This is a genomic window from Enterobacter sp. HMSC16D10 (assembly GCF_001807145.1).
GTDB classification, from domain to species: Bacteria; Pseudomonadota; Gammaproteobacteria; order Enterobacterales; family Enterobacteriaceae; genus Enterobacter; species Enterobacter roggenkampii.
This window is the reverse complement of sequence record NZ_KV787905.1, coordinates 218305-275053: the sequence shown is the minus strand read 5'-3', so window position 1 is coordinate 275053 and position 56749 is coordinate 218305. Positions and strand designations below refer to the sequence as shown.

General features: G+C 55.4%; 52 protein-coding genes, 2 tRNA genes, 1 other RNA gene and 1 pseudogene (1 of these 56 cut by a window edge). 40 read left to right on the top strand and 16 right to left on the bottom strand.

Going from position 1 to position 56749, the window contains the following annotated elements; translation table 11 throughout:
* A protein-coding gene (gene ispB / locus HMPREF3143_RS21425; protein ID WP_059363814.1) for an octaprenyl diphosphate synthase crosses the window boundary here: on the bottom strand, positions 1-663 show its 5' portion. Its footprint begins 309 nt before the window's first position; 663 of the gene's 972 nt are visible here — the first part of the coding sequence; its start codon is at positions 661-663; the stop codon falls past the left edge of the window.
* Positions 664-920: 257 nt separating this feature from the next.
* Between ispB and rplU the strand changes: the two genes are divergently transcribed.
* The 4 genes from rplU (at position 921) to cgtA (ending at position 3762) form a co-directional block, all read left to right on the top strand.
* Positions 921-1232 carry a 50S ribosomal protein L21 gene (rplU, locus tag HMPREF3143_RS21420; RefSeq protein WP_003025032.1) on the top strand — a complete coding sequence of 104 codons (312 nt, stop codon included), beginning with the start codon at positions 921-923 and terminating at the stop codon, positions 1230-1232.
* A gap of 19 nt (positions 1233-1251) precedes the next feature.
* Positions 1252-1509 carry a 50S ribosomal protein L27 gene (rpmA, locus tag HMPREF3143_RS21415; RefSeq protein WP_004385076.1) on the top strand — a complete coding sequence of 86 codons (258 nt, stop codon included), beginning with the start codon at positions 1252-1254 and terminating at the stop codon, positions 1507-1509.
* A gap of 96 nt (positions 1510-1605) precedes the next feature.
* A complete protein-coding gene (locus HMPREF3143_RS21410; RefSeq protein WP_008501462.1) occupies positions 1606-2571 on the top strand; it encodes a DMT family transporter in 966 nt (321 codons plus the stop codon).
* Positions 2572-2586: 15 nt separating this feature from the next.
* Positions 2587-3762: an Obg family GTPase CgtA gene (gene cgtA / locus HMPREF3143_RS21405; protein WP_021242261.1), complete on the top strand. Its 1176-nt coding sequence runs from the start codon at positions 2587-2589 to the stop codon at positions 3760-3762.
* A 34-nt stretch (positions 3763-3796) separates the two neighbouring features.
* On the opposite strand, the gene pmrB is transcribed toward cgtA, so the two are convergent.
* From pmrB to dacB, 3 genes are read right to left on the bottom strand one after another with little or no spacing between them, the layout of a single operon-like run.
* A complete protein-coding gene (pmrB, locus tag HMPREF3143_RS21400) occupies positions 3797-4840 on the bottom strand; it encodes a two-component system sensor histidine kinase PmrB (protein ID WP_063417658.1) in 1044 nt (347 codons plus the stop codon).
* Positions 4837-5499 (bottom strand): two-component system response regulator PmrA, encoded by a 663-nt coding sequence (gene pmrA, locus HMPREF3143_RS21395; RefSeq protein WP_008501465.1) that lies wholly within the window; start codon positions 5497-5499, stop codon positions 4837-4839. Before pmrA ends, pmrB begins: the two co-directional genes overlap by 4 nt.
* A 2-nt stretch (positions 5500-5501) precedes the next feature.
* Positions 5502-6935: a serine-type D-Ala-D-Ala carboxypeptidase gene (gene dacB / locus HMPREF3143_RS21390; protein ID WP_021242259.1), complete on the bottom strand. Its 1434-nt coding sequence runs from the start codon at positions 6933-6935 to the stop codon at positions 5502-5504.
* 228 nt (positions 6936-7163) lie between these two features.
* Here dacB and greA point away from each other — a divergent pair, with 228 nt between their 5' ends.
* The gene (gene greA / locus HMPREF3143_RS21385) at positions 7164-7640 is read left to right on the top strand and encodes a transcription elongation factor GreA (protein ID WP_003861815.1); all 477 of its coding nucleotides are present in this window, start codon (positions 7164-7166) and stop codon (positions 7638-7640) included.
* 151 nt (positions 7641-7791) lie between these two features.
* On the opposite strand, the gene yhbY is transcribed toward greA, so the two are convergent.
* Positions 7792-8085, bottom strand: a complete 294-nt coding sequence (yhbY, locus tag HMPREF3143_RS21380; protein WP_003861814.1) for a ribosome assembly RNA-binding protein YhbY — start codon at positions 8083-8085, stop codon at positions 7792-7794.
* 127 nt (positions 8086-8212) lie between these two features.
* Here yhbY and rlmE point away from each other — a divergent pair, with 127 nt between their 5' ends.
* The 6 genes from rlmE to HMPREF3143_RS21350 all read left to right on the top strand — a co-directional run bounded on the left by rlmE (position 8213) and on the right by HMPREF3143_RS21350 (position 13805).
* Positions 8213-8839, top strand: coding sequence for a 23S rRNA (uridine(2552)-2'-O)-methyltransferase RlmE (gene rlmE / locus HMPREF3143_RS21375; RefSeq protein ID WP_003861812.1), 627 nt, complete (start codon positions 8213-8215; stop codon positions 8837-8839).
* Between the two features lie 102 nt (positions 8840-8941).
* Positions 8942-10876 (top strand): ATP-dependent zinc metalloprotease FtsH, encoded by a 1935-nt coding sequence (gene ftsH / locus HMPREF3143_RS21370; protein WP_013098921.1) that lies wholly within the window; start codon positions 8942-8944, stop codon positions 10874-10876.
* A 98-nt stretch (positions 10877-10974) separates the two neighbouring features.
* Positions 10975-11823, top strand: a complete 849-nt coding sequence (folP, locus tag HMPREF3143_RS21365) for a dihydropteroate synthase (protein WP_008501468.1) — start codon at positions 10975-10977, stop codon at positions 11821-11823.
* Positions 11816-13153: a phosphoglucosamine mutase gene (glmM, locus tag HMPREF3143_RS21360; protein ID WP_021242257.1), complete on the top strand. Its 1338-nt coding sequence runs from the start codon at positions 11816-11818 to the stop codon at positions 13151-13153. Before folP ends, glmM begins: the two co-directional genes overlap by 8 nt.
* 223 nt (positions 13154-13376) lie before the next feature.
* Positions 13377-13709, top strand: coding sequence for a preprotein translocase subunit SecG (secG, locus tag HMPREF3143_RS21355; protein ID WP_021242256.1), 333 nt, complete (start codon positions 13377-13379; stop codon positions 13707-13709).
* A 9-nt stretch (positions 13710-13718) separates the two neighbouring features.
* Positions 13719-13805, top strand: a tRNA-Leu gene (locus HMPREF3143_RS21350).
* Between the two features lie 179 nt (positions 13806-13984).
* Here the strand turns inward: HMPREF3143_RS21350 and argG are convergent.
* A complete protein-coding gene (gene argG / locus HMPREF3143_RS21345; protein WP_023294661.1) occupies positions 13985-15331 on the bottom strand; it encodes an argininosuccinate synthase in 1347 nt (448 codons plus the stop codon).
* Positions 15332-15618: 287 nt separating this feature from the next.
* Between argG and HMPREF3143_RS21340 the strand changes: the two genes are divergently transcribed.
* The 12 genes and pseudogenes from HMPREF3143_RS21340 (at position 15619) to mtr (ending at position 29303) form a co-directional block, all read left to right on the top strand.
* Positions 15619-15695: transfer RNA gene (locus tag HMPREF3143_RS21340), tRNA-Met, on the top strand.
* 207 nt (positions 15696-15902) lie between these two features.
* A complete protein-coding gene (gene rimP / locus HMPREF3143_RS21335; RefSeq protein WP_014833432.1) occupies positions 15903-16355 on the top strand; it encodes a ribosome maturation factor RimP in 453 nt (150 codons plus the stop codon).
* Positions 16356-16383: 28 nt separating this feature from the next.
* Positions 16384-17886, top strand: a complete 1503-nt coding sequence (gene nusA / locus HMPREF3143_RS21330; RefSeq protein WP_003861798.1) for a transcription termination factor NusA — start codon at positions 16384-16386, stop codon at positions 17884-17886.
* A 24-nt stretch (positions 17887-17910) separates the two neighbouring features.
* Positions 17911-20598 carry a translation initiation factor IF-2 gene (gene infB / locus HMPREF3143_RS21325; protein ID WP_008501472.1) on the top strand — a complete coding sequence of 896 codons (2688 nt, stop codon included), beginning with the start codon at positions 17911-17913 and terminating at the stop codon, positions 20596-20598.
* 89 nt (positions 20599-20687) lie between these two features.
* Complete coding sequence (rbfA, locus tag HMPREF3143_RS21320; protein WP_003024988.1) at positions 20688-21092, top strand: 30S ribosome-binding factor RbfA; 405 nt, start codon at positions 20688-20690, stop codon at positions 21090-21092.
* Positions 21092-22042 carry a tRNA pseudouridine(55) synthase TruB gene (gene truB, locus HMPREF3143_RS21315; protein ID WP_058655019.1) on the top strand — a complete coding sequence of 317 codons (951 nt, stop codon included), beginning with the start codon at positions 21092-21094 and terminating at the stop codon, positions 22040-22042. Before rbfA ends, truB begins: the two co-directional genes overlap by 1 nt.
* A gap of 154 nt (positions 22043-22196) precedes the next feature.
* Positions 22197-22466, top strand: a complete 270-nt coding sequence (gene rpsO, locus HMPREF3143_RS21310; protein WP_003861789.1) for a 30S ribosomal protein S15 — start codon at positions 22197-22199, stop codon at positions 22464-22466.
* Between the two features lie 242 nt (positions 22467-22708).
* Positions 22709-24905, top strand: a pseudogene (gene pnp / locus HMPREF3143_RS21305) (polyribonucleotide nucleotidyltransferase).
* A 50-nt stretch (positions 24906-24955) separates the two neighbouring features.
* On the top strand, positions 24956-25840 hold the full coding sequence (gene nlpI / locus HMPREF3143_RS21300) for a lipoprotein NlpI (protein WP_070534264.1): 885 nt from the start codon (positions 24956-24958) through the stop codon (positions 25838-25840).
* A 107-nt stretch (positions 25841-25947) separates the two neighbouring features.
* Complete coding sequence (gene yrbN, locus HMPREF3143_RS26500; protein WP_100122156.1) at positions 25948-26028, top strand: protein YrbN; 81 nt, start codon at positions 25948-25950, stop codon at positions 26026-26028.
* Positions 26021-27916: a DEAD/DEAH family ATP-dependent RNA helicase gene (locus HMPREF3143_RS21295; protein ID WP_021242253.1), complete on the top strand. Its 1896-nt coding sequence runs from the start codon at positions 26021-26023 to the stop codon at positions 27914-27916. Before yrbN ends, HMPREF3143_RS21295 begins: the two co-directional genes overlap by 8 nt.
* 142 nt (positions 27917-28058) lie before the next feature.
* Positions 28059-29303 carry a tryptophan permease gene (gene mtr / locus HMPREF3143_RS21290; protein WP_070534272.1) on the top strand — a complete coding sequence of 415 codons (1245 nt, stop codon included), beginning with the start codon at positions 28059-28061 and terminating at the stop codon, positions 29301-29303.
* Between the two features lie 86 nt (positions 29304-29389).
* On the opposite strand, the gene HMPREF3143_RS21285 is transcribed toward mtr, so the two are convergent.
* From HMPREF3143_RS21285 to HMPREF3143_RS21275, 3 genes are all read right to left on the bottom strand, one after another.
* Positions 29390-30397, bottom strand: coding sequence for a luciferase-like monooxygenase (locus HMPREF3143_RS21285; protein ID WP_021242251.1), 1008 nt, complete (start codon positions 30395-30397; stop codon positions 29390-29392).
* 78 nt (positions 30398-30475) lie between these two features.
* A complete protein-coding gene (locus HMPREF3143_RS21280) occupies positions 30476-31354 on the bottom strand; it encodes a U32 family peptidase (RefSeq protein ID WP_021242250.1) in 879 nt (292 codons plus the stop codon).
* Between the two features lie 7 nt (positions 31355-31361).
* A complete protein-coding gene (locus tag HMPREF3143_RS21275; protein WP_070534263.1) occupies positions 31362-32357 on the bottom strand; it encodes a ubiquinone anaerobic biosynthesis protein UbiU in 996 nt (331 codons plus the stop codon).
* Between the two features lie 211 nt (positions 32358-32568).
* Between HMPREF3143_RS21275 and HMPREF3143_RS21270 the strand changes: the two genes are divergently transcribed.
* Together HMPREF3143_RS21270 and HMPREF3143_RS21265 are read left to right on the top strand one after the other, a co-directional pair.
* Positions 32569-33093: a ubiquinone anaerobic biosynthesis accessory factor UbiT gene (locus HMPREF3143_RS21270; protein ID WP_008501482.1), complete on the top strand. Its 525-nt coding sequence runs from the start codon at positions 32569-32571 to the stop codon at positions 33091-33093.
* Positions 33087-33590: a GNAT family N-acetyltransferase gene (locus HMPREF3143_RS21265; RefSeq protein WP_070534262.1), complete on the top strand. Its 504-nt coding sequence runs from the start codon at positions 33087-33089 to the stop codon at positions 33588-33590. The genes HMPREF3143_RS21270 and HMPREF3143_RS21265 overlap by 7 nt, the downstream gene beginning before the upstream one ends.
* On the opposite strand, the gene HMPREF3143_RS21260 is transcribed toward HMPREF3143_RS21265, so the two are convergent.
* Positions 33547-33906, bottom strand: a complete 360-nt coding sequence (locus HMPREF3143_RS21260) for a GIY-YIG nuclease family protein (RefSeq protein WP_047746878.1) — start codon at positions 33904-33906, stop codon at positions 33547-33549. The genes HMPREF3143_RS21265 and HMPREF3143_RS21260 overlap by 44 nt on opposite strands.
* 14 nt (positions 33907-33920) lie before the next feature.
* On the opposite strand from HMPREF3143_RS21260, the gene HMPREF3143_RS21255 reads away from it, so the two are divergent.
* A complete protein-coding gene (locus tag HMPREF3143_RS21255) occupies positions 33921-34355 on the top strand; it encodes a YhbP family protein (RefSeq protein ID WP_021242247.1) in 435 nt (144 codons plus the stop codon).
* Here HMPREF3143_RS21255 and HMPREF3143_RS21250 read toward each other — a convergent pair.
* On the bottom strand, positions 34335-34853 hold the full coding sequence (locus tag HMPREF3143_RS21250; RefSeq protein WP_008501486.1) for a type 1 glutamine amidotransferase domain-containing protein: 519 nt from the start codon (positions 34851-34853) through the stop codon (positions 34335-34337). The two genes, HMPREF3143_RS21255 and HMPREF3143_RS21250, sit on opposite strands and share 21 nt — an antisense overlap.
* A gap of 128 nt (positions 34854-34981) precedes the next feature.
* Here HMPREF3143_RS21250 and HMPREF3143_RS21245 point away from each other — a divergent pair, with 128 nt between their 5' ends.
* Entirely contained in the window at positions 34982-35626 is a 645-nt protein-coding gene (locus tag HMPREF3143_RS21245; RefSeq protein ID WP_023326160.1) for an NAD(P)H-binding protein, read from the top strand.
* Between the two features lie 39 nt (positions 35627-35665).
* Entirely contained in the window at positions 35666-36703 is a 1038-nt protein-coding gene (locus HMPREF3143_RS21240) for a permease (protein ID WP_021242245.1), read from the top strand.
* Between the two features lie 65 nt (positions 36704-36768).
* On the opposite strand, the gene dolP is transcribed toward HMPREF3143_RS21240, so the two are convergent.
* From dolP to HMPREF3143_RS21220, 4 genes are read right to left on the bottom strand one after another with little or no spacing between them, the layout of a single operon-like run.
* Complete coding sequence (gene dolP, locus HMPREF3143_RS21235) at positions 36769-37344, bottom strand: division/outer membrane stress-associated lipid-binding lipoprotein (protein WP_008501489.1); 576 nt, start codon at positions 37342-37344, stop codon at positions 36769-36771.
* A 9-nt stretch (positions 37345-37353) separates the two neighbouring features.
* Positions 37354-37944: a DnaA initiator-associating protein DiaA gene (gene diaA, locus HMPREF3143_RS21230; RefSeq protein ID WP_003861754.1), complete on the bottom strand. Its 591-nt coding sequence runs from the start codon at positions 37942-37944 to the stop codon at positions 37354-37356.
* 21 nt (positions 37945-37965) lie between these two features.
* The gene (locus HMPREF3143_RS21225; RefSeq protein ID WP_023616281.1) at positions 37966-38361 is read right to left on the bottom strand and encodes a YraN family protein; all 396 of its coding nucleotides are present in this window, start codon (positions 38359-38361) and stop codon (positions 37966-37968) included.
* On the bottom strand, positions 38319-40484 hold the full coding sequence (locus HMPREF3143_RS21220) for a penicillin-binding protein activator (RefSeq protein ID WP_008501491.1): 2166 nt from the start codon (positions 40482-40484) through the stop codon (positions 38319-38321). The genes HMPREF3143_RS21225 and HMPREF3143_RS21220 overlap by 43 nt, the downstream gene beginning before the upstream one ends.
* A 62-nt stretch (positions 40485-40546) precedes the next feature.
* Here HMPREF3143_RS21220 and rsmI point away from each other — a divergent pair, with 62 nt between their 5' ends.
* Positions 40547-41410: a 16S rRNA (cytidine(1402)-2'-O)-methyltransferase gene (gene rsmI / locus HMPREF3143_RS21215; RefSeq protein WP_021242243.1), complete on the top strand. Its 864-nt coding sequence runs from the start codon at positions 40547-40549 to the stop codon at positions 41408-41410.
* Positions 41411-41565: 155 nt separating this feature from the next.
* Here rsmI and garD read toward each other — a convergent pair whose 3' ends face one another.
* The gene (gene garD, locus HMPREF3143_RS21210; RefSeq protein WP_070534261.1) at positions 41566-43137 is read right to left on the bottom strand and encodes a galactarate dehydratase; all 1572 of its coding nucleotides are present in this window, start codon (positions 43135-43137) and stop codon (positions 41566-41568) included.
* Positions 43138-43510: 373 nt separating this feature from the next.
* On the opposite strand from garD, the gene garL reads away from it, so the two are divergent.
* From garL to HMPREF3143_RS21155, 11 genes are all read left to right on the top strand, one after another.
* Positions 43511-44281, top strand: a complete 771-nt coding sequence (gene garL, locus HMPREF3143_RS21205; RefSeq protein ID WP_023326156.1) for a 2-dehydro-3-deoxyglucarate aldolase — start codon at positions 43511-43513, stop codon at positions 44279-44281.
* Between the two features lie 21 nt (positions 44282-44302).
* The gene (garR, locus tag HMPREF3143_RS21200) at positions 44303-45193 is read left to right on the top strand and encodes a 2-hydroxy-3-oxopropionate reductase (RefSeq protein WP_070534260.1); all 891 of its coding nucleotides are present in this window, start codon (positions 44303-44305) and stop codon (positions 45191-45193) included.
* Positions 45194-45252: 59 nt separating this feature from the next.
* Positions 45253-45629: RNase P RNA component class A (gene rnpB, locus HMPREF3143_RS21195), an RNA gene on the top strand.
* A gap of 687 nt (positions 45630-46316) precedes the next feature.
* Entirely contained in the window at positions 46317-47237 is a 921-nt protein-coding gene (gene tdcA, locus HMPREF3143_RS21190) for a transcriptional regulator TdcA (RefSeq protein WP_008501504.1), read from the top strand.
* A 101-nt stretch (positions 47238-47338) separates the two neighbouring features.
* A complete protein-coding gene (tdcB, locus tag HMPREF3143_RS21185) occupies positions 47339-48328 on the top strand; it encodes a bifunctional threonine ammonia-lyase/L-serine ammonia-lyase TdcB (protein WP_070534271.1) in 990 nt (329 codons plus the stop codon).
* Between the two features lie 9 nt (positions 48329-48337).
* A complete protein-coding gene (tdcC, locus tag HMPREF3143_RS21180) occupies positions 48338-49669 on the top strand; it encodes a threonine/serine transporter TdcC (protein ID WP_008501506.1) in 1332 nt (443 codons plus the stop codon).
* 30 nt (positions 49670-49699) lie between these two features.
* Entirely contained in the window at positions 49700-50908 is a 1209-nt protein-coding gene (tdcD, locus tag HMPREF3143_RS21175; protein WP_070534270.1) for a propionate kinase, read from the top strand.
* A 15-nt stretch (positions 50909-50923) separates the two neighbouring features.
* The gene (gene pflB / locus HMPREF3143_RS21170) at positions 50924-53218 is read left to right on the top strand and encodes a formate C-acetyltransferase (protein ID WP_023294643.1); all 2295 of its coding nucleotides are present in this window, start codon (positions 50924-50926) and stop codon (positions 53216-53218) included.
* A gap of 152 nt (positions 53219-53370) precedes the next feature.
* Positions 53371-53781 (top strand): Spy/CpxP family protein refolding chaperone, encoded by a 411-nt coding sequence (locus HMPREF3143_RS21165; RefSeq protein ID WP_070534259.1) that lies wholly within the window; start codon positions 53371-53373, stop codon positions 53779-53781.
* Positions 53782-54042: 261 nt separating this feature from the next.
* Positions 54043-55374 carry an SLC5/6 family protein gene (locus tag HMPREF3143_RS21160; RefSeq protein ID WP_070534258.1) on the top strand — a complete coding sequence of 444 codons (1332 nt, stop codon included), beginning with the start codon at positions 54043-54045 and terminating at the stop codon, positions 55372-55374.
* Positions 55375-55394: 20 nt separating this feature from the next.
* The gene (locus tag HMPREF3143_RS21155) at positions 55395-56696 is read left to right on the top strand and encodes an L-cysteine desulfidase family protein (protein ID WP_070534257.1); all 1302 of its coding nucleotides are present in this window, start codon (positions 55395-55397) and stop codon (positions 56694-56696) included.
* Positions 56697-56749: the final 53 nt, after the last annotated feature.

The following is a 56749-nucleotide window of genomic DNA, read 5'->3' as shown; positions in this document are numbered from 1 at the left end:
CTCGCCGTCCGCACTGTAGTCCAGCAGATCGTCAATCAGCTGGAAGGCTGTGCCCAGATAGCGGCCATAGTCCTGCAGGCCTTTTTCCTGCGCTTCGGTACAGCCCGCCAAAATGCCGGAACACTGGGCCGCCGCTTCAAACAGGCGCGCGGTTTTGCTGTAGATGACGCGCATGTAGTTTTCTTCAGTGATGTCCGGGTCGTTGACGTTCATCAGCTGCAGCACTTCGCCTTCAGCGATGACGTTAACGGCTTCGGACATCACTTCCAGCACTTTCAGGGAACCCAGGCTGGTCATCATCTGGAAGGCGCGGGTATAGATAAAATCTCCCACCAGGACGCTGGCTGCGTTCCCGAACGCGGCGTTAGCCGTGGCTTTGCCACGACGCATATCCGATTCATCCACCACATCGTCGTGCAGAAGCGTCGCCGTGTGGATAAATTCGATGAGCGCGGCGATAGTGATGTGGGCATTTCCCTGATAGCCAACGGCTCTGGCAGCCAGAATAGCAATCATCGGACGAATGCGTTTACCGCCGCCGCTGACAATGTAATAGCCCAACTGATTGATCAGCTGAACGTCAGAGTTGAGTTGCTCCAGGATTGCTGCATTCACACCCGCCATATCTTGCGCGGTTAACTCGTTGATTTTTTCTAAATTCATCGCAAAAGCCGGGCTTTTTATCCTGTTGATCCCATCTTCAATGGGGTAACGAAGGGTTTCGGTTTATCAATAGTAGTGCTGATTGTACTGAAAAAACGGCTCAGATAAACGTTACCGTACGTGTTGTGTTTTTTTTCTTCATGTATTGACGGTAGCACTTGTCAAAGGCTCGCGTTTTGCGTAATATTCGCGCCCTATTGTGAATATTTATAGCGCACTCTGATTCATACGAGGACGTGCGCGGAAGCGGAGTTTATATGTACGCGGTTTTCCAAAGTGGTGGTAAACAACACCGAGTAAGCGAAGGTCAGACCGTTCGCCTGGAAAAGCTGGACATCGCAACTGGCGAATCTGTTGAGTTCGCAGAAGTTCTGATGATCGCAAACGGTGAAGAAGTCAAAATCGGCGTTCCTTTCGTTGATGGCGGCGTTATCAAAGCTGAAGTTGTTGCACACGGTCGTGGCGAGAAAGTTAAAATCGTTAAGTTTCGTCGTCGTAAGCACTACCGTAAGCAGCAGGGCCACCGTCAGTGGTTCACTGATGTGAAAATTACTGGCATCAGCGCCTAAGACCTGAGGAGAGATTTAAATGGCACATAAAAAGGCTGGCGGCTCCACACGTAACGGTCGCGATTCAGAAGCTAAACGCCTGGGCGTTAAGCGTTTCGGTGGCGAATCCGTTCTGGCGGGTAGCATCATCGTTCGTCAACGTGGTACCAAATTCCACGCTGGCAACAACGTAGGTTGCGGTCGTGACCACACTCTGTTTGCTAAAGCAGACGGTAAAGTGAAATTTGAAGTTAAAGGCCCGAACAACCGTAAATACATCAGCATCGTTGCTGAGTAAGGTTTTCTCGGTCCGGTAACGGATTAAAGCCCCGCACCCTGTTGCGGGGCTTTTTACATTGGAAACCCGGTAATTTTTTCTGTAGGGAAAACGGGCATGAAGCAGCAGGCCGGCATAGGAATTCTTTTGGCGCTCACAACCGCAATGTGCTGGGGTGCGCTGCCAATTGCAATGAAGCAGGTACTGGAAGTGATGGAGCCGCCTACGGTGGTCTTTTATCGCTTTCTGATGGCAAGCATCGGCCTCGGGGCGATTCTGGCCATCAAAGGTAAGCTTCCACCCTTGCGGCTCTTCCGTAAACCGCGCTGGCTGGTGTTACTGGCTATCGCAACGGGCGGTCTGTTCGGTAACTTCATCCTGTTCAGCTCTTCCCTGCAATATCTCAGCCCCACGGCGTCGCAGGTGATTGGTCAGCTTTCGCCGGTGGGCATGATGGTCGCCAGCGTCTTTATCCTCAAGGAGAAGATGCGCGGTACGCAGATTATCGGGGCGAGCATGCTGTTGTGCGGTCTGGTGATGTTCTTCAACACCAGTCTGATCGAGATTTTTACCCGCCTGACGGATTACACCTGGGGTGTCATTTTCGGCGTGGGGGCAGCAACGGTCTGGGTGAGCTATGGCGTCGCGCAAAAGGTGTTATTGCGTCGGCTTGCCTCACAGCAGATCCTCTTTTTGCTGTACACTTTGTGTACAATAGCATTGCTGCCATTAGCGAAGCCGGGCGTGATTACCCAGCTTAGCGACTGGCAACTGGCGTGCCTCATTTTTTGTGGACTGAACACGCTGGTCGGTTATGGCGCGCTGGCCGAAGCGATGGCGCGCTGGCAGGCAGCACAGGTGAGCGCGTTGATCACGCTTACCCCGCTGTTTACGCTGTTATTTTCAGATTTGTTATCAATGGCCTGGCCCGATGTCTTCGTCAGACCGATGCTCAACCTGTTGGGTTATCTCGGTGCGTTTGTCGTGGTTGCGGGCGCGATGTATTCCGCCATTGGTCATCGTCTTTGGGGACGTTGGCGCAAAAATGAAGCGGTTGTAGTAGTCCCCCGCTCAGGCGAATGAGTTACGGAGAGTAAAATGAAGTTTGTTGATGAAGCGACGATCCTGGTCGTGGCTGGTGATGGCGGCAACGGTTGCGTGAGCTTCCGCCGTGAAAAGTATATCCCTCGTGGCGGTCCTGATGGCGGCGACGGTGGGGATGGTGGTGACGTGTGGCTGGAGGCGGATGAGAACCTCAACACGCTGATCGACTACCGTTTCGAAAAATCCTTCCGCGCTGAACGTGGCCAGAACGGCCAGAGCCGTGACTGTACCGGGAAACGCGGTAAAGACGTCACCATTAAAGTGCCGGTCGGTACGCGTGTGATTGACCAGGGGACGGGTGAAACCATGGGCGACATGACCAAACACGGTCAGCGCCTGATGGTGGCGAAAGGCGGCTGGCACGGTCTGGGTAACAGCCGTTTCAAATCTTCCGTTAACCGTACGCCGCGTCAGAAAACGATGGGTACGCCGGGCGATAAGCGCGACCTGCAGCTGGAACTGATGCTTCTGGCTGACGTGGGCATGCTGGGTATGCCAAACGCAGGTAAATCGACGTTTATTCGCGCGGTTTCTGCGGCGAAGCCAAAAGTGGCTGATTATCCATTTACCACGCTGGTACCAAGCCTGGGCGTTGTCCGTATGGATAACGAGAAGAGCTTCGTGGTCGCCGATATTCCGGGCCTGATTGAAGGCGCCGCGGAAGGGGCGGGTCTGGGCATTCGCTTCCTGAAACACCTTGAGCGCTGCCGCGTGCTGCTGCACCTCATTGATATCGATCCTATCGACGGTTCCGATCCGGTTGAAAACGCCCGCATCATCGTTGGCGAACTGGAGAAATACAGCGAGAAACTGGCGAACAAACCACGCTGGCTGGTCTTCAACAAGATCGACCTGATGGACAAAGCCGAAGCGGAAGCAAAAGCGAAAGCCATTGCTGAAGCGATGGGTTGGGAAGATAAATACTACCTGATCTCTGCGGCAAGCCAGGTTGGCGTGAAAGATCTGTGCTGGGATGTGATGACCTTCATCATTGAGAACCCAATTGTTCAGGCGGAAGAAGTCAAACAGCCTGAAAAAGTCGAATTCATGTGGGATGACTACCACCGCCAGCAGCTCGAAGAGCTGGAAGCAGAAGAAGACGATGAAGACTGGGATGATGACTGGGATGAAGACGACGAAGAAGGCGTCGAGTTCATCTACAAGCACTAATTGCTGTTCAAAGCCCCCGTTATGGGGGCTTTTTTTATTCCAGCGTTGCGGGCAGCCAGCAGCTGGCGATTAAGCCACCTTCAGCGCCATTCTCAAGCGTTAGCCTGCCGTGGTGGAGCTGGAGGATGCGCTGCACGATGCTCAGGCCCAGCCCACTGCCTCCGTAGCGCTGGTCAAGACGGCGGAATGGCTCGGTAATTGACTGTCGGTGCGCTTCATCAATTCCAGGACCCTGATCGATAACGCTAATCTGCGTCCCGCCCTCGACCTCGGTTAATGTCACTGTAATCGTTGTCCCTGACGGGCTGTAGCGCCCGGCATTCTCCAGCAGGTTGCGCAGCATGAGGCGCAGGAGAACGGCGTCTCCCTGAACCGTGAGCGCGCTTTTAGCCGGCCAAATCACCGTATGCTCTTTGGCTTCATGCCCCAGGCCAAGAGGTTCAATGATATTTTCCGTCCAGTTCACGGTTTCGTAGTGTCCGCTCGCCATGGCCTGTCCGGCCCGGGCCAGCATCAGCAGCTGTTCGACGGTATGCATGAGCTGATCGATACGGCTAATCAGCGTGGCGGCCTGTGGCGCACCTGACTGCGACATCAGCTCCAGATGGAGCCGGATGCCAGCAAGAGGCGTTCTCAGCTCGTGAGCGGCGTCTGCGGTGAAGAGACGTTCCTGCTTAATGGTGCTATCCAGCCGGGCCAGCAGCTGGTTCAGGGAGGTCGTCACCGCGCCAATTTCTTCCATGTCGGAATACATGGGAAGCGGGGTTAAGTTATCGGCTGAACGATTAGCGAGGCTGGCGCGGAGTTTATTCAGCGGCCGGGTTATCCAGGTGACCGCCCAGAAAGAGAAGAGCAGGGTAAAGCCAACCATCACCAGGGAAGGGACCAGCAGCGAGGCAATCGCTTCGCGTATCTCTTTCTCAACGTGATTATTGCGCGCTTTCGCTGACAGCGTTTCGTTGACCAGAAAACCAATCTGTTCACGGCTTTCATGCCATAGCCAGATGACGCTTATCAGCTGGAAAAACAGGAGAATGACCGCCAGCAGTACCATCAGACGCCGACGCATGCTGTTCATTTCTGGCTCTCCAGACGATAGCCGACGCCGCGAACGGTTTTGATCCTGTCTTTGCCGAGCTTACGCCTCAGATTATGGATGTGGACCTCAAGGGTATTTGACCCGGGATCGTCCTGCCAGGAGTAGATATCCTGCTGGAGCGTTTCTCTGTGTACCGTTTGCCCGCTGCGCATGATCAGACGCGTAAGCAAGGCGAACTCTTTTGGCGTGACCTCTACGGCCTGATCCTGTTGCAGCACCTGCTGGGTTTGCAAATTCAGCGTAATGTCGCCGTCGGTCAGTAAGTTATCACTATGGCCCTGATAACGGCGAATCAACGCTCGCACCCGTGCCTGCAGCTCCGCGAGCGCGAAAGGCTTCACCAGATAATCATCTGCGCCTGCATCGAGGCCGGTGATACGATCTTCAATGGCATCACGTGCCGTCAGGATCAGGACGGGATTGTTGATGCCGCGACGTCGCCACTGGCTGAGCAGCGTGGCGCCGTCTTTATCCGGCAAGCCCAAATCGAGGATCACCAGACTGTATTCGCCGCTCTGGATCAGGGCATCCGCCTCTGCTGCGGTGCCTGCACAGTCGAGAGCATACCCTTCATTGGCCAGCCCCAGCGCCAGCCCTTCCTGCAATAACAGATCGTCTTCAACTATAAGTAGTTTCATCGCTAGTTATTCTGGTAGATGTCCTTATAAAGCCTGCTTTCGAAGCGAACCAGCGGAATACGACGATTGCGCTGATCGGTCGGTTCGACGGCATAGCCGGAAAGATACTGCACGAATGCCATGCGCTGTCCGCTGGCGGTAGTGATGAAGCCTGCAAGGTTGTAAACCCCCTGCAGTGAGCCTGTTTTCGCGGAGACTTTGCCATCCACGCCGGCAGCGTGAAGCCCTGCGCGGTACTGCAGTGAACCGTCATGTCCGGCCAGCGGCAGCATTGAAATAAAGTTTAGCTCAGTGTCATGCTGTGCAATGTACTGAAGCACCTGCATCATCGTGGCCGGAGAGATCAAATTATGGCGCGACAGGCCGGAGCCATCGACGGCGATGGTATTACCCAGATCGATCCCCGCCTGCTGGCGCAGAATCTGACGCACCGCGTCTGAGCCCGCGCGCCAGGTTCCCGGCACGCCGAAACGGGCGTGGCCAATCATGCGGAACACCGTATCGGCAATCATATTGTCCGACTTTTTCAGCATAATTCGCAGTAAATCGTGCAGCGGCGCAGACTGTTTGCTGGCGATGACCGTGCCGGGCTGGTTGACCTGCGTCTGACGAAGCAGGGTGCCGGAATAGGTTATTCCCGCTTGTTTCAGCTCATCTTTCAGAATGGCGCCTGCATAGCTTGCGCCATCCTGTATCGCAAAGGCCAGCGGCAGCGGATCGGCGCGCTGCGTCAGGCAGCCGGTGAGCGTGAAGCGGTTAAGGTCGCCTGGCACCACATCCAGTTCGCAATACTGGGCATCGGGGGAACCCTTGGCCAGCGTGCGAACCTGGCTAAACATGGTGACCGGGTAGTAGGACGCGATGCGGATAAACGCTAAATCATCCGGCTTCGGCGCACTGTAAAGCGAAACCGAGAAGCAGTTGCGGTCAACAATCGCGGCGGCGGGCGGGGCGCTAAAACACTGCGTCATGTCGTTCCACGGCCAGCCCGGGGCTTTGTCGTGGCTGGCAAAGATGGACGTGTCAATCAGCACATTGCCGTCAATTTTCTGCACGCCGGTTTTTTTCAGTACCGCGACCATATTGCGGATATCCTGGCGTTTAAAGGTCGGATCGCCGCCAAAACGGGCGATAAGATCGCCTTTCAGTTCGCCACCCTCGACGTTACCTTTGGTTTCAAGGGTGGTCGTAAAACGGAAGTCAGGCCCGAGCTGGAGCAGAGCGGCGAGGGCGGTGATCACCTTTTGGGTACTGGCAGGCAGCGCCATCTGTTGACTGTGATAGTCAATCTCGGGAGCCTGTGCGCCAACCTTCTGCACCATCAGGGCAAGGTTCGCGCCTGCGGGAAGCTGATTAATGTACTCATCAACATTCGCGGCCTGGGCGGTGAACGTTATACTGGTAGTCAATCCGATGATAAAACTGGAAAATCGCATAATCTCGCGCTAACAACCCGAAAACAAACCGTCATACTACGGTGCATGGCACTGCAAAGTAAACGATGACCCATAGTGAACTTCGCGGTAAAATGCGTATCAAATTGAAAAATTGCTGCTGACCTGGGGCGTTGCTCCCGGGTCGGTTTTCTTTTTGCTTCTGGCCTGTTCAGGTGGGCTGGAGCAGGGAACACTGCTCCCAACAGGAATGTTTAAGAGGTATAACAAATGCAAGCTATTCCGATGACCTTACGTGGTGCCGAAAAACTGCGCGAAGAGCTGGATTTTCTGAAATCCGTACGTCGCCCTGAAATCATCGCCGCTATCGCGGAAGCGCGTGAGCATGGCGACCTGAAAGAGAACGCTGAATACCACGCCGCGCGTGAGCAGCAGGGCTTCTGTGAAGGGCGTATTAAAGATATCGAAGCAAAACTGTCCAATGCACAGGTTATCGATATCACCAAAATGCCGAATAATGGCCGTGTGATTTTTGGTTCAACCGTTACCGTGCTGAACCTGGACAACGACGAAGAGCAGACCTATCGCATCGTGGGTGATGATGAAGCTGACTTCAAACAGAACCTGATTTCGGTGAACTCGCCGATTGCTCGCGGCCTGATTGGCAAAGAGCAGGACGATGTTGTCACCATCCGCACCCCTGGCGGTGAAGTGGAATACGAAATTATTAAGGTTGAATATCTGTAATTCGCTTCTCTACTAAGATGTTGATACATTGTAAAGAAAAGAAAAAGGCCGCGTAGCGGCCTTTTATCAACTCAAGGAGCATGGCATTTTGCTCGCCTGCTGACAGAAATCCCTCGTTTCACACAGAAAATGTGTTTAATTCAGGATATCCTTAACGTGGCAGCGAGATTTTACGCTCTTTAGATGGGCGGTAGAGCACCAGCGTTTTACCGATGACCTGTACATTACAGGCGCCGGTTTCGCGCACGATGGCTTCCACGATCAGGTTTTTAGTGTCTCTGTCTTCAGAGGCGATTTTCACCTTGATCAGCTCGTGGTGTTCCAGCGCTTGTTCAATCTCGGCAAGCACCCCTTCGGTCAAACCATTGTTGCCAAGCATCACTACAGGCTTGAGCGGATGTGCCAGACCTTTAAGGTGCTGTTTTTGTTTAGTACTCAGATTCATCGTATATTTTTGCTTACGTTGGGATTGAAAACGGTTCATTCTACCGCCATCTCCCTAATATCGCCAAATAGCTGCGTAGAAATTTACGTCACAGGCAAGTAACGATGAACCAGGACGGAAATGTTAAATGACAGGTAAAAAGCGTTCTGCCAGCTCCAGCCGCTGGCTTCAGGAACACTTTAGCGATAAATATGTTCAACAGGCACAGAAAAAGGGGTTGCGTTCCCGTGCCTGGTTTAAACTTGATGAAATACAGCAAAGTGACAAACTTTTTAAGCCGGGGATGACGGTTGTTGACCTCGGTGCGGCACCTGGCGGATGGTCCCAGTATGCGGTAACGCAGATCGGCGGAACGGGCCGAATCATCGCGTGCGATCTTTTACCAATGGATCCCATCGTCGGTGTCGACTTCCTTCAGGGCGACTTTCGTGATGAATTAGTGCTGAAAGCGTTACTTGATCGTGTAGGTGACAGTAAGGTCCAGGTTGTCATGTCAGATATGGCACCAAATATGTGCGGAACACCGGCGGTGGATATCCCCCGCGCCATGTATCTGGTGGAGCTAGCGTTAGAAATGTGTCGTGATGTACTAGCGCCTGGTGGTAGTTTTGTTGTGAAGGTGTTTCAGGGCGAAGGTTTCGAGGAGTATCTTAAGGAAATTCGCTCCCTGTTTGCGAAGGTCAAAGTTCGTAAGCCGGACTCTTCCCGGGCCCGTTCCCGTGAAGTGTATATTGTAGCGACCGGGCGAAAATGATAACCGGGAGATTTCAGACGAAAGTTTGAATGAAACTGGATATAGAGTATCCTGACGCTGTTTTTAACACAGTTGTAATATGAGGTTAATCCCTTGAGTGACATGGCGAAAAACCTAATACTCTGGCTGGTCATTGCCGTTGTGCTGATGTCAGTATTCCAGAGCTTTGGGCCCAGCGAGTCGAATGGCCGCAAGGTGGATTATTCTACCTTCCTGCAGGAGGTCAATCAGGACCAGGTTCGCGAAGCGCGTATCAACGGACGTGAGATCAACGTTACCAAGAAAGATAGTAACCGTTACACGACTTACATCCCGGTGAACGATCCTAAGCTGCTTGATAACCTTCTGACCAAAAACGTCAAAGTGGTAGGCGAGCCGCCAGAAGAACCGAGCCTGTTGGCTTCTATCTTCATTTCCTGGTTCCCGATGCTGCTTCTTATCGGCGTCTGGATCTTCTTTATGCGCCAGATGCAGGGCGGCGGTGGCAAAGGTGCCATGTCGTTCGGTAAGAGCAAGGCGCGTATGTTGACGGAAGATCAGATCAAAACCACGTTTGCAGACGTCGCCGGGTGTGACGAAGCGAAAGAAGAGGTGGGTGAACTGGTTGAATACCTGCGCGAGCCGAGCCGTTTCCAGAAGCTGGGCGGTAAGATCCCGAAAGGCGTCCTGATGGTCGGCCCTCCGGGTACCGGTAAGACCCTGCTGGCGAAAGCCATCGCGGGTGAAGCGAAGGTACCGTTCTTTACTATTTCAGGTTCTGACTTCGTTGAAATGTTCGTGGGTGTTGGTGCATCTCGTGTGCGTGACATGTTCGAGCAGGCTAAAAAGGCAGCACCGTGCATTATCTTCATCGATGAAATCGACGCCGTAGGCCGCCAGCGTGGCGCAGGTCTGGGCGGTGGTCACGATGAACGTGAACAGACGCTGAACCAGATGCTGGTTGAGATGGACGGCTTCGAAGGTAACGAAGGTATCATCGTTATCGCGGCAACTAACCGTCCGGACGTACTTGACCCGGCGCTGCTGCGTCCAGGCCGTTTCGACCGTCAGGTTGTTGTCGGTCTGCCGGATGTTCGCGGTCGTGAACAGATTCTGAAAGTCCACATGCGTCGCGTACCGCTGGCGCCAGATATCGACGCGGCAATCATTGCGCGCGGTACTCCGGGCTTCTCCGGTGCGGATCTCGCTAACCTGGTCAACGAAGCTGCACTGTTTGCCGCTCGCGGTAACAAGCGCGTCGTGTCGATGGTGGAGTTCGAGAAAGCGAAAGACAAGATCATGATGGGGGCGGAACGTCGCTCCATGGTGATGACGGAAGCGCAGAAAGAGTCCACGGCTTACCACGAAGCGGGTCACGCGATTATCGGTCGCCTGGTGCCGGAACACGATCCGGTGCATAAAGTGACGATTATTCCGCGCGGTCGTGCGCTGGGTGTGACCTTCTTCCTGCCTGAAGGCGACGCGATCAGCGCCAGCCGTCAGAAGCTGGAAAGCCAGATCTCAACCCTGTACGGCGGTCGTCTGGCGGAAGAGATTATTTACGGTCCGGAACATGTTTCTACCGGTGCGTCGAACGACATTAAAGTGGCGACAAACCTGGCGCGTAACATGGTGACTCAGTGGGGCTTCTCCGACAAACTCGGTCCGCTGCTCTATGCAGAGGAAGAGGGCGAAGTGTTCCTGGGCCGCTCCGTGGCAAAAGCGAAACATATGTCCGATGAAACGGCTCGTATCATCGACCAGGAAGTGAAAGCGCTGATTGAACGTAACTACGGTCGCGCGCGTCAGATCCTGAATGACAACATGGACATTCTGCATTCCATGAAAGATGCGCTCATGAAATATGAGACCATCGATGCACCGCAGATTGACGACCTGATGGCGCGCCGCGAAGTGCGTCCGCCAGCAGGCTGGGAAGACCCAGGCGCTTCCAATAACTCTGACAACAATGGCACCCCGCGTGCGCCGCGTCCGGTTGATGAACCGCGTACGCCAAACCCGGGCAACACCATGTCAGAACAGTTGGGCGATAAGTAAGTCACTGCTGTTGAAGCGTTTGTCTGTACCTCAAACCCTGGAGCTTGCTCCGGGGTTTTTCATTTCTGTTTAACCATTTAGATATCAGGGATTTCGCCATGAAATTATTCGCTCAGGACTCGCATCTCGATCTTTCACATCCCCATGTGATGGGGATCCTGAATGTTACCCCTGACTCCTTCTCTGACGGCGGCACGCATAACACGCTTATCGAGGCGGTTAAGCATGCGAATTTAATGATTAATGCAGGTGCCACCATCATTGACGTTGGCGGCGAATCGACGCGTCCCGGTGCGGCGGACGTGTCTGTGGAAGAAGAGCTGGCGCGCGTGGTGCCGGTCGTTGAAGCAATCGCGCAGCGGTTTGAAGTGTGGATCTCCGTAGATACCTCCAAACCGGAAGTGATCCGAGAAGTGGCGAAAGTGGGCGCTCACATTATCAATGATATTCGTTCACTTACCGAGCCGGGAGCGATTGAGGCGGCTGCGGAAACCGGGCTGCCGGTTTGCCTGATGCATATGCAGGGGCAGCCGAAAACCATGCAGGACGCGCCGAAGTATGACGATGTCTTTGCCGACGTAAACCGCTTCTTTATTGAGCATATCGAACGTTGTGAACGTGCCGGTATCCCAAAAGAGAAATTGCTGCTCGACCCGGGGTTCGGTTTCGGTAAAAATCTCTCACACAACTATGCGCTGCTTGCGCGCTTATCGGAATTCCATCACTTTGGCCTGCCGCTGCTGGTGGGGATGTCGAGAAAGTCGATGATTGGCCAGTTGCTGAATGTAGGCCCGAGCGAACGCCTGAGCGGCAGCCTGGCCTGCGCGGTGATTGCGGCGATGCAGGGGGCGCACATCATTCGTGTCCATGACGTCAAAGAAACAGTAGAAGCCATGCGTGTGGTGGAAGCCACACTGGCAGCGAAGGAAAACAAACGCTATGAGTAATCGTAAATATTTTGGTACCGACGGTATCCGCGGGCGCGTAGGCGATGCTCCCATCACCCCTGATTTTGTCCTGAAGCTCGGCTGGGCTGCCGGCAAGGTTCTGGCGCGTCATGGCTCACGTAAAATTATCATCGGTAAAGACACCCGTATTTCCGGCTATATGCTGGAATCCGCGCTGGAAGCGGGGCTGGCGGCGGCTGGACTGTCCGCCTCTTTTACAGGCCCAATGCCAACGCCTGCGGTCGCGTATCTGACGCGCACCTTCCGTGCGGAAGCGGGGATTGTCATCTCGGCCTCTCACAACCCGTTCTACGACAACGGCATTAAGTTCTTCTCTATTGATGGCACCAAGCTGCCGGATGAGGTGGAAGAAGCCATTGAAGCTGAAATGGAAAAAGAGATCACCTGTGTTGATTCCGCCGAGCTGGGTAAAGCGAACCGTATCGTTGATGCGGCGGGTCGCTATATCGAATTCTGTAAAGGCACCTTCCCGAATGAGCTGAGCCTGGCCCACCTCAAAATTGTGGTGGACTGTGCAAATGGCGCGACCTATCACATCGCCCCGAATGTCTTCCGCGAACTGGGTGCGAAAGTGATCGCCATCGGCTGTGAGCCGGATGGTCTGAACATCAACGAGCAGGTCGGTGCGACGGACGTTCGTGCCCTGCAGGCGCGCGTGCTGGCAGAAAAAGCCGATCTGGGTATTGCGCTGGACGGCGACGGTGACCGCGTGATCATGGTTGATCACGAAGGTAACAAGGTCGACGGCGACCAGATCCTCTACATTATAGCGCGTGAAGGTCTGCGTCAGGGTCAGCTGCGCGGCGGTGCGGTCGGGACGCTGATGAGTAACATGGGCCTGGAACTGGCGCTGAAACAGCTCGGTATTCCGTTCGTTCGCGCGAAAGTGGGTGACCGCTATGTGTTGGAAAAATTGCAGGAGAAGGGCTGGCGTATCGGCGCTGAAAATTCAGGTCACGTGATCCTGCTCGACAAAACCACCACCGGTGACGGTATTGTGGCCGCGTTGCAGGTGGTTGCCGCCATGGCGCGCAACCATATGAGCCTGCACGATCTGTGCAGCGGCATGAAAATGTTCCCACAGATCCTCGTAAACGTACGTTTCACTGCCGGCAAAGGCGATCCGCTGGAAAATGAGAACGTGAAAGCGGTGATGGCTGACGTTGAAGCTGCCCTGGGCAGCCGTGGTCGCGTGCTGCTGCGTAAGTCTGGTACTGAACCGCTGATCCGCGTGATGGTGGAAGGCGAAGACGAAGCGCAGGTAACCGAATTTGCGCACCGTATTGCGGATGCTGTTAAAGCTGCATAATCTTGCACGCTAAATGTTTAAAAAGGCGGCGTTTGCCGCCTTTGTTTTAAGCAATTAATGGCTTTTTGCTGTTTTTTTCCGCAGTTGATACAATGCGTCGAAAATGCCCTTGCGAAGGTGATTCGCTTTGGTTAGTATTCACACCCGCTTCAGTGGGAAACAGAAATCCTGCTAATTGGTCGAAGCATTGGTATGCGGCAAATCCGCAAGGAACAGGTTGATTATGTACGAAGCTCTTTTAGTTGTTTTCCTTATTGTAGCCATCGCTCTCGTAGCGCTGATTATGCTGCAGCAAGGTAAAGGCGCTGATATGGGAGCCTCCTTCGGAGCAGGCGCTTCCGGTACGCTGTTCGGTTCAAGTGGTTCTGCGAACTTCATGACCCGCACGACGGCGATTCTGGCGACGCTGTTCTTCATCATCAGTCTGGTGCTTGGCAATATCAACAGCAACAAGACCAGCAAAGGAAGCGAGTGGGAAAACCTGAGCGCGCCAGCAAAAACTGAGCAGACTCAGCCAGCTGCACCGGCTAAGCCAACCAGCGATATCCCGCAGTAAGTATTCCGTACCGAGGTGGTGGAATTGGTAGACACGCTACCTTGAGGTGGTAGTGCCCTAACGGGCTTGTGGGTTCGAGTCCCATCCTCGGTACCAATATTCCAGAAGAAAGACGTCGAAAGACGTCTTTTTTTTCGTCTGTAGCTTTTGCCGTTCGTAGGTCCGGTAAGCGCAGCGCCACCGGGCAAAATGGCGGGTGGCGCTGCGCTTACCCGCCCTACAAAAGCCGAACAAAAAGGCGCCCATTGGGCGCCTTTTGCATGTTTCATTATCGATTATTTCTTATCGCTGTGTTCCAGGTTTTCAACCTGCGGCAGGCCGTTACCTGAATTCGCAGAGAGCAGGCCATTCTCAACATAGTTGAACAGCTTCTCACGGGTATCGGTGATGTCCAGGTTACGCATGGTCAGCTGGCCAATACGATCGTCCGGTGAAAACACTGACTCACCTTTCTCCATGGTCAGACGCTCTGCTTTATAGGTCAGGTTATCAGACACGGTGTTCAGGATGGAGTAGTCGTTACCGCGACGCAGTTCCAGGGTCACTTCACCGGTAATTGCACTCGCCACCCAACGCTGCAGCGCATCACGCAGCATCAGCGCCTGCGGATCGAACCAGCGGCCCTGATACAGCAGTTTGCCCAGCTGACGGCCATGAGAGTGATACTGCTCAATGGTGTCTTCGTTGTGAATACCAGTCAGCAGACGCTCGTAAGCAATATGCAGCAGCGCCATTCCCGGGGCTTCATAGATGCCACGGCTTTTCGCTTCGATGATACGGTTTTCAATCTGATCGCTCATGCCCAGGCCGTGACGACCACCAATACGGTTAGCTTCCAGCATCAGCTCAACGTCATCAGAGAAGGTTTTGCCGTTCAGCGCAACCGGATGACCACGTTCGAAACGCACGGTCACTTCTTCTGCCGGGATCTTCACGTTCTCATCCCAGAACTTCACGCCCATGATTGGGTTAACGATCTTCACGCTGGAGTTCAGGAATTCCAGGTCTTTTGCTTCGTGCGTTGCACCCAGCATGTTGGAGTCGGTGGAGTAGGCTTTCTCGACGGACATCTTATAGTCAAAGCCGCAGGCGATCATAAACTCGGACATCTCATGACGACCACCCAGCTCGTCGATGAAGTCGGTATCCAGCCACGGTTTGTAGATCTGCAATTCGGCGTTGGTCAGCAGGCCATAACGATAGAAACGTTCAATATCGTTTCCTTTATAGGTGCTGCCATCACCCCAGATGTTGACGCCGTCTTCTTTCATGGCGGCAACCAGCATGGTACCGGTGACCGCACGGCCCAGCGGAGTGGTGTTGAAATAGGTCAGGCCGCCGGTGGTGTTATGGAATGCACCACACTGAATCGCCGCGATACCTTCCGCGACCAGTTGCTTACGGCAGTCAATCAGGCGCGCGTTCTCTGCACCATACTCTTTCGCGCGACGAGGAATGGCATCATAATCGTCCTCATCCGGCTGACCCAGGTTCGCAGTATAGGCATACGGAACCGCTCCCTTCTGGCGCATCCACAGCAGTGCAGCGCTGGTATCCAGGCCACCTGAGAAAGCGATGCCAATACGTTGTCCTACCGGAAGATGCTTGAGAATCGTCGTCATAGAATAAAACCCTGCTTGATTGACTGATTAGAGACCGCTTTCGCTCTCTTGTGCATTTTTATGCAAAATAAGTGAGTATTCATTTAATCATCTTTTGGCGAAGACCGGAAGAGACTCGTGCGTTTTTTGTAAAAAATTTGGTCTGATCGATCTGGCGGAAGTCGCCTTGACAGGTGGGGTCAACTATCAATATACTAAACGCCGATTTTACGTCCCGTCTTCGGTACCAAATCCCAGCATTATTTGCAAATTCTGTCCAAAACGCGTAGAATTTGCCACGTTTCAGGCGCGGGGTGGAGCAGCCTGGTAGCTCGTCGGGCTCATAACCCGAAGGTCGTCGGTTCAAATCCGGCCCCCGCAACCACTTTCCCATAAAGTTCTTTTTCAAATATACTGTGAAGACTTAGAGCCTTCGTAGCTGGATTTGAAAAAATTCTTTCGGAGAGTGCTCCAGGCCACAGTTGTGGCTATAGGGTTCAGTTATCTAAAGCCCCGATTTATCGGGGTTTTTTGTTATCTGACTACAGAATAACTGGGCTTTACGCCCTTTTTTTATGTCTTGGGGGTGGGCTTGTCCACATTAGAGCAAAAATTAACAGAGATGATTACTGCACCGGTCGAAGCACTGGGCTACGAACTGGTCGGCATCGAATTCGTTCGCGGCCGTACATCGACGCTGCGCATCTATATTGATAGTGAAGATGGCATCAATGTTGATGATTGTGCTGATGTCAGCCACCAGGTGAGTGCGGTTCTTGATGTTGAAGACCCAATTACCGTTGCGTACAACCTGGAAGTTTCCTCACCTGGCCTCGATCGCCCGATGTTCACGGCCGAGCACTATGTGCGCTTTACCGGTGAAGAAGTGGCTCTCGTTCTGCGTATGGCCGTACAGAACCGCCGTAAATGGCAGGGAATTATCAAAGCCGTTGATGGTGAAATGATCACGGTGACAGTCGAAGGCAAAGATGAAGTGTTCGCGCTGAGTAATATCCAGAAGGCGAACCTGGTTCCCCACTTTTAACAGTCTGGATTGAGGTGAAAAGCCCGCGATGAACAAAGAAATTTTGGCTGTTGTTGAAGCCGTCTCCAATGAGAAATCACTGCCGCGTGAGAAGATTTTTGAAGCGCTGGAAAGTGCACTGGCTACAGCAACCAAGAAAAAATACGAACAAGAGATCGATGTTCGCGTAGAAATCGATCGTAAAAGCGGTGACTTCGATACATTCCGTCGTTGGGTAATCGTTGAAGAAGTGACCCAGCCGACCAAAGAGATCACGCTGGAAGCCGCCCGTTTTGAAGACGAAAGTCTGAACGTGGGTGACTACGTTGAAGATCAGATTGAATCTGTGACCTTCGACCGTATCACCACCCAGACCGCTAAACAGGTTATCGTGCAGAAAGTGCGTGAAGCCGAGCGCGCGCTGGTTGTCGATCAGTTCCGCGATCAGGAAGGCGAAATCATCACCGGCGTGGTGAAGAAAGTGAACCGCGACAACATCTCTCTGGAGATCAAATCCGAAGGGTTGCCAGGTAACGCTGAAGCCGTGATCCTGCGTGAAGATATGCTGCCGCGTGAAAACTTCCGTCCGGGCGACCGTATTCGTGGTGTTCTGTACGCTGTGCGTCCAGAAGCTCGCGGTGCGCAGCTGTTCGTGACCCGTTCTAAACCAGAAATGCTGGTAGAACTGTTCCGTATCGAAGTACCGGAAATCGGTGAAGAAGTTATCGAAATTAAAGCGGCGGCTCGCGATCCGGGCTCCCGTGCGAAAATTGCGGTGAAAACCAACGACAAGCGTATCGACCCGGTCGGTGCTTGCGTCGGTATGCGCGGTGCGCGTGTCCAGGCAGTTTCTACTGAGCTGGGCGGCGAACGTATTGATATCGTTCTGTGGGATGACAACCCGGCGCAGTTCGTGATCAACGCAATGGCTCCGGCTGATGTGGCGTCTATCGTTGTTGACGAAGACAAACACACCATGGATATCGCTGTTGAAGCGGGCAACCTGGCGCAGGCAATCGGCCGTAACGGTCAGAACGTACGCCTGGCGTCACAGCTGAGCGGCTGGGAACTCAACGTCATGACCGTTGATGACCTGCAGGCTAAGCATCAGGCTGAAGCCCATGCGGCGATCGATACCTTCACCAAATACCTGGATATTGACGAAGATTTCGCCACTGTTCTGGTTGAAGAAGGTTTCTCTACGCTGGAAGAACTGGCCTATGTGCCAATGAAAGAGCTGCTGGAAATTGACGGTCTGGATGAACCAACCGTTGAAGCCCTGCGTGAACGCGCTAAAAACGCACTGACCACCCTGGCACTGGCTCAGGAAGAAAGCCTTGGCGATAAGAAGCCGGCTGATGACCTGCTGAATCTGGAAGGTCTTGATCGTGCGATTGCGTTCAAGCTGGCTGCCCGTGGTGTTTGTACGCTGGAAGATCTCGCTGAACAAGGCGTTGATGACCTGGCTGATATCGAAGGTTTAACCGACGAGAAAGCCGGCGAGCTCATCATGGCCGCACGTAATATTTGCTGGTTCGGCGACGAAGCGTAATAAACTGTAGCAGGAAGGAACAGCATGACTGATGTAACTGTAAAATCGCTGGCTGCTGAGATTCAGACCTCCGTGGACCGCCTGGTACAGCAATTTGCTGATGCAGGGATCCCGAAGTCCGCTGATGACTCGGTGACCGCGCAAGAAAAACAAACCTTGTTAACGCACCTGAACCGTGAACACGGCTCTACGCCTGACAAGTTAACGCTGCAGCGCAAAACGCGTAGCACGTTAAACATCCCTGGTACCGGTGGCAAAAGCAAATCGGTACAAATTGAAGTCCGCAAGACGCGCACCTTTGTAAAACGTGATCCGCAAGAGGCAGAACGCCTTGCCGCGGAAGAGCAGGCACAGCGTGAAGCGGAAGAACAAGCTCAGCGTGAGGCGGAAGCAGCCGCCAAACGTGAAGCAGAATTAAAAGCTGAACGTGAGGCCGCAGAAAAAGCGAAACGCGACGCTAGTGATAAAGTGAAGCGTGACGCTGCGGAAAAAGACAAAGTGAGCAATCAACAGACAGACGAAATGACCAAAACCGCCCAGGCTGAAAAAGCCCGCCGTGAAAATGAAGCTGCCGAGCTGAAGCGTAAAGCGGAAGAAGAAGCCCGCCGTAAGCTGGAAGAAGAAGCTCGCCGCGTCGCCGAAGAAGCGCGTCGCATGGCAGAAGAAAATGAGAAGAACGGTGTTGATACCGCTGAGCAGTCTGAAGACACCAGCGACTATCACGTGACCACTTCTCAGCACGCACGTCAGGCTGAAGATGATAACGACCGTGAAGTAGAAGGCGGCCGTGGCCGTGGTCGTAATGCAAAAGCAGCGCGTCCGGCGAAAAAAGGTAACAAGCACGCGGAATCCAAAGCTGACCGTGAAGAAGCACGTGCGGCTGTTCGCGGTGGTAAAGGCGGCAAGCGTAAAGGTTCCGCTCTGCAGCAGGGCTTCCAGAAGCCGGCTCAGGCCGTTAACCGTGACGTTGTGATCGGCGAAACCATTACCGTTGGCGAACTGGCGAACAAGATGGCGGTTAAAGGCTCTCAGGTCATCAAAGCAATGATGAAGCTGGGCGCGATGGCAACCATCAACCAGGTGATCGATCAGGAAACCGCACAGCTGGTTGCGGAAGAGATGGGCCACAAAGTTATCCTGCGTCGTGAAAACGAGCTGGAAGAAGCAGTAATGAGCGACCGTGACACAGGTGCTGCGGCAGAACCGCGCGCACCGGTAGTGACCATCATGGGTCACGTTGACCACGGTAAAACCTCTCTGCTTGACTACATTCGCTCTACCAAGGTTGCCTCTGGCGAAGCGGGTGGTATTACTCAGCACATCGGTGCATACCACGTAGAAACTGACAACGGTATGATCACCTTCCTGGATACCCCAGGCCACGCCGCGTTTACCTCCATGCGTGCTCGTGGTGCTCAGGCGACGGATATCGTTGTTCTGGTTGTTGCTGCAGACGACGGCGTCATGCCGCAGACCATCGAAGCTATCCAGCACGCGAAAGCAGCGGGTGTGCCGGTTGTGGTTGCAGTGAACAAGATCGATAAGCCAGAAGCGGATCCCGATCGTGTTAAAAACGAACTTTCCCAGTACGGTATCCTGCCGGAAGAGTGGGGCGGCGAAAGCCAGTTCGTACACGTGTCTGCGAAAGCGGGTACCGGTATCGACGAACTGCTGGACGCGATCCTGCTGCAGGCCGAAGTTCTGGAGCTGAAAGCCATCCGTAACGGTATGGCGAGCGGTGCGGTTATCGAATCCTTCCTGGATAAAGGACGTGGCCCTGTTGCTACCGTTCTGGTTCGTGAAGGTACACTGCATAAAGGCGATATCGTTCTGTGCGGTTTCGAATACGGTCGCGTTCGTGCGATGCGTAACGAACTGGGTCAGGAAGTGCTGGAAGCAGGTCCGTCCATTCCAGTGGAAATCCTGGGTCTGTCCGGTGTTCCGGCTGCTGGTGACGAAGTGACCGTTGTGCGTGACGAGAAGAAAGCGCGTGAAGTGGCACTGTATCGTCAGGGCAAATTCCGTGAAGTTAAACTGGCTCGTCAGCAGAAATCTAAACTCGAGAACATGTTTGCCAACATGACCGATGGCGAAGTTCACGAAGTGAACATCGTTCTGAAAGCCGACGTTCAGGGTTCTGTGGAAGCGATCTCCGACTCCTTGCTGAAACTGTCTACCGACGAAGTGAAAGTGAAGATCATCGGTTCTGGCGTAGGTGGTATCACCGAAACCGACGCGACCCTGGCTGCTGCCTCCAACGCTATCCTGGTTGGCTTCAACGTTCGTGCGGATGCCTCTGCGCGTAAAGTCATTGAATCCGAAAGCCTGGATCTGCGTTACTACTCCGTCATCTATAACCTGATCGACGAAGTGAAAGCAGCGATGAGCGGTATGCTGTCTCCTGAGCTGAAACAGCAGATCATCGGTCTGGCTGAAGTACGTGACGTGTTCAAATCACCGAAATTCGGTGCGATCGCGGGCTGTATGGTTACCGAAGGTAACATCAAGCGTCACAACCCAATCCGCGTACTGCGTGACAACGTGGTTATCTATGAAGGCGAGCTGGAATCCCTGCGCCGCTTCAAAGATGACGTTAACGAAGTCCGTAACGGCATGGAATGTGGTATCGGCGTGAAGAACTACAACGACGTTCGCGTTGGCGATATGATCGAAGTGTTCGAGATCATCGAAATTCAGCGTACCATCGCTTAATTTCCGATTGTAAGCCGGGATCGCCTCGCGCCACCCGGCAATAATTTCAAAAAGGGGCTTTAGCCCCTTTTTTGTCTGGAGAATTTATTATGGCGAAAGAATTTGGTCGCCCTCAGCGCGTAGCGCAGGAAATGCAGAAAGAGATCGCACTCATTCTGCAACGTGAAATCAAAGACCCGCGCGTCGGCATGATGACCACCGTTTCCGGTGTGGAAATGTCCCGCGACCTGGCCTATGCAAAAGTGTTCGTCACCTTCCTGAACGATCAGGACGAAGCCGCAGTGAAAAACGGCATTAAAGCGCTGCAGGAAGCCTCTGGTTTCATCCGCTCTCTGCTCGGCAAAGCGATGCGCCTGCGTATCGTGCCTGAACTGACCTTCTTCTACGACAACTCGCTGGTCGAAGGTATGCGTATGTCCAACCTGGTGACCAGCGTGGTGAAACATGACGATGAGCGTCGTGTTAACCCGGCGGACGACAGCAAGGAGGACTGATGAGTCGTCCTCGTCGTCGTGGTCGCGACGTGCATGGTGTGCTGCTGCTGGATAAACCCCAGGGCGCTTCCAGCAACGACGTGCTGCAAAAAGTGAAGCGTATTTTTAACGCCAACCGAGCGGGCCACACCGGCGCGCTCGATCCGCTGGCAACCGGCATGCTGCCGGTCTGTCTGGGAGAGGCGACAAAATTTTCCCAGTACCTGCTCGACTCCGATAAGCGTTACCGCGTTATCGCTAAGCTGGGCCAGCGCACGGATACCTCCGACGCGGATGGCCAGGTCGTGGAAGAGCGTCCGGTGACCTTTAGTGCGGAGCAGCTTGATGCGGCGCTGGAGAGCTTCCGTGGGGAGACGATGCAGGTGCCGTCGATGTATTCGGCGCTGAAGTATCAGGGCAAAAAACTCTACGAATACGCGCGCCAGGGTATTGACGTCCCGCGTGAAGCCCGTCCGATTACCGTGTATGAGCTGCTCTTTATTCGCCACGAAGGTGATGAGCTGGAGCTGGAAGTGCACTGTTCGAAAGGGACCTATATTCGCACCATCATTGATGACCTCGGTGAAAAGCTGGGCTGCGGCGCACATGTGATTTACCTGCGTCGCCTTGCGGTGAGCAAGTACCCGGTGGAGCGAATGGTGACCCTGGAACATCTGCGCGAGCTGGTTGAACAGGCGGAATCTCAGGGGATCGCGCCGGCAGAGCTGCTCGACCCACTGCTGATGCCGATGGACAGTCCGGCTGCGGACTTCCCGGTTGTTAATCTTCCTTTAACATCGTCCGTTTACTTTAAGAACGGCAACCCGGTTCGTACGTCAGATGCGCCGCTGGAAGGCCTGGTACGCGTGACTGAAGGTGACGAAGGGAAATTCATCGGCATGGGCGAAATGGATGGCGAAGGGCGCGTTGCGCCGCGTCGTCTGGTCGTCGAATATCCGGTCGACGCGTGACGGTAATAACGGCTCACCTTGCGATAAGCAGGGGAGACGAGTAGAATATCGCCGCTTAACGCCTGGTAAATTGTTTAACAATCTGCGGGGCGTACATGGGATTGCTGAATTAGAGATCGGCATCCTTACATTCTTTATACTTTGGAGTTTGAAAATGTCTCTAAGCGTTGAAGCTAAAGCTAAAATCGTTTCTGAGTTTGGTCGTGGTACTAACGACAGCGGTTCTACCGAAGTTCAGGTTGCACTGCTGACTGCACAGATTAACCACCTGCAGGGTCACTTTGCAGAGCACAAAAAAGATCACCACAGCCGTCGTGGTCTGCTGCGTATGGTTTCTCAGCGTCGTAAACTGCTCGACTACCTGAAACGTAAAGATGTTGCACGCTACACCGCGCTGATCGAGCGTCTGGGTCTGCGTCGCTAAGTCTTGCGAGTTTCAGAAAAGGGGGCCTGATGGCCCCTTTTTTCAAGCAGACGGCAGCAATTCACTGGAAACTATTGTATTGTTGCTATAAATGATCTTCATTGCAGAGGTTCGCGCGGCTAATGAGAGGCTTCACCCAGGGGGGTGTTGGTTGTCATTAGTCGCGAGGATGCGAAGAAGGTCGGGTCAAATCGACAGCACACCGGCGGTGTGCTGTCAAACATTTAAGAAAGGACAGAACTTTGCTGAATCCGATCGTTCGTAAATTCCAGTATGGTCAACATACCGTCACGCTGGAAACCGGCATGATGGCACGTCAGGCGACTGCTGCCGTTATGGTAAGCATGGATGACACCGCGGTATTCGTTACCGTTGTGGGCCAGAAAAAAGCTAAACCAGGTCAGGACTTCTTCCCGCTGACCGTTAACTACCAGGAGCGTACCTACGCTGCCGGTAAAATCCCGGGTGGTTTCTTCCGTCGTGAAGGCCGTCCAAGCGAAGGCGAAACCCTGATCGCGCGTCTGATTGACCGCCCGGTTCGCCCGCTGTTCCCGGAAGGCTTCGTCAACGAAGTGCAGGTTATCGCGACCGTTGTTTCCGTTAACCCACAGGTTAACCCGGACATCGTGGCGATGATCGGTGCGTCCGCAGCCCTGTCACTGTCTGGTATTCCATTCAATGGTCCAATCGGTGCCGCGCGCGTGGGTTACATCAACGACCAGTACGTGCTGAACCCAACTCAGGAAGAGCTGAAAGAAAGTAAGCTGGACCTGGTGGTTGCGGGTACCGAAGCCGCTGTGCTGATGGTTGAATCCGAAGCTGAACTGCTGAGCGAAGACCAGATGCTGGGCGCTGTGGTCTTCGGCCATGACCAGCAGCAGGTTGTTATCCAGAACATCAACGACCTGGTGAAAGAAGCCGGTAAACCACGTTGGGACTGGCAGCCAGAAGCGGCCAACGACGCGCTGAACGCACGCGTTGCTGCACTGGCAGAATCTCGTCTGAGCGATGCATACCGCATCACCGACAAACAGGAGCGTTACGCTCAGGTTGATGTGATCAAATCTGAAGTAACCGCGACCCTGGTTGCCGAAGACGAAACGCTGGACGCTAACGAAATTGGCGAAATCCTGCACGCTATCGAGAAAAACGTTGTTCGTAGCCGCGTTCTGGCTGGCGAGCCGCGTATCGATGGCCGTGAAAAAGACATGATCCGTGGTCTGGACGTGCGTACTGGCGTGCTGCCACGTACTCACGGTTCTGCGCTGTTCACCCGTGGTGAAACGCAGGCGCTGGTTACCGCGACCCTGGGTACAGCCCGTGACGCGCAGATCATCGACGAACTGATGGGCGAGCGCACTGACAGCTTCCTGTTCCACTACAACTTCCCTCCGTACTCCGTAGGTGAAACCGGTATGGTTGGCTCGCCGAAGCGTCGTGAAATTGGTCACGGTCGTCTGGCGAAGCGCGGCGTACTGGCAGTAATGCCAGAAGCAGACAAATTCCCGTACACCGTACGTGTAGTGTCTGAAATCACCGAATCCAACGGTTCCTCTTCCATGGCTTCCGTGTGTGGTGCCTCTCTGGCGCTGATGGATGCAGGCGTGCCAATCAAAGCCGCCGTTGCGGGTATCGCAATGGGCCTGGTGAAAGAAGGCGACAACTATGTTGTTCTGTCTGACATTCTGGGCGACGAAGACCACCTGGGCGATATGGACTTCAAAGTAGCGGGTTCCCGCGACGGTATCTCTGCGCTGCAGATGGATATCAAAATTGAAGGTATCACCAAAGAGATCATGCAGGTTGCGCTGAACCAGGCTAAGGGTGCACGTCTGCACATCCTGGGCGTGATGGAACAGGCTATCAACGCGCCACGCGGTGATATCTCTGAATTCGCACCGCGTATTCACACCATCAAGATCAATCCAGACAAGATCAAAGATGTTATCGGTAAGGGCGGTTCCGTAATCCGTGCGCTGACCGAAGAGACCGGCACCACCATCGAAATCGAAGATGACGGTACTGTGAAGATCGCAGCTACCGACGGCGAGAAAGCGAAATTCGCGATCCGTCGCATCGAAGAAATCACTGCAGAAATCGAAGTGGGCCGCGTCTATGCAGGTAAAGTGACCCGTATCGTTGACTTTGGTGCGTTCGTTGCCATCGGCGGCGGTAAAGAAGGTCTGGTTCACATCTCTCAGATCGCTGACAAGCGCGTTGAGAAAGTGACCGATTACCTGCAGATGGGTCAGGAAGTGCCGGTTAAAGTTCTGGAAGTCGATCGCCAGGGCCGTATCCGTCTGAGCATTAAAGAAGCAACCGAGCAGTCTCAGCCAGCTGCTGCGCCAGAAGCACAGGCAGCAGAACAGCAAGGCGAGTAAGTTGCCATTTGCCCTCCGCTCTGCGGAGGGCCTATTATCAGGCAGGACGCCTTGTTAAGCCGCCGGGGGACAGGACGTTCATCCAATAGTTGTCTTCGGGAGTGGGAAATGAAGCCTTTTTTGCGCTGGTGTTTCGTTGCGACAGCTTTAACGCTGGCAGGATGCAGCAACTCTGCCTGGCGTAAGAGCGAAGTCCTCGCAGTGCCATTGCAACCGACTTTGCAGCAGGAAGTGATCCTGGCACGCATGGAACAAATACTTGCCAGTCGGGCTTTAACCGATGACGAACGCGCACAGCTTTTATATGAGCGCGGAGTGTTGTATGATAGTCTCGGTCTGAGGGCATTGGCGCGAAATGATTTTTCACAAGCGCTGGCTATCCGACCTGATATGCCTGAAGTATTCAATTACTTAGGCATTTATTTAACGCAGGCAGGCAATTTTGATGCTGCCTATGAAGCGTTTGATTCTGTACTTGAGCTTGATCCAACTTACAACTACGCGCACTTGAATCGCGGTATCGCATTGTATTACGGCGGTCGTGACAAGTTAGCGCAAGATGATCTGCTGGCGTTTTATCAAGACGATCCTAATGATCCTTTCCGTAGCCTGTGGCTTTACATCGTTGAGCGGAAGCTCGATGAGAAGCAGGCAAAAGAGGCACTGAAACAGCGCTTCGATAAATCGGACAAGGAACAGTGGGGATGGAACATTGTCGAGTTCTACCTGGGCAACATTAGCGAAGCAACGCTGATGGAACGCCTCAAGGCGGACGCAACGGATAACACCTCGCTCGCTGAGCATCTCAGTGAAACCAACTTCTATTTAGGTAAGTTCTACCTAAGTCTGGGGGATAAGGACAGCGCTACGGCACTGTTCAAATTAGCGGTTGCTAACAACGTACACAACTTCGTTGAGCACCGTTATGCATTGTTGGAATTATCGCTCTTGGGCCAGGAGCAAGACGACCTGGCAGAATCGGACCAGCAATAGCTGACGACATAAACATCAGCCCGTAATCTTTTGATTGCCATCACCTTAACTGGTGAGGGCGTTGTTGTTCGTCAATACACCTACTTTGAGCCGGTTCACACTTTTCAATGAAAATTGCTAATCATTTTCACGATGAGCTAAGTAGACTGGCCGCCATTGACATTGAGGCACTCGTACTACATGGCTGAATTCGAAACCACTTTTGCAGATCTGGGCCTGAAGGCTCCTATCCTTGAAGCCCTTAACGATCTGGGTTACGAAAAACCATCTCCGATCCAGGCTGAGTGTATCCCACACCTGCTTTCTGGTCGTGACGTGCTGGGCATGGCCCAGACTGGTAGCGGTAAAACTGCAGCGTTTTCGCTGCCGCTGCTGAACAACATTGATCCGGACCTGCGTGCACCGCAGATCCTCGTTCTGGCTCCAACCCGTGAACTGGCTGTTCAGGTTGCAGAAGCCATGACGGAATTCTCTAAACATATGCGCGGCGTAAATGTGGTTGCCCTGTACGGCGGCCAGCGTTATGACGTGCAGTTACGCGCCCTGCGCCAGGGCCCACAGATTGTTGTCGGTACGCCGGGCCGTCTGCTGGATCACCTGAAGCGCGGTACCCTGGACCTCTCTAAACTGAGCGGTCTGGTACTGGATGAAGCAGATGAAATGCTGCGTATGGGCTTCATCGAAGACGTTGAAACCATCATGGCGCAGATCCCGGACGGTCATCAGACCGCGCTGTTCTCTGCCACCATGCCGGAAGCGATTCGTCGTATCACCAAACGCTTCATGAAAGAACCTCAGGAAGTGCGTATTCAGTCCAGCGTAACCACTCGCCCGGACATCAGCCAGAGCTACTGGTCTGTATACGGCATGCGTAAAAACGAAGCGCTGGTACGTTTCCTGGAAGCGGAAGATTTTGATGCGGCGATTATCTTCGTTCGTACCAAAAATGCGACCCTGGAAGTGGCTGAAGCCCTGGAGCGTAGCGGCTACAACAGCGCAGCGCTGAACGGCGACATGAACCAGGCCCTGCGTGAGCAGACTCTGGAGCGTCTGAAAGACGGTCGTCTGGATATCCTGATTGCAACCGACGTGGCAGCACGTGGTCTGGACGTTGAGCGTATCAGCCTGGTTGTTAACTACGACATCCCGATGGATTCCGAGTCTTACGTTCACCGTATCGGCCGTACCGGTCGTGCGGGTCGTGCTGGCCGTGCGCTGCTGTTCGTTGAGAACCGCGAGCGTCGTCTGCTGCGTAACATCGAACGCACCATGAAGCTGACCATTCCAGAAGCGGACCTGCCAAACGCAGAGCTGCTGGGCAAACGCCGTCTGGAAAAATTCGCCGCCAAAGTACAGCAGCAGCTGGAAAGCAGCGATCTGGATCAGTACCGTGCGCTGCTGTCGCAGATTCAGCCTGTTGCTGAAGGCGAAGAGCTGGACATGGAAACCCTGGCTGCAGCACTGCTGAAAATGGCTCAGGGCGAACGTAGCCTGATCGTGCCACCAGATGCACCGATGCGTCCTAAGCGTGAATTCCGTGACCGTGACGACCGCTTCGAACGTCGTGGCGACCGTAACGATCGTGGCCCACGTGGTGACCGTCCAGAGCGTGGTGGGGAAGACCGTCCACGTCGTGAACGTCGCGACGCAGGCGATATGGAACTGTACCGCATTGAAGTGGGCCGTGATGATGGTGTTGAAGTTCGTCACATCGTTGGCGCTATCGCTAACGAAGGCGACATCAGCAGCCGTTACATTGGTAACATCAAGCTGTTCGCCTCCCACTCTACCATCGAGCTGCCGAAAGGCATGCCGGGTGAAGTACTGCAGCACTTTACGCGTACCCGCATCCTGAACAAGCCGATGAACATGCAGCTGCTGGGCGATGCACAGCCACGCCCTGACCGTGGCGGCGAACGTCGTGGCGGTGGTCGCGGTTTCGGCGGCGAGCGTCGTGAAGGCGGTCGCAGCGAAGGTCGCGGTGGTGAAGGTCGTCGTTTCTCCGGCGAGCGCCGTGAAAGCCGTGGCCCGCGTCGTGAAGAAGGCACCAGCCGTCGTCGTTTCGGTGACGCGTAAGCCTTACGCTTCTGACGTAAAGTAAAATATACAGCCCCGATACATGCTATCGGGGCTTTTTTTATTCCCTTTGTACTCTTGTACTGGTACAGTGCGTCACATTAAAATGCAGAACCGCATGATTGACTGGAGAAAAGGCTGTATGGCGACACTAACCACCACCCAAACGTCACCTTCGCTGCTTGGCGGCGTGGTGATCATCGGCGGAACCATTATAGGTGCCGGGATGTTCTCCCTGCCCGTGGTCATGTCCGGTGCGTGGTTCTTCTGGTCGCTGGCCGCGCTGGTCTTTACCTGGTTCTGTATGCTCCATTCCGGGCTAATGATCCTCGAAGCCAACCTGAACTACCGCATTGGCGCGAGCTTCGACACCATCACCAAAGACCTGCTGGGCAAAGGCTGGAACCTGGTGAACGGGCTGTCCATCGCGTTTGTGCTCTATATCCTGACCTACGCGTATATCTCGGCAAGCGGTTCGATTCTGCATCACACCTTCTCGGAGATGTCGCTGAACGTACCGGCGCGTCTGGCCGGGCTGTGCTTTGCGCTGGGCGTGGCGTTTATCGTCTGGATGAGTACCAAAGCGGTGAGCCGGATGACGGCGATCGTGCTGGGCGCGAAGGTCATCACCTTCTTCCTGACCTTCGGCAGCCTGCTGGGGCACGTGACGCCTGCCACGCTGTTTAACGTTGCGGAAGTAAATACCTCCTATACGCCGTACCTGCTGATGACCCTGCCGTTCTGCCTGGCGTCGTTTGGCTACCACGGTAACGTGCCGAGCCTGATGAAGTACTACGGCAAAGATCCGCGCACGATTGTGAAGTGTCTGGTCTACGGCACGCTGCTGGCGCTGGGGCTGTATGTGATTTGGCTGCTGGGGACGATGGGTAACATCCCGCGTCCGGAATTTATCGGCATTGCGCAGAAGGGCGGTAACATTGATGTGCTGGTGCAGGCCCTGAGCGGCGTGCTGAACAGCCGCAGCCTGGATTTACTGCTGGTGATCTTCTCTAACTTCGCGGTGGCGAGCTCTTTCCTCGGCGTGACCCTAGGCCTGTTTGACTACCTGGCGGATCTGTTTGGCTTTGATGATTCCGCGATGGGGCGCTTCAAAACCGCGCTGCTGACCTTCCTGCCGCCGATTGTGGGCGGCCTGCTGTGGCCGAACGGTTTCCTGTACGCCATCGGCTATGCCGGTCTGGCGGCAACCATCTGGGCGGCGATTGTGCCGGCGCTGTTGGCCCGCAAATCACGTAAACGCTTCGGCAGCCCGAAATTCCGCGTCTGGGGCGGCAAGCCGATGATTGCGCTGATCCTGGTGTTTGGCGCGGGCAATGCCCTGGTACATGTGCTGTCGAGTTTTAATCTGTTGCCGGTGTACCAGTAAACATTTTGTGCCGGATGGCGGCTACGCCTTATCCGGCCTACGCGTCCCCGTAGGCCAGGTAAGCGAAGCGCCACCTGGCAAAAAGGCTACCCCACCAACTCCTCTTTCACCTGCATGGCCAAATCAAACGAGTGCAAACGCGCCTGGTGATCGAAAATCTGGCCGTTAACCATAATTTCATCCGCCTGCGTTTCGCGCAGCACCGCCTCCAGCCCGTGACGCACTTTCGCTTTATCGCCTACCAGCGACATGCTCAGCGCCTGCTGTACGCCATACTGCTCTGAAGCAGACCACAGTTGATGCATATTCTCCACCGGCGGCGGAAGCTGGCCCGTCTCACCGCGGCGCAGCTTCACAAACGCCTGCTGCATGGAGGTGAACAGGAATTCCGCGTCGCGATTGCTGTCGGCGGCAATAATGTTGATACAGACCATCGCGTACGGTTTCTCAAGACGCTCAGACGGTTTGAAGTGCGTGCGGTAGAGATGCAGCGCCTGATGCAGCATATCCGGCGCGAAATGCGAGGCAAACGCAAACGGCAGCCCCAGCTGGGCGGCGAGCTGCGCGCTGTAGAGGCTTGAGCCCAGCAGCCAGACCGGGATCTTCTCGCCGTAACCCGGTACCGGGCGCACGTGCGGGTTCGGGTCACGCGCGTCGAACCAGTCCACCAGTTCGGCCACGTCGCGCGGGAAGTTGTCGATATCGCCGCTCATATGGCGGCGCAGGGCGCGCATGGTCGGCTGATCGCTACCCGGCGCACGGCCAATCCCTAAATCAATACGGCCCGGATAGAGGGTATTCAGCGTGCCGAACTGCTCGGCGATCACCAGCGGGGCGTGGTTCGGCAGCATCACGCCGCCGGAGCCCAGGTGCAGCGTGGTGGTGTTTGCCGCCAGATAACCAATCAGTACCGAGGTAGCGGCGCTGGCAATGCCCACCATGTTGTGGTGTTCGGCCAGCCAGTAGCGGTGATAGCCACGCTTTTCGGCCAGCTGAGCCAGATCCAGAGAGTGCGAAAAGGCTTCTCTTGCCGAGGAGCCTTGTGGGATCGGCGCCAGATCCAGCACCGAAAACGGAAGGGTTTTGTCAGTCATAACAGCTCACTTTGTCGACGGTGAATCTTTAATACTGCATTAAAAAATGATAACCGTTGTTAACAAAGTGAGCCTTTTTTAGGCCTGAAGTTCCAGCCCGGCCAGACGCTTCCAGTAGCCGTTACAGTCGCTGTTTGCCGTCAGCGGCAGCGGAGCAGCGCCATTTTCGTTAGCGCGGAAGGCGTCCAGCATCGCGAACACGCCGGTATCTAGCGGCGACAGGCGCACCATATCGACCAGCCCGTCCATCGACGCCAGCTCGTTGCCGAGGTTATAGACATAGCCGCTCATGGTCTGAATACCGTTGAGAACAAACACCTGCTGATTCTCCTGGGACAGCATGCTGCGCCCGTTCGGATACTTAATGCAGCAGGTTTCGCACTCGTCTTTCGGACGGTCTTCCGAGCGTGCGGTAAAGCAGCGGGCGGAATAGGCCAGCGGCAGATGCCCGTAGCTCAGCACCTCCACTTCAAACTTGTTGCGAATGCCCAGCTCTTCACACTGCGTGAGCAGGTTTGCCAGCCAGTCGCGGGAGAGTTCCACCGGCATGCACCAGCGCGTCATCCCCTGTTTGAGCAGCAGGCGCAGGGTCACCGCGTTGTAGCAGTTCAGGGCATGACCCGCGACAAACGGCAGCTTGCGCTCGGCACACATGTTCACCACGCCGAGATCGCTCGCTTCCAGCAGGAACTCGCCGTTCTCAACGTAGCGTTTCAGCTCGCCCAGTTCAGAAGAGGCCTGCACCAGCGCGAGCGTGGAAAGCACCACCTGTTTGCCGCTTCCCGCCAGGCTTTTCGCCATCTCCAGCCAGTCGCCCACTTTCGTCGCCCGGCGTTTGCTGCACACCGCTTCGCCGAGATAAATCACATCGGCGCTGCTGGTGGCGGCCTGCTGGTAAAAATCTTCCAGCGTCTCTTTTGGCCAGTAGTAAAGCACCGGCCCTAATGAATATTTCATGATTTTCTCACTGCCATTTACGGTGATACGCGCCCAGCGTGGTTTGCGTGCCTTCGGACATCGATCCGAGCGTTTCCATCCAGGCCTGCTGCGGCGCGTAGTTCTGCGGATCCGCCATGCAGCGGTCGATAGCCTGACGCCACACTTTCGCCACCTGGCTCACGTACGCCGGGCTGCGCTGGCGACCTTCGATTTTCACCGAGGCAATATTGGCCGCCAGCAGTTCCGGCAGCAGCTCCAGCGTGTTAAGGCTGGTGGGCTCTTCCAGCGCGTGGTAACGCTCGCCGTCCACCAGATAGCGGCCTTTACACAGGGTAGGATAACCGGCGTTTTCACCGTCCTGATAGCGGTCGATCAGCACCTCATTCAGGCGAGATTCCAGCCCCTGCGGCGTTTGCTGCCAGCGAACGAAGCGGGCAGGGGAGCAGGCCCCGACGGTATTCGGTGACTCGCCGGTCAAATAGGAGGAAAGATAGCAACGGCCTTCGGCCATAATGCACAGGCTACCAAAGGCAAAAACTTCCAGCGGCACTGGCGTGACGCGCGCGAGTTGCTTAACCTGATGAATAGAGAGTACGCGCGGCAGCACCACGCGGGCCACGTCAAAGTTTCGGTGATAAAAACGCACGGCCTCTTCGTTGGTGGCAGATGCCTGAACAGAGACGTGGCGCTCAATATGGGGATAGCGTTCTGCCGCATACTCAAGCATGGCGAGGTCGGCCAGAATCAGCGCATCGGCACCCAGCTGTGCCGCCATATCCACCGCGCGCTGCCAGCGGGCGTAGCCGTCAGGATGAGCAAAGGTATTGATGGCGATATGCAGCTTGCGGCGGTGCTGGTGAACGAAGTTAACGGCTTCCTGAAGCTTTTTCTCCGTAAAGTTGAGGCCAGCAAAGTGGCGGGCATTGGTGTCATCTTTCAGCCCGATATAGACCGCATCGGCCCCATTTTCGATGGCCGCCATAAGCGCCGGAAGGTTTCCGGCAGGGCAGAGCAGCTCCATAATTTATCCTGATGTTGTCGATCGCAAAAATGTTAACGAGCTGGGATTTTAATTAACCCATACGCGACAATTTTTGATTTAAGGCAGCTAATGGCGTATTGATGGCACCAATAATGAGGTTGTCCGGACGACGGTTTGTTGATTTACGCCGCTATGTTATGCGTCGGATATGGCAAAATAGCAGGACTATAGATATCAGGGAGTAAAGCTCGTGCTGGATAAACTGCGTTCACGTCTCGTACAATTTGGCCCATCAATGCTGAGCGTGCCGGTAAAACTGGCGCCGTTCGCGCTTAAACGTCAGGTGCTGGAGCAGGTCCTGAGCTGGCAGTTCCGCCAGGCGCTGCAGGATGGCGAGCTGGAATTCCTGGAAGGCCGCTGGTTGAGCATTGAGGTACGTGACATCGGGCTGCGCTGGTTTACCTCCGTTGAGAATGACCAGCTGATCGTCCGCGAAACCGCCGAGGCGGACGTGAGCTTTAGCGCCAACGCCAGCGATCTGCTGATGATTGCCGCGCGCAAGCAGGATCCGGATACGCTCTTCTTCCAGCGCCGTCTGGTGATTGAAGGCGACACGGAGCTGGGCCTGTACGTTAAGAATTTAATGGATGCCATTGAGCTGGAGCAGATGCCGAAAGCGCTGCGCGTGATGTTAATGCAAATGGCAGATTTCGTTGAGGCCGGGCTGAAAACCCCGCCGGACAGTAAACACACTTCAGTAGGTGAGCCATGCTGATTCGAGTCGAAATTGGGATTGATGCACCGGGTATCGATGCGTTATTACGCCGCGCTTTTGAGAGCGATGCGGAAGCCCAACTGGTCCACGATCTCCGTGAAGACGGCCTGATCACGCTGGGGCTGGTTGCCACCGATGATGAAGGTCAGGTGGTGGGCTATGTTGCCTTCAGTCCGGTCATCGTTCAGGGCGAAGAGTTGCAGTGGGTCGGTATGGCACCGCTGGCGGTGGATGAAAACTATCGCGGGCAGGGGCTGGCGCGCCAGCTGGTCTATGAAGGGCTGGATTCGCTCAATGAGTTCGGTTATGCGGCCGTTGTCACGCTGGGCGATCCGGCATTCTATGGCCGTTTGGGCTTCGAGCAGGCCGCGCATTACGATCTGCGCTGCCGCTGGCCGGGTACGGAATCCGCTTTCCAGGTGCACCGTCTGGCGGACGACGCGCTCAACGGCGTCAATGGTCTGGTTGAATACCACGACCATTTCGATCGCTTTTAATCAGGCTCTCGCGTAGCGCCTCAAAGGAGCCGTCTCCGGTCACGAGGCGCTCTTTCTGGCGCTTCGTCAGCTGTTTGATGCGGTATTCCAGCCTGAGCGCCAACGATCGGTCACCGACGGGCGCCGAAAAGGCGAGCTGTAATTCTCCTTTCCCCCGCAGCGCTTTTGCCCCTTTCCCCGTTTGATGTTGTAAAAAACGCCGCGCCACATCGGTGGTGATCCCGGTGTAGAGTGCGTTATCAGCGGTTCGGACAAGATAGAGAAACCAGCACACGGTAAACAGATTCAGTATGTTAAGGTGAACGCACCATAGCATGAGAGAGAACGAAAATGGAAACACTGGCCGCCATTAACCGCTGGCTGGCGAAGCAGCACGTCGTCACCTGGTGCGTCTACAGCGAGGGTGAGATGTGGTGCGCAAACGCGTTTTACTACTACGATCCGGAGCGCGTCGCATTTTACGTCATGAGCGAAGACAAAACGCGTCATGCGCAGATGGCTGGTCAGCAGGCCAAAGTCGCGGGCACGGTAAATGGCCAGCCGAAGACAGTCGCGCTGATCCGTGGGGTACAGTTTAAGGGGGAAATCCGTCGCCTGGACGGAGAAGAGAGCGACGCGCGTCGCAAGCACTACACGCGCCGCTTTCCGGTCGCCGCTGCGCTAAAAGCCCCGGTGTGGGAAATCCGCCTCGATGAGCTGAAATTTACCGACAACACCCTGGGCTTTGGCAAGAAGCTGCACTGGTTACGCGCCGAGCAGGCGTAGCGCTTCGCGGTTAAACGCCGGGAGATCGTCCGGTGTCCGGCTGGTGATCAGCTGGTCTTTGTCGTTGACCACCTCCTGATCGTAAAACTCGGCGCCCGCATTTTTCAGATCGATAACGATCGGTTTCACCGCCGTGAGCTTACGCCCGCGTACAACCTCCGCGCTGATGAGCAGCTGCGGCCCGTGACAGATGGCAAAGACCGGTTTGCCGGTAGAGACAAAGTCCCGGGTGAAGGTCACGAAGCGCTCGTCTCCGCGCAGGGAATCCGGTGAATGGCCGCCGGGTAAAAGCAGGGCGTCAAAATCTGAGGGGCTCACGTTATCGATAGTCTCGTCGATGGTCACGCTGGCCTCGCCCTTATGGCCTTTCACCGTTTTGCCCGCCTCTTTCTCGATGGTGATGACCTCATGTCCCGCCTTGCGGAACGCCTCTGCAGGAGAGGTGAATTCTGAATCTTCAAACTCGTCGGTAATCAAGACTGCGATTTTCTTGCCCATGCTTCCTCCGTTGTTTTGGCTTCAGACTGATTTTTCTCCGCTTGTGGTAAATACTTACCTGTAACAGACTTCTAAGTGTGGTCGACGACGCTGAGTTCGCAAACGGACAATTCTGTAAAGGGGATACGATGAGTCAGGTATTGATTACCGGTGCTACCGGATTAGTAGGCGATCATCTGCTGCGGCTGCTGATTCAGGATCGCCGCGTGAACTACATCGCCGCCCCGACGCGTCGACCGCTGGTGGACATCTCCGGGGTCTTTAATCCGCACGATCCCCAGCTGACGGATGCGCTGGCGCAGGTCCAGGACCCGATTGATATCGCCTTTTGCTGTCTGGGCACCACGCGGCGGGAGGCGGGGAGCAAAGAGGCATTTATCCACGCCGACTATACGCTGGTGGTGGACACCGCGCTTACGGCGAAAAAGCTGGGAGCCAGACATTTTCTGGTGGTCAGCGCGCTGGGCGCCAGTGCCGGATCGCCTTTCTTCTACAACAAGGTGAAGGGCAAGATGGAGGATGCGCTGATTGCGCAGAAATGGGAGCAGCTGACGATAGTGCGCCCCTCAATGCTGATCGGCCACCGGGACGAGCGCCGCTTTAACGAGTCGATATTTGCCCCGCTGTTTCGGATCCTGCCCGGCAACTGGAAATCTATCGAGGCGCGGGACGTCGCGCGTGCGATGTTAAAAGAGGGACTGGCTCCGTCGAAAGCGGGCGTAAACATTATCCCTTCGGCAAAACTGCGTGAAATCGCGCAGGGCGAGGCGTAAACTCCCCCGGCTAATTACTCATACTCTCCGGGGAATGCTATGACTGGTCAGTCTTCATCTCAGGCGGCAACACCTGTTCAATGGTGGAAGCCCGCACTCTTCTTTCTCGTGGTCATCGTTGGCCTTTGGTACGTGAAATGGCAGCCGTACTACGGCAAAGCCTTCACCGCCGCCGAAACGCACAGCATCGGTAAATCTATTCTCGCTCAGGCGGATGCCAGCCCGCTTCAGGCGGCGTGGGACTATGCCATGGTCTACTTCCTTGCCGTCTGGAAGGCCGCCGTCTTAGGCGTGATCCTGGGCTCACTGATTCAGGTGCTGATCCCGCGCAACTGGCTGATGAAAACCCTCGGACAGCCGCGCTTTCAGGGGACGCTGCTGGGAACGATCTTCTCCCTGCCGGGCATGATGTGCTCCTGCTGCGCTGCGCCCGTGGCGGCAGGGATGCGCCGCCAGCGCGTGTCGATGGGCGGCGCGCTGGCGTTCTGGATGGGCAACCCGCTGCTCAACCCGGCAACGCTGGTGTTTATGGGTTTTGTGCTCGGCTGGCATTTCGCGTTCATTCGTCTGGTGGCCGGACTGCTGACCGTGCTGGTGGTGGCGACGCTAGTGCAGAATCTGGTGAAGGATAAGGCGCCAGAGTCCGCGTCTGTTGAGCTGGACGTCAGCGAGCCGCAGGGCGGGTTCTTTGCGCGCTGGGGCAGGGCGCTATGGCAGCTTTTCTGGAGCACCATCCCGGTCTATATCCTGGCGGTGCTGGTTCTCGGGGCGGCGCGCGTCTGGCTCTTCCCGCATGCGGATGGCGCTATCGACAACACGCTGTTGTGGGTCATTGCGATGGCCGTTGCAGGCTGCCTGTTTGTGATCCCTACCGCCGCAGAAATTCCTATTGTTCAGACCATGATGCTGGCCGGCATGGGCACCGCACCGGCACTGGCATTGCTCATCACGTTACCGGCCATCAGCCTGCCGTCGCTGATTATGCTGCGTAAGTCATTCCCGGCGAAAGCGCTGTGGCTCACCGCGGGGCTGGTGGCGTTGAGCGGGGTGATGGTGGGAAGCATTGCGCTTCTGTGAAAAACGCCCGGTGGCGCTACGCTTACCGGGCCTACAAAAAAATCCCCTCACTTGAGGGGATTTTTTTATTTAATGTAAGTAAACGCGGTGGTGACGTGCTTCACGCCGCTCACCCGGCTGGCGATATCGGCCGCTGCTTTCCCTTCACGTTCGGTCACCAGACCCAGCAGGAACACTTCACCGTTTTCCGTTGTCACCTTCACGTTGGAAGATTTCACCTGGTCCGAGCCCAGCAGCTGGGAACGTACTTTGGTGGTGATCCAGGTATCGGAAGAGGCATCACCCAAACCAATTGGCTTGCCCTGACGCACTTCGTTAAACACCTCTGTGGTCCCTTCAACGCCCATCGCAATCTGTTTCGCACGCGAGGCGAGCTCCATATTCGGCGCCTGGCCTGCCAGCAGCACTTTGCCCTGATAAGCCGTCACGTTGATACGCGCCTCTTTCTTGATCTGTTCGTCTTTCGACAGCGCACTGTTGACGCGCAGCTCCAGCGTACCGTCATCCACCTGTGTTCCCACAGTGCGCGGATCGGTTGCCGCTTTGGTGCCTACTGCGGCGGTACCCACAACGGCCGCAGCGATACATCCCTGAAGCAGTAATGCAGACATAAGGACTGCGAGGGTCGATAAAGCCTTCATAAGAACTCCTTAATCATCCTGGTGAGGGAAAAGCGTGTTATCGATCAAGTCACATAAGCAGTTCACCGTGAGCATATGCATTTCCTGAATACGCGCGCTCCGGTGAGACGGAATGCGGATTTCCACATCCTGCGGCCCAAGCAGACCCGCCAGCTCACCCCCGTCATAGCCGGTTAAGGCCACGATAGTCATGTCGCGGGTGACGGCGGCTTCAACAGCTTTGACAATATCCCGGCTATTGCCGCGCGTGGAGATAGCCAGCAGCACATCTCCGGCATGACCCAGGGCTCGCACCTGCTTTGCGTAAATTTCGTCATGCAGACGATCGTTAGCAATCGCCGTTAAGACCACATTATCGGTATTAAGTGCAATGGCAGGTAAACTGGGTCGTTCTGTTTCAAAACGATTGATCATGCTGGCAGCAAAATGCTGTGCGTTGGCGGCTGACGTGCCGTTGCCACAACAGAGGATTTTGTTGCCGTTTAGCAGGGATTGCACCAGCGTCATTGCGGCACGCGAGATAGCATCCGGAAGGGCTTCCGCCGCGGCAATCTGAGTCTGGATGCTTTCTGTGAAGCACACTTTAATTCTTTCGAGCACGTTATCCCTTTTAAATCTCAATTATGCGTCTTCGCCAAAAGCGTTTTTAAGCCATTCGATCTCATTTCCGGTGAAGGCTATCACATCGAACCGGCAATCCACAGTATCAAAACTCCCATTATGGCGGGCAAGCCACAAGTGGGCAGTCTGTAATAATTTATGTTGTTTGGCGAGCGTCACGCTGGCGGCAGCACCGCCAAAACGGGAGGACTGTCGAAAGCGCACTTCTACAAACACGGTGACCTGACCATCTTTCATGATCAGGTCGATTTCGCCACCACGTCCACGGACGTTGGCGGCGATAAAACGCAGTCCTTTGCCTTCAAGCCAGCGACGCGCCTTTAACTCCCACGCATCGCCGGTTTGTTTGCGGCTTAACTGGCCGGGACGATCTGCCCCTGCTGGTATTTGAGCCATGATAACTTCCTGTTAATCACACAATCCTGGGTCGCGGTCAGATCGCCGGTGTTGCCGTTAAGCTCGAAGCCCGGCACCTGACGCATCTGGGTAAAGTGGTTCGCCAGCGCCCACGCATCAACCCCCATCGCATACAGACGCGCCAGAGAGTAATCGTTACGCACCGCGCTCAGCGCCTGCTGCATCAGGGATGGATTGCTGCCGGCCAGCATCGGGATTTCGCTGTACTGCAGACCGTCCATTTCCAGACGGAAATCCGGGCCTGCGGTGCCCTGTGCGCTGCGGGAGCTGGCGTAGAGCGTTGCGCCGCTCTGGCTGCCGTTACGCATCGCAATCATCGGTTTGATAAAGGCGATCTCCTGCGGCGTGGCAACGATATAGGCCGCATCCACTTTACCGCCACCGCTAATCTGCGCGTCGGTTGGCGGCGCAGGGATCGTCAGGCCGCCAATCGTCACGCCCTGCTGCTGTGGCAGGCTCGCGGTGACCGGGCTACCGTTAAGGGCGATACCCGCCCCGCCGTTTACGCCTGCGCGCAGTTCAGAGACGGAACCGAATTTCTGCTGCAGCACCACGCCGCCGCCCAGCTTCTGCCACTCATCGGCAAAGGCATTGGCCACGCGATCGCCCAGCGTGCTGCGTGGGATGAGCAGCAGCGGAGCCTGCTTACCCTGCTCGTGAATATGACGCGCCGCATCGCGGGCTTCATCTTCTGGAGAGAGTGCGAAGTAGCAGATATTGGCCCGGTTCTGAACCTGCTCTGGCTGGTTGAGCGCCAGCACGTTCAGCGTGGTATTGCTCTTCATCAGCTCTTCCACGTTGTTCTTCAGCAGCGGACCGACAACGATGCTCGCCCCGTCCTGCTGTACCTGCGCCAGCACCTGGTCAAGCGGCTGCGAGCTGGTGTCGTAGATTTTCAATTCAGCGCCCGGGTTGGCGCTGGTGGTTGCCACGGCCTGCGGCTGCGCGGCAGGTTGAGCCGCGGGTTGTGCAGGCTGCTGTTGAGGCTGTTCTGCTGTTGTGGCAGGAGCTGGTGCCGTTTGCGTCTCGGCCGGAGCCTGGGCCGCAGGTGCTGCTGTAGCCGGTGCAGCTTCAGCTGGAGGCGTCGTCGGGGCCGTCACAGGGTTTTGCATCGTGCCCTGCGCTGGCGTTTGCGCCGTGGTCAGGTCGCTGGTCTCTGCGGCGGATGGGCTGACAACATCATTATTCACATTAGCCGCCTGGGCTGCCTGTGCGGGAACGGCGCTGCCGGCTACCGACGTCGTGCCGTTTTTCGCCGCTTCAAAACCCTGCTGAATGGTACGTCCAAACACCGCCGCCTGGCCGTTGAGCGGCAGAAGCAGGGCGATTTTGCTGGTGGACGCTGGCTTAAAGTTCTGCACGTTCACCAGCTGGGTTGGCAGCATTTTCGCGCCCGGGTTTTGCGGGTAGCGCGTCTGCCAGTCCGTAATACCGGCTTTCAGCATCTTAGGATCGCTGCGGTTGTTAAACCACATCTGCTGCAGATCCAGCCAGCCCTGCAGGACGTTTTCATCGGCGTTGATGACCAGCGCCTGCGCCTGTTCCTGCGTCATCGACGCCAGCGCTTGCCAGGTGGCATCAATATTCTTCTGCTTATCAGCACCGCCAAGCAGCGGCTCTTGCGCGACGAGCGCGCGGAGCAAGGTCAGCGAAGGGCGTCCCTGCTCAGCGGTAATACCCGCCTGCCAGAAGCGCGCCTGCTGATTTTTATCCAGCGCGCTTACGTCGATATCACCGAGGATCTTCTTCGCGGCGGCGTAATCTTTCAGCGCGACTTTCAGCTCGGCAGAGAGCAGGCTCTGCTCGCGACGCTGTGCGTCGTTAAGATCTTTTGGCAACTGGTTAAACAGTTCGGCTGCCCGCTGGGTTTTACCCTCTTTCAGCAGTGCACGAATGGCGAGTAATTGCCAGTTGGTCTTGGTATCATTTGAACTCTGCGACATTTGTTGCAGATAAAAGCCAGAATCAGCCTGAGCAGAACCCTGGAGATGGGCGGTGCTCTGGTCAGGTGCCTGGGTGCCACAGCCTGCAAAGATCAGGGCTGCCAGCAGAAGCGGCACGCTGCGCGTGGCTTTTTTTCGAAGAAACGTTAACGGTACCATACTGTATCCAGTGATTTTTTTTACGCAATGCTCAATATTAAATCGGCAATACGGACGAAACAATGAAACAACACGAAACGGCAGATAATTCTCAAGGCCAGCTTTATATTGTACCTACTCCTATCGGGAATTTGTCTGATATTACCCAACGTGCGCTCACCGTACTGCAAGCTGTTGATTTAATTGCTGCTGAAGACACCCGCCACACCGGCCTGCTGCTGCAACATTTCGCGATTAACGCCCGTTTGTTTGCGCTGCACGATCACAATGAGCAACAAAAAGCCGAAACGCTGGTGGCGAAGCTGAAAGAGGGGCAGAACATAGCCCTGGTCTCCGATGCCGGTACGCCGCTGATCAACGATCCGGGCTATCACCTGGTGCGTACCTGTCGCGAAGCCGGTATTCGCGTTGTGCCCCTGCCGGGACCGTGCGCCGCGATTGCGGCGTTAAGCGCCGCAGGTCTGCCGTCTGACCGTTTCTGCTATGAAGGCTTTCTGCCTGCTAAATCAAAAGGCCGCCGCGACGTCTTAAAAGAGCTGGAAGCGGAACCGCGCACCCTGATTTTCTACGAATCCACGCACCGCCTGCTGGAGAGCCTGGAAGATATGGTGACCGTCTGGGGGGAAGGCCGCTACGTGGTGCTGGCGCGCGAGCTGACCAAAACCTGGGAAACCATCCACGGCGCACCGGTGGGCGAGCTGCTGGCGTGGGTGAAGGAAGACGAAAACCGCCGCAAGGGTGAAATGGTGCTGATTGTCGAAGGGCACAAGGCGGAAGAAGACGCCCTTCCTGCCGACGCGCTGCGCACGCTGGCGCTGCTGCAGGCAGAACTGCCGCTGAAGAAAGCGGCGGCACTGGCGGCGGAGATCCACGGCGTGAAGAAAAATGCGCTCTATAAGTATGCGCTGGAGCAGCAGGGGGAGTAAGGCATCCCCTGCCGGTTTTTGCCGGGTGGCGGCTACGCCTTATCCGGCCTACGGATCGTTATGTGTCTTTTAGCTAGCAGGTATCGCCTCAACCTGGAAGGTTTGCGGCGTGTCCGACGGGTTACCTAAATGCGGGATAGATGTGGGACGGAAAATCACGTCACCGGTGCCGGGTTAAACACCGCCAGCTGATTATGCAATCCCCATTGGTCCGAGAAGGTTTTCTTTCGCCCGCTGGCGACATCCAGAATGAAGTGGAACAGCTTCCAGCCCACGTCCTCAATACTCTCCTCCCCGGTAGCGATGGTGCCCGCGTTGATGTCCATTAAGTCATACCAGCGGTTTGCCAGCTCGGTGCGAGTCGCCATCTTGATCACCGGCACCGCCATCAGGCCGTACGGCGTGCCGCGCCCGGTGGTAAAGACCTGTACCGTAATGCCGGATGCTACCTGCTGCGTGCCGCACACAAAATCGCTGGCCGGCGTTGCCGCGTAGATAAGGCCGCGTTTCGTCGGGCGCTGGCCCGGAGAGAGCACTTCTGCAATGGCGCTCTGCCCGGATTTGGCAATAGAGCCGAGGGCTTTTTCCACCACGTTTGCCAGGCCGCCTTTCTTGTTGCCCGGAGACGGGTTGGCGCTGCGGTCGGTTTTGCCCATATCGAGATAGTTATCGTACCAGGCCATCTCCTCAAGCAGTCGCTTGCCGACCTCTTTATTAACGGCGCGCGGCGTCAGCAGATGGATGGCGTCACGCACTTCAGTCACCTCGGAGAACATCACCGTGGCGCCGCAGCGAACAAGCAGATCGGACGCATAGCCCACCGCCGGGTTGGCCGTCACGCCGGAGAAGGCATCGCTGCCGCCGCACTGGGTTCCGACCACCAGCTCCGACGCCGGGCACGTTTCGCGCCGGCGGCGGTTGAGCTTGTCCAGATGGCGTTCTGCTACCTGCAAAATATCGTCGACCATTGAGCGGAAACCGACGTGGCGTTCGTCCTGCAGGCGCACGATGCTGGCCTCGTCTGCCGGGATGGCTTTGACATCCTCGGTCCCCTGCAGCAGGCGTTCTGGCTGCAATTTTTCACAGCCGAGGCCAATGACCATCACTTCGCCGCCAAAGTTGGGGTTCAGGGCGATATTGTGGATGGTGCGGATAGGCACCACCGCAGCGGGCGCGTTAATCGCCACGCCGCAGCCGTAGAGATGGTTCAGTCCCACCACGCCGTCGACGTTCGGGTATTTTGGCAGCAGATCGCGTTCGATGATTTTCACCACGTAATCCACGACGCCCGCCACGCAGTGCACGCTGGTGGTAATGCCGAGCAGATTTTTAGTGCCGATGCTGCCGTCCGCATTGCGATACCCTTCAAAGGTATAGCCTTCCAGCGGGGGAAGCGGTTCCGGCACGCGGGTTGCCAGCGGAAGCGTGTTCAGCGGCGGCGCTTCTGGCAGCGCCACCAGCGACTCCTCCACCCAGCTTCCCTGCGGTATCGAACGAACGGCATAGCCGATGACTTCACCGTAACGCACAATTTCGCTTTCAGCAGGGATATCCACCAGGGCGACTTTGTGTCCCTGCGGAACATGCTCAGTCAGTTCCAGCCCGTCCGGGAAGCGGGTTCCTGCTTTTAAGCCATTGTCGTTGACGATAATCGCCACGTTATCGGCGTCGTGCACTTTTATATAAAACTCCGTCGGCGGTGCCTGTCGAATTTCAATGTCGGCCATTGGTCAGTATTCTCCAGCAAAATTCTGATAATAGGTTCAGCCATTTTTCTGATGGTAGAAATAAATACGCGGCTTTCAGAAATAAAGCATGTCAGCAGATTCAATATCAAAATGTGATCCCGATCGCTCGCGAGCCCGTAATCCTTGATTCTGTGCATTAGCGCCCAGTGCTTTGTGCATATGCAAAAATTTTTATCAAAAAATAGCGTAATACCTGAGCATTAAAACAATGTGCGGTCGTGGATTGCATCTTATACTGAATGACGATTTTATTACGCCAGAATATGTCCGAATAATAAATATCATGCTGGCGCGGTGTCTGAATAAATAAAATGATGCTGAAAAAGGCTGCGGAATTAAAAAGGTAAATACGATGAATAACGCTATCTTCCCGAATAAATTTAAAGCGGCTCTCGCAGCGCACCAGATTCAGATTGGCTGCTGGTCCGCGCTGGCAAACCCTATCAGCACCGAAGTGCTGGGCCTGGCCGGTTTCGACTGGCTGGTGCTGGACGGCGAACATGCACCAAACGATATCAGCACGTTTATTCCGCAGCTGATGGCGCTGAAAGGCAGCAACAGTGCCCCGGTGGTGCGTGTCCCCACCAACGAACCGGTGATTATTAAGCGTCTGCTGGATATCGGCTTCTACAACTTCCTGATCCCGTTTGTGGAGACGGAAGAGCAAGCGGCGCTGGCCGTGGCGTCAACGCGCTATCCTCCCGAAGGGATCCGCGGCGTTTCCGTTTCGCACCGCGCCAATATGTTTGGCACCGTCCCGGACTATTTCGCGCAGTCCAACAGCAACATCACCATTCTGGTTCAGATCGAGAGCCAGCAGGGCGTCGATAACGTCGACGCGATTGCCGCCACAACCGGCGTGGACGGGATCTTCGTCGGTCCAAGCGATCTGGCTGCCGCCTTAGGCCATCTGGGTAACGCCAGCCACCCTGACGTGCAGCGCGCGATCCAGCACATCTTTGCCCGCGCCAAAGCACACGGCAAGCCGTGCGGCATTCTGGCGCCGGTTGAGGCTGACGCCCGCCGCTACCTGGAGTGGGGAGCCACGTTTGTTGCCGTCGGCAGCGACCTCGGCGTTTTCCGCTCGGCTACGCAGAAATTAGCGGACGCTTTTAAAAAATAACCATCATTGAGGAAACAGATTATGACGCTGAAAGTGGGTTTTATTGGCCTGGGGATCATGGGTAAACCAATGAGTAAGAACCTCATTAAAGCAGGTTACTCGCTGGTGGTCTCCGATCATAATCCACAGGCCGTGGCTGAGGTGATAGCGTCTGGCGCAGAAGCAGCCACCACCGCGAAAGCCATTGCCGAGCAGTGCGATGTCATCATCACCATGCTGCCAAACTCCCCGCACGTCAAAGAAGTCGCGCTGGGTGAAAACGGCATTATCGACGGCGCGAAACCGGGCCTGGTGCTGATCGATATGAGCTCTATCGCACCGCTCGCGAGCCGTGAAATCAGCGAGGCGTTGAAAGCGAAGGGCGTCGATATGCTGGATGCACCGGTCAGCGGCGGCGAGCCGAAAGCCATCGACGGCACGCTGTCGGTCATGGTCGGCGGCGATAAAGCTATTTTCGATAAATTTTACGACCTGATGAAAGCGATGGCGGGCTCCGTGGTACACACCGGGGAGATCGGGGCGGGTAACGTGACCAAGCTGGCAAACCAGGTGATCGTGGCACTCAACATTGCCGCCATGTCTGAAGCGCTGACGCTGGCAACCAAAGCGGGCGTCAATCCGGACCTGGTCTACCAGGCTATTCGCGGCGGTCTGGCAGGCAGTACGGTGCTGGATGCCAAAGCGCCCATGGTCATGGATCGCAATTTCAAACCCGGTTTCCGCATCGACCTGCATATTAAAGATCTGGCGAACGCGCTGGATACTTCCCACGGCGTGGGCGCACAGCTGCCTCTGACCGCGGCGGTCATGGAGATGATGCAGGCGCTGCGTGCCGATGGCCTGGGCACGGCCGATCACAGTGCAATTGCATGCTACTACGAAAAACTGGCGAAGGTGGAAGTGGCGCGTTAATCACGGCTTACCCACAGCCGAGGGTGACAGCGGCGCGCAAACCCTCTATACTGCGCGCCGAAGCTGACCAGACAGTCGCCGCTTCGTCGTCGTCCCTTTCGGGGGAGACGGGCGGAGGGGAGGAAAGTCCGGGCTCCATAGGGCAGGGTGCCAGGTAACGCCTGGGGGGGAAACCCACGACCAGTGCAACAGAGAGCAAACCGCCGATGGCCCGCGCAAGCGGGATCAGGTAAGGGTGAAAGGGTGCGGTAAGAGCGCACCGCGCGGCTGGTAACAGTCCGTGGCACGGTAAACTCCACCCGGAGCAAGGCCAAATAGGGGTTCACATGGTACGGCCCGTACTGAACCCGGGTAGGCTGCTTGAGCCAGTGAGCGATTGCTGGCCTAGATGAATGACTGTCCACGACAGAACCCGGCTTATCGGTCAGCTTCAACTTCTTAGGGAACCCCGCTTCGGCGGGGTTTTTGCTTTCTGGTTGTTGTAGGCCGGGTAAGCGCAGCGCCACCCGGCACCACACAAACGACATCAATTCTCATATTTGCGACATTAAGCACATTTCACTGTTTTTCACTCGCCGGTTCCGCCTCGGCATCTGCAGACGATCGCCATCACAAAATTTAAATCTAAAAAACCGGCGATCTGTAGTATTGATAATTTGTTATGATTGTTAGCTTAATGTTCGTAAATCTTTTCTCGTTTGATGTGCGCTTATTGAAATCAAATACATTTCCTCCGTGAATATGTGACGTATTCCACTCTTTTCCTGAAATTTGAAAATTTACGTCGTAAAAAATGGCTTAAATGAAAGTATGTTTCAAACAAATGACGGTTATTTATTAGCCTTTAATTGCCTGAAATATCGTCTTTATTGTTTTTTTAAGAACGGTGAAATAAATCCGGGTTATCGCCATAAAATAAATTTATTAGCGCTATTTTTGTTGATCAATATCAGCGTTGTAGCGTATTTAATTACCATCAATACATTGATTTATAAGGTTTTTAATGGGTTTTTGAAGCGTGAGTTAAGGGTTGCTCAAAGCAAATTGTGAGTAACAGCACATACCCCCTGAAACATTATTGAGTAGAATTCACCCCGTCATAGGGAAATAAGCGCAGAATATTATGAACACTATTATTCTACCGAAAACACAGCACCTCGTGGTATTTCAGGAAGTCATTAAAAGTGGCTCCATAGGTTCTGCTGCAAGACAACTGGGCCTGACGCAACCCGCCGTCAGCAAAATCATCAGCGATATCGAATCTTACTTCGGTGTGGAAGTGATGGTACGTAAAAATACGGGCGTAAAACTGACGGCTGCAGGCCAGGTTCTGCTCTCGTACTCCGAGTCGATCACCCGTGAAATGAAAAACATGGTGAGCGAAATCAACAGTCTCAGTTTTAGCACCGTTATGGATGTCTCCTTTGGCTATCCGTCGCTGATTGGTTTTACCTTCCTGTCTGAGATGATCAAAAAATTCAAGGAAGTGTTCCCGAAAGCGCGCGTCTCAATGTATGAAGCTCAGCTCTCCTCTTTCCTCCCGGCCATTCGCGATGGTCGTCTGGATTTCGCTATCGGCACGCTGAGCGATGAAATGCTGCTGCAGGATCTGCACGTCGAACCGCTGTTTGAGTCTGAGTTTGTGCTGGTCGCCAGCAAAACGCGAACGTGCACCGGCCCGACGACACTGGCATCGCTTACGCACGAGCAGTGGGTGATGCCGCAAACCGATATGGGCTACTACAAAGAACTTCTGACCACTCTGCAAGACAACCACATCAGCATCGAAAACATCGTCCAGACCGATTCCGTCGTCACCATTTATAACCTTGTCCTGAATGCCGATTATCTGACGGTGATTCCCCGCGACATGATTGCCCCATTCGGTTCGGATCAATTTATTGTGCTGCCCGTGGAAGACGAATTACCCGTGGCGCGTTATGCCGCCGTGTGGTCTAAAAATTACAGGATTAAAAAATCGGCGTCAGTATTAGTTGAGCTGGCTAAACAATATTCGTCGATGAATATCGAAAGACGACGATGAATAATAAGTTTTTATTTTAAAAAATACCCAGAGCTTAACGTATTAACGCTCTGATACCCTGACTTTGCCTGAAAAGAATGAATTATTATAACGAGGATATTATGCATATTACCTACGATCTCCCGGTAACCATTGAAGATATTCAGGACGCCAGAAAACGACTGGCAGGCAAGATATATAAAACCGGTATGCCGCGCTCGAATTATCTCAGCGAACGGTGTAAGGGCGAAATATTCCTTAAGTTTGAGAACATGCAGCGTACCGGTTCGTTCAAAATTCGCGGCGCGTTTAATAAATTAAGCTCGCTGACCGATGCTGAAAAGCGCAAAGGCGTGGTCGCCTGCTCTGCGGGAAACCACGCGCAGGGAGTGTCGCTCTCCTGCGCCATGCTCGGCATCGACGGTAAAGTGGTGATGCCGATGGGCGCACCAAAATCTAAAGTGGCCGCGACCCGCGACTACTCGGCGGAAGTGGTGCTCCACGGTGAGAACTTCAACGACACCATCGCTAAAGTGAGCGAAATCGTCGAGATGGAAGGGCGCATTTTTATTCCGCCTTACGATGACGCCAAAGTGATCGCCGGGCAGGGCACCATCGGCCTCGAAATTCTCGAAGATTTATACGACGTGGATAACGTCATTATCCCTATCGGCGGCGGCGGATTAATTGCCGGGATTGCAACGGCGATTAAATCCATCAACCCGACCATTAATATTATCGGCGTACAGTCTGAAAACGTGCACGGAATGGCGGCCTCCTGGCAGGCAGGAGAAATAACCAACCATCGCGTTACCGGCACGTTAGCCGACGGCTGCGACGTCTCTCGTCCGGGTAAATTAACCTTCGAAATCGTTCGTGAACTGGTCGATGACATTGTGCTGGTGAGCGAAGACGATATTCGCAACAGCATGATTGCCCTTATTCAGCGAAATAAAGTGGTGACGGAAGGCGCCGGCGCGCTGGCCTGTGCCGCGTTATTAAGCGGCAAGCTTGACCACTATATTCAGGGCCGCAAAACCGTTTGCATTATTTCCGGCGGCAATATCGATCTCTCCCGTGTTTCCCAAATTACCGGCTTCGTTGACGCATAAAGGTGACCTATGAGCAACACAGAAAGCATTATCGTTGGCCAGACAAAAACGTCCTCCTGGCGTAAGTCTGATACCACCTGGACGCTTGGCCTGTTTGGTACCGCCATTGGCGCAGGCGTGCTGTTCTTCCCCATTCGCGCAGGCTTTGGAGGCTTAATCCCTATCCTGCTGATGCTGGTTCTCGCGTTCCCGATTGCGTTTTACTGCCACCGCGCGCTGGCGCGCCTCTGCCTGTCCGGCAGCAACGTCTCCGGCAACATCACCGAAACGGTGGAAGAGCATTTCGGTAAAACCGGTGGGGTGGTGATCACATTCCTCTACTTCTTTGCCATTTGCCCGCTGCTGTGGATTTACGGCGTCACTATTACTAACACCTTCATGACCTTCTGGGAAAACCAGCTCCAGCTGCCTGCGCTAAACCGCGGCGTGGTGGCGCTGTTCCTGCTGCTGCTGATGGCTTTTGTTATCTGGTTTGGTAAAGACCTGATGGTGAAGGTGATGAGCTTCCTGGTGTTCCCGTTTATTGCCAGTCTGGTACTGATTTCCCTGTCGCTGATCCCTTACTGGAACTCCGCGGTGATCGACCAGGTCAACCTGAGCGATATCGCCTTCACCGGCCATGACGGCATTCTGGTCACGGTGTGGCTGGGGATCTCCATCATGGTCTTCTCCTTCAACTTCTCGCCTATCGTCTCCTCGTTTGTGGTCTCCAAGCGCGAAGAGTACGAGCCGGAGTTCGGTAAAGAATTCACCGAGCAGAAATGTTCCAAAATCATCGGTCGCGCCAGCATGCTGATGGTCGCCGTGGTGATGTTCTTCGCCTTTAGCTGCCTGTTTACGCTCTCTCCGCAGAACATGGCGGACGCCAAAGCGCAGAACATTCCGGTGCTCTCTTACCTGGCGAACCACTTTGCCTCCATGTCCGGCACTAAATCGACGTTCGCGACGGTACTGGAATATGGCGCTTCCATTATTGCCCTGGTCGCTATCTTCAAATCTTTCTTCGGTCATTACCTGGGCACGCTGGAAGGGCTGAATGGCCTGATCCTCAAGTTCGGCTACAAAGGCGATAAGAAGAAGGTCTCTGTCGGCAAACTGAACACCATCAGCATGGTGTTCATCATGGGCTCCACCTGGGTTGTCGCGTACGCCAACCCGAACATTCTCGACCTTATCGAAGCCATGGGCGCGCCAATCATCGCCTCTCTGCTGTGCCTGCTGCCGATGTACGCCATCCGCAAAGCACCGGCCATGGCGAAATATAAGGGCAAACCCGAGAACATCTTCGTCACGGTTGTGGGCCTGCTGACCATTCTGAATATCGTTTACAAACTGTTCTAACCCATTGCTCAGGAAGAGCGGAGTCACATGATGATTGAGTTTCCGGTTGTACTGGTAATTAACTGCGGTTCGTCCTCTGTTAAGTTTTCGGTGCTCGATGCCAGCAGCTGCGACGCCCTGATGACGGGCATTGCAGACGGCATCAACACGGATAAAGCCTTTATTTCCGTGAACGGGGGTGAGCCAGCCAGACTGGCTCACCAGGACTACGAAGGGGCGCTGGCTGCCATCGCCCTGGAGCTGGAGAAGCGTGACCTGATGAGCAGCGTGGCCTTAATTGGCCACCGCATTGCGCACGGTGGTGACCTCTTCAGCGAGTCGACCCTGATTACGGAAGAGGTGATTGAGCAGATCCGCCAGGTCTCCCCGCTGGCGCCGCTGCATAACTACGCCAACCTGAGCGGCGTGGAAGCCGCAGAGCGCCTGTTTCCGGGCGTGCAGCAGGTCGCGGTATTTGATACCAGCTTCCACCAGACGCTGCCGCCGCAGGCGTACCTGTACGGTTTGCCGTACCGCTATTTTGAAGCGCTGGGCGTGCGCCGCTACGGTTTCCACGGCACCTCTCACCGCTACGTGGCCGCGCAGGCGCACGCGCTCCTCGGGCTGTCCCCCGATGACAGCGGCCTGGTGGTTGCCCACCTCGGCAACGGGGCGTCCATCTGCGCGGTGCGTAACGGCGAGAGCGTGGATACGTCCATGGGCATGACGCCGCTGGAAGGACTGATGATGGGTACGCGCTGCGGCGACGTGGACTTCGGCGCGATGGCGTGGATTGCCCAGCAGACCGGCCAGTCGTTTGAGGATCTGGAGCGCGTGGTCAACAAAGAGTCCGGGTTGCTGGGGATCTCCGGTATCTCCTCCGATTTACGGGCGCTGGAGAAAGCCTGGCACGCTGGCAATGAGCGGGCGCAGCTGGCTATCCAGACCTTCGTTCACCGTATAGCGCGACATATCGCCGGGCATGCGGCGTCGCTGCACCGCCTCGATGGGGTGGTCTTTACCGGCGGCATCGGCGAAAACTCAACGCTTGTCCGCGCGCTGGTGGCGGAACATCTGAAAGTGTTCGGCATCCGCCTCGACGACGCCAAAAATGCCCTGCCGGGTAGCGCGGGTGAGCGCGTCATCTCCACTGATACCTCCCGCGTGATCTGCGCGGTGATCCCTGCCAACGAAGAAAAAATGATCGCGCTGGACGCCCTCCGTCTTGGGAAGGTTACCCCGGCTGCGGCTTACGCCTGATAAAGCGAGAATCTGATGAAAGTAACAATCGAAACGGGCGTCGCGCCCTACAGCGACGCATGGGCCGGGTTTCGCGGTGAAGAATGGAAAAACGCCGTCAACGTCCGCGATTTTATTCAGCATAACTACACCCCTTATGAAGGCGATGAAGCTTTCCTCGCGCAGGCGACGCCAGCAACGACGGCGCTGTGGCAGAAGGTGATGGTCGGCATTCGTCAGGAGAATGCCACCCACGCCCCGGTGGATTTTGACACCAACATTGCCACCACCATTACGGCCCACGGGCCGGGCTACATCGACCAGGATCTGGAGACGATCGTCGGCCTGCAAACCGACAAGCCGCTCAAGCGCGCCCTGCATCCGTACGGCGGGATCAACATGATCCGCAGCTCGTTCGAAGCCTATGGCCGGGAGATGGATCCGCAGTTTGAATACCTGTTTACCGACCTGCGCAAAACCCACAACCAGGGCGTGTTTGACGTCTATTCGCCGGAGATGATGCGCTGCCGCAAATCCGGCGTGCTGACCGGTTTGCCGGACGGCTACGGGCGCGGGCGCATCATCGGCGATTACCGCCGCGTGGCGCTCTACGGCATCCGCTATCTGGTGCGCGAGCGTGAGCTTCAGTTCGCCGATCTGCAGGGCAGGCTGGAACGCGGCGAAGATCTGGAGGCGACGATCCGCCTGCGGGAGGAGCTGGCGGAGCACAAGCGCGCGCTGCTGCAGATCCAGCAGATGGCGGCCAACTATGGCTTTGATATCTCACGCCCGGCGATGAACGCCCAGGAAGCAGTGCAGTGGCTCTATTTCGCCTACCTGGCGGCGGTGAAATCCCAGAACGGCGGAGCGATGTCGCTGGGGCGCACGGCCTCGTTCCTCGATATCTACATCGAACGCGACATGCAGGCGGGGCGGCTGAACGAGGTGCAGGCGCAGGAGCTGATCGACCACTTCATCATGAAGATCCGCATGGTGCGCTTCCTGCGCACGCCGGAATTCGACACGCTCTTCTCCGGCGATCCGATCTGGGCCACGGAAGTGATCGGCGGCATGGGGCTGGACGGCCGCACGCTGGTGACCAAAAACAGCTTCCGCTATCTGCACACCCTGCACACCATGGGGCCCGCGCCGGAGCCGAACCTGACGATCCTCTGGTCTGAACAGCTGCCGATCGCGTTCAAGAAATACGCCGCGCAGGTGTCGATCGTTACCTCGTCGCTGCAGTATGAGAACGACGATCTGATGCGTGCGGACTTCAACAGCGACGACTACGCCATTGCCTGCTGCGTCAGCCCGATGGTGATCGGCAAGCAGATGCAGTTCTTCGGCGCGCGCGCCAACCTGGCGAAAACGCTGCTGTACGCGATCAACGGCGGGGTGGACGAGAAGCTGAAGATCCAGGTGGGGCCGAAAACCGAGCCGCTGCTGGACGACGTGCTGGATTACGACACCGTAATGGCGAGCCTCGATCACTTTATGGACTGGCTGGCGGTGCAGTACATCAGCGCGCTGAATCTCATTCACTACATGCATGATAAGTACAGCTACGAAGCCTCGCTGATGGCGCTGCACGATCGGGATGTCTACCGCACTATGGCCTGCGGCATTGCCGGGTTGTCGGTAGCGGCAGATTCCCTGTCCGCCATTAAATACGCCACGGTGAAGCCGGTGCGCGACCATACCGGTCTGGCGGTCGATTTCGTGATAGAAGGGGATTATCCGCAGTACGGCAACAACGATGACCGCGTGGACAGCATCGCCTGCGACCTGGTGGAACGCTTTATGAAGAAAATTCAGGCGCTGCCAACCTACCGCAACGCGGTGCCGACTCAGTCGATCCTGACCATCACCTCCAACGTGGTTTACGGGCAGAAGACCGGGAACACGCCGGACGGACGACGCGGCGGCACGCCGTTTGCCCCAGGCGCGAACCCCATGCACGGCCGCGACAGAAAAGGGGCGGTGGCCTCGTTAACGTCGGTCGCCAAGCTGCCGTTCACCTATGCCAAAGACGGGATCTCTTACACCTTCTCCATCGTGCCGCAGGCGCTGGGCAAAGACGAGCTGGTGCGCAAAACCAACCTGGTAGGGCTGCTGGACGGGTACTTCCATCACGAAGCGTCTATTGAGGGTGGGCAGCACCTGAACGTTAACGTGATGAACCGGGAGATGCTCCTCGATGCCATTGCGCATCCGGAGAATTACCCGAACCTGACGATCCGCGTTTCGGGCTATGCGGTGCGCTTTAATGCGCTGACACGCGAGCAGCAGCAGGACGTGATTTCGAGGACGTTTACGCAGGCGATTTGACGAAAACCTACTCTCATGCCCCCTCACTGCAGGGGGTATTTTTTTGCCCGCTAAACATACAAAATTGTTTATATAATTACTCACACATATTCATCCGCTCTTGAAAAACAATGCTCCTGCTTTTTCCTATAACAGCATGTAAGGACTGTAAGATGATGAAAATGAACCGCATTGCGTTGGCTGCTGCTTCACTGGTGGTGTGCAGTTTTACGGCGCAGGCCGCGAACGTTGAGGCTGCCCCGTCACCGTCCCAGGATCCTCTGGTACAGCACCTGAAGCTCAGCAATGAGCAGGTGAAAAAGATTGAAGATCTGCATAAGCAGCTGGAACAAAATGTCAGCAAGATCCCGATGACGGGCGTGAAGGACGGTGCGCTGATCGACATGTTCCAGGCGGGCAAATGGGACGAAAGCACGGTGAAAAGCCAGCTTAGTGCATTCAGCAAAATTGAAGAGCAGACCCGCTATTACCGCGTGAAATATTACTTCGACGTCAGTCAGGTATTGACGCCGGAACAGCGCAAACAGATTAGAACGGATATGGCTAACGCGCTGGCTAACTGATTTCCTGCCCGCGCACCGCGCGGGTTTTTATTTCTTGATCGTCGTCACTTTTAGAAAAATACCGTCTATCAACTCATTAACAAAGCAAATTTTCCTCTATCATTCGAAAATCCTCATAAAAGTTGTGACTTTTTTCTCCCTCGCTCCGGTTAATATTTTCTCACATCAATAACAAGCACCTGCTGCCATCTGAATCGCCATCGCTGGCGATCGGAACCTTATAAAAACAACTGTTTACCCTACAAAATAAGCGAGTGCCCCATGGATACGGCAACAAACAGCAGTGTCATTGTGAATGATTCCCCCGCGGCAAGGCGGGCGGGAATGAGTGAAAGCGAGTGGCGAGAGGCGATCAAATTCGACAGCACCGACACGGGTTGGGTCATCATGAGTATTGGGATGGCTATTGGCGCGGGGATTGTTTTTCTCCCGGTACAAGTCGGATTAATGGGGCTGTGGGTCTTTTTGCTCTCGTCCATTATTGGTTATCCCGCCATGTATTTATTCCAACGGTTGTTTATTAACACGCTGGCAGAATCCCCGGAATGCAAAGACTATCCGAGCGTAATTAGCGGGTATTTGGGTAAGAACTGGGGAATTTTATTAGGTGCGCTCTATTTCGTGATGCTGGTGATCTGGATGTTTGTCTATTCCACGGCCATTACCAACGACAGCGCCTCGTATTTGCACACCTTCGGCGTGACCGACGGTTTGCTCTCGGAAAATCCGTTCTACGGTTTATTCCTGATTTGCATTCTGGTCGCGATTTCTTCACGCGGTGAAAAGCTGCTGTTTAAAGTGTCCAGCCTGATGGTGCTGACCAAATTATTCGTAGTTGCCGCGCTGGGCCTGTCGATGATCGGCCTCTGGCATTTAGCCAACGTGGGCATGCTGCCGCCGATGGGGCTGCTGATTAAAAACGCCATCATTACGCTGCCCTTTACCTTAACCTCCATTCTCTTTATTCAGACCCTGAGCCCGATGGTGATCTCTTACCGCTCGCGTGAAAAATCGGTGGAGGTGGCGCGTCATAAGGCGCTGCGGGCGATGAACATTGCTTTTGGTGTCCTGTTTGTGACGGTCTTCTTCTATGCCGTCTCTTTCACCCTGGCGATGGGGCACGATGAGGCGGTCAAAGCCTACGAGCAGAATATCTCTGCCCTGGCGATTGCGGCGCAGTTTATCAGTGGCGACGGCGCGGGCTGGGTCAAAATCGTCAGCGTGATCCTCAATATCTTCGCCGTGATGACCGCGTTCTTCGGCGTCTACCTCGGCTTCCGCGAGGCCACGCAGGGTATCGTCATGAACATCCTGCGCCGCAAAATGCCGGCAGAAAGAATCAATGAAAACGCCGTCCAGCGCGGGATTATGCTGTTCGCCATTCTGCTGTCCTGGAGCGCGATAGTCCTGAACGCGCCGGTGTTGAGCTTCACCTCCATTTGCAGCCCCATCTTCGGCATGGTGGGCTGTCTGATCCCGGCATGGCTGGTCTACAAGGTACCGGCGCTGCATAAATATAAAGGCGTATCGCTGGTGATTATTGTCATCACCGGACTGCTGCTTTGTGTTTCTCCTTTCCTCGCATTCTCCTGAGGGTAATTAAGGTCGTAACGATGTCTGAGCAAACTCATCCTTTATGGAATCAATTTATTCGCGCGGTGCAGGAAGAAGTGAAGCCTGCCCTTGGGTGTACCGAACCCGTCTCTCTGGCACTGGCCTGTGCGATTGCCGCAGACCTCCTGCCGGGGGAGGTCACTCGGATTGAGGCGTGGGTCTCGCCGAACCTGATGAAAAACGGGCTGGGCGTGACGGTGCCGGGTACCGGCATGGTCGGGTTGCCCATAGCTGCGGCGCTGGGCGCAATTGGCGGTAATGCGCACGCCGGACTGGAGGTGTTGAAAGATGCCACAGCCGATGCACTGGTCCGCGCCAAAGCCCTGCTTGAGGCAGGGCAAGTGCAGGTAAAACTGCAGGAGCCCTGCGATGAGATCCTCTATTCCCGCGCCTGCGTTTATGCCGGGGAACTCTCGGCAATGGTGACCATCGCGGGCGGGCATACCCGGGTGGTGGAAGTGGTTTGCCAGGGGGAAACGCGCTTTACGCTGGATAAGCCCGTGACCGAGGTGGATGACAACCCGCTGGCAGTACTGTCGCACGCTACGCTGTCGCAGATCCTGGAATTTGTCGAGCAGGTGCCGTTTGAGGCCATTCGCTTCATCCTGGAAGCAGGGCAACTGAACGATGCGCTCTCCCGCGAAGGGCTCAGCGGGAAGTGGGGGCTGCATATTGGCGCAACGCTTGAGAAGCAGCGCTCGCGCGGATGGCTGGCGCAGGATCTGGGTTCAGACATTGTTATTCGCACCAGCGCCGCCTCGGATGCCCGGATGGGGGGCGCAACGCTGCCGGCGATGAGCAATTCGGGCTCCGGTAACCAGGGGATCACCGCCACCATGCCCGTCGTTGTTGTGGCTGAGCACCTTCAGGCCGGTGACGAACGGCTGGCGCGGGCGCTGATGCTGTCGCATCTGTCGGCGATCTATATCCATTACCAGCTTCCTCGCCTGTCCGCACTGTGCGCGGCGACAACCGCGGCAATGGGCGCTGCGGCAGGAATGGCGTGGCTGATGGGTGGCCATTACCAGACCATCGCAATGGCGATCGGCAGTATGATCGGTGACGTCAGCGGGATGATCTGCGACGGGGCGTCAAACAGCTGCGCCATGAAGGTTTCCACCAGCGTCAGCAGCGCCTGGAAAGCGGTGATGATGGCGCTGGATGAGTCGGGCGTGACGGGCAACGAGGGGATTGTCGCGCACGATGTGGAGCAGTCGATCGCGAACCTGTGCGCACTGGCGTGCCGCTCGATGCAGGCAACGGACCGGCAGATTATTGAGATCATGGCGAGTAAGGTGTAGCGAGTTCAGGGCTCTATCGGTTCCCTCTCCCTGTGGGAGAGGGTTAGGGTGAG

Bases quoted from the DNA above. Each gene is read 5' to 3' on its own strand.
- HMPREF3143_RS21160 (WP_070534258.1), top strand. From the start codon at position 54,043: ATGGATACGGCAACAAACAGCAGTGTCATTGTGAATGATTCCCCCGCG.
- folP (WP_008501468.1), top strand. From the start codon at position 10,975: ATGAAATTATTCGCTCAGGACTCGCATCTCGATCTTTCACATCCCCAT.
- HMPREF3143_RS21165 (WP_070534259.1), top strand. From the start codon at position 53,371: ATGATGAAAATGAACCGCATTGCGTTGGCTGCTGCTTCACTGGTGGTG.
- mtr (WP_070534272.1), top strand. From the start codon at position 28,059: ATGGCGACACTAACCACCACCCAAACGTCACCTTCGCTGCTTGGCGGC.
- yrbN (WP_100122156.1), top strand. From the start codon at position 25,948: ATGAAAATTGCTAATCATTTTCACGATGAGCTAAGTAGACTGGCCGCC.
- secG (WP_021242256.1), top strand. From the start codon at position 13,377: ATGTACGAAGCTCTTTTAGTTGTTTTCCTTATTGTAGCCATCGCTCTC.
- rpsO (WP_003861789.1), top strand. From the start codon at position 22,197: ATGTCTCTAAGCGTTGAAGCTAAAGCTAAAATCGTTTCTGAGTTTGGT.
- pmrA (WP_008501465.1), bottom strand. From the start codon at position 5,499: ATGAAACTACTTATAGTTGAAGACGATCTGTTATTGCAGGAAGGGCTG.
- HMPREF3143_RS21410 (WP_008501462.1), top strand. From the start codon at position 1,606: ATGAAGCAGCAGGCCGGCATAGGAATTCTTTTGGCGCTCACAACCGCA.
- garL (WP_023326156.1), top strand. From the start codon at position 43,511: ATGAATAACGCTATCTTCCCGAATAAATTTAAAGCGGCTCTCGCAGCG.
- nlpI (WP_070534264.1), top strand. From the start codon at position 24,956: ATGAAGCCTTTTTTGCGCTGGTGTTTCGTTGCGACAGCTTTAACGCTG.
- HMPREF3143_RS21225 (WP_023616281.1), bottom strand. From the start codon at position 38,361: ATGGCTCAAATACCAGCAGGGGCAGATCGTCCCGGCCAGTTAAGCCGC.
- HMPREF3143_RS21275 (WP_070534263.1), bottom strand. From the start codon at position 32,357: ATGGAGCTGCTCTGCCCTGCCGGAAACCTTCCGGCGCTTATGGCGGCC.
- cgtA (WP_021242261.1), top strand. From the start codon at position 2,587: ATGAAGTTTGTTGATGAAGCGACGATCCTGGTCGTGGCTGGTGATGGC.
- tdcA (WP_008501504.1), top strand. From the start codon at position 46,317: ATGAACACTATTATTCTACCGAAAACACAGCACCTCGTGGTATTTCAG.
- tdcD (WP_070534270.1), top strand. From the start codon at position 49,700: ATGATTGAGTTTCCGGTTGTACTGGTAATTAACTGCGGTTCGTCCTCT.
- garD (WP_070534261.1), bottom strand. From the start codon at position 43,137: ATGGCCGACATTGAAATTCGACAGGCACCGCCGACGGAGTTTTATATA.
- greA (WP_003861815.1), top strand. From the start codon at position 7,164: ATGCAAGCTATTCCGATGACCTTACGTGGTGCCGAAAAACTGCGCGAA.
- yhbY (WP_003861814.1), bottom strand. From the start codon at position 8,085: ATGAATCTGAGTACTAAACAAAAACAGCACCTTAAAGGTCTGGCACAT.
- HMPREF3143_RS21295 (WP_021242253.1), top strand. From the start codon at position 26,021: ATGGCTGAATTCGAAACCACTTTTGCAGATCTGGGCCTGAAGGCTCCT.
- HMPREF3143_RS21260 (WP_047746878.1), bottom strand. From the start codon at position 33,906: ATGCTATGGTGCGTTCACCTTAACATACTGAATCTGTTTACCGTGTGC.
- rplU (WP_003025032.1), top strand. From the start codon at position 921: ATGTACGCGGTTTTCCAAAGTGGTGGTAAACAACACCGAGTAAGCGAA.
- HMPREF3143_RS21155 (WP_070534257.1), top strand. From the start codon at position 55,395: ATGTCTGAGCAAACTCATCCTTTATGGAATCAATTTATTCGCGCGGTG.
- rlmE (WP_003861812.1), top strand. From the start codon at position 8,213: ATGACAGGTAAAAAGCGTTCTGCCAGCTCCAGCCGCTGGCTTCAGGAA.
- HMPREF3143_RS21245 (WP_023326160.1), top strand. From the start codon at position 34,982: ATGAGTCAGGTATTGATTACCGGTGCTACCGGATTAGTAGGCGATCAT.
- HMPREF3143_RS21255 (WP_021242247.1), top strand. From the start codon at position 33,921: ATGGAAACACTGGCCGCCATTAACCGCTGGCTGGCGAAGCAGCACGTC.
- glmM (WP_021242257.1), top strand. From the start codon at position 11,816: ATGAGTAATCGTAAATATTTTGGTACCGACGGTATCCGCGGGCGCGTA.
- HMPREF3143_RS21240 (WP_021242245.1), top strand. From the start codon at position 35,666: ATGACTGGTCAGTCTTCATCTCAGGCGGCAACACCTGTTCAATGGTGG.
- dacB (WP_021242259.1), bottom strand. From the start codon at position 6,935: ATGCGATTTTCCAGTTTTATCATCGGATTGACTACCAGTATAACGTTC.
- nusA (WP_003861798.1), top strand. From the start codon at position 16,384: ATGAACAAAGAAATTTTGGCTGTTGTTGAAGCCGTCTCCAATGAGAAA.
- pflB (WP_023294643.1), top strand. From the start codon at position 50,924: ATGAAAGTAACAATCGAAACGGGCGTCGCGCCCTACAGCGACGCATGG.
- tdcB (WP_070534271.1), top strand. From the start codon at position 47,339: ATGCATATTACCTACGATCTCCCGGTAACCATTGAAGATATTCAGGAC.
- garR (WP_070534260.1), top strand. From the start codon at position 44,303: ATGACGCTGAAAGTGGGTTTTATTGGCCTGGGGATCATGGGTAAACCA.
- HMPREF3143_RS21285 (WP_021242251.1), bottom strand. From the start codon at position 30,397: ATGACTGACAAAACCCTTCCGTTTTCGGTGCTGGATCTGGCGCCGATC.
- rpmA (WP_004385076.1), top strand. From the start codon at position 1,252: ATGGCACATAAAAAGGCTGGCGGCTCCACACGTAACGGTCGCGATTCA.
- HMPREF3143_RS21220 (WP_008501491.1), bottom strand. From the start codon at position 40,484: ATGGTACCGTTAACGTTTCTTCGAAAAAAAGCCACGCGCAGCGTGCCG.
- truB (WP_058655019.1), top strand. From the start codon at position 21,092: ATGAGTCGTCCTCGTCGTCGTGGTCGCGACGTGCATGGTGTGCTGCTG.
- HMPREF3143_RS21280 (WP_021242250.1), bottom strand. From the start codon at position 31,354: ATGAAATATTCATTAGGGCCGGTGCTTTACTACTGGCCAAAAGAGACG.
- argG (WP_023294661.1), bottom strand. From the start codon at position 15,331: ATGACGACGATTCTCAAGCATCTTCCGGTAGGACAACGTATTGGCATC.
- dolP (WP_008501489.1), bottom strand. From the start codon at position 37,344: ATGAAGGCTTTATCGACCCTCGCAGTCCTTATGTCTGCATTACTGCTT.
- HMPREF3143_RS21265 (WP_070534262.1), top strand. From the start codon at position 33,087: ATGCTGATTCGAGTCGAAATTGGGATTGATGCACCGGGTATCGATGCG.
- ftsH (WP_013098921.1), top strand. From the start codon at position 8,942: ATGGCGAAAAACCTAATACTCTGGCTGGTCATTGCCGTTGTGCTGATG.
- tdcC (WP_008501506.1), top strand. From the start codon at position 48,338: ATGAGCAACACAGAAAGCATTATCGTTGGCCAGACAAAAACGTCCTCC.
- infB (WP_008501472.1), top strand. From the start codon at position 17,911: ATGACTGATGTAACTGTAAAATCGCTGGCTGCTGAGATTCAGACCTCC.
- pmrB (WP_063417658.1), bottom strand. From the start codon at position 4,840: ATGAACAGCATGCGTCGGCGTCTGATGGTACTGCTGGCGGTCATTCTC.
- rbfA (WP_003024988.1), top strand. From the start codon at position 20,688: ATGGCGAAAGAATTTGGTCGCCCTCAGCGCGTAGCGCAGGAAATGCAG.
- HMPREF3143_RS21250 (WP_008501486.1), bottom strand. From the start codon at position 34,853: ATGGGCAAGAAAATCGCAGTCTTGATTACCGACGAGTTTGAAGATTCA.
- rsmI (WP_021242243.1), top strand. From the start codon at position 40,547: ATGAAACAACACGAAACGGCAGATAATTCTCAAGGCCAGCTTTATATT.